Below are 57,671 nucleotides of genomic sequence, written 5' to 3'. Positions count from 1 at the left end.
TTCCCCGCAGGAACCGTAATATTTGTTTTGTCAAAGGCCATTTTTGCTTCGATGGCAGTAAGCTTGATTTCCATGGTGCCCATACTTTCCAGCATTGACAAAATCTCAGGTCTGTCTTTCTCCGGGAGCTCCGGTACCATAGCCGTGATTTTCAAAATCACCTGCGCAAATTTCTCAGATCCCTGATTATTTTCTGAGGTCGTATTTAAATAAGCTAAGTAGTCTTTAACGGTTTGGGTTTTTGCTGCATTATTCCCGCTCATTTTAAGCAACAAAGGATAAGCCTGGTCGGGCAGGCTTGCGGTCATGCTTTTTACTTTCTCATAAAAGGATGCTTTCAGATCACCGTCGGTTAAAAGTGCGATGCCATGCAGATAATCGGCCTGATTGGCCTGACTTTTCTGTGCCGCATCCCATACCGACTCGTCCGAGCGCTCGGCTGTAATTACCGCTGCATACCCGATAGCATGCGACCGCCGGCTGCTGTCTATTTCAATCATATTTTTGAGTTCTGCAACGTTGCCCTTCAATTCGGAACGGTCCCTGTTTAAGAGCATCCGGATCAATTCTTCCTGAGCCCGGTCTTGTACATTTCCCGTTTTTTTAGATTCATGATGACGGATGGTATTTATCAAAACCTTTGCCGCACTGGTATGCTGTGCCGCTGCGATTTTGATGACGGCATCTTCTTTTTCTTTCACGTCAAAATCATTTCTGGCAATCAGTACCGTCAGCACTTCCGTGGTTTGCGGAAACGCCGAAAGTTCCTGAGCGCTTACAAGACCCGACAAATAAGGAAGTGCCCGTAATTGTGCCTCCGTCAGGTTTTTGTTTTGTTTAAAATCAGGGAGCCATAACGGCTTCAGGTAAGTGAATGTTTCCCGGATGGCGTAGTCCAGGTAATAATCTGTCGGATACTTGAAAACGTCCATGGCTGCCTCTGCTGCCTGCTGCGACTCGAAAAAGCTCAAAGCCACTATCGCTTCCAGTCTCACCCGTGCAGATTCGTCGTTCAGTCGCGAGCGCATCAACGCCAATGCTCCCGGCACGCGGTCACGCCAATTGAGCAGCACCTTTGTGGCGGCGACACGCGCCTGACATTGTTTCGCATTTAATAAAGTTTTCAGAATATTTTCCTCAACCACATCGAAATCCTGATAAAGCCATAGCGCTTCCAGCAGATTATGCTCGAATTGTTTATCATTTTTATCCAGCGCAGCCACCCATTGTTTCAGCACCGGCAAAACATCGGAAGGCTTTTGCTCACGAATTTGCGCACGTGAACGATAGCGCATTCTGTCCTCATATATTTTAAGGTTGTCAAGGAGCCGGGGGATACTTTGCTTGGAAACGTCAACCGGCTTAAGCAATGGTTTATCCTTGTAAGTAATTCTCCAGACACGTCCGTGGGATTTGTCCCTTGCCGGATCCCGCGGAGGATTTTCCCCATGTGAAATCAACGGATTATACCAATCGACAATGTACAAACCACCGTCAGGCCCGAATTCCAGATCGATCGGACGGAAATTAGGGTCGGATGATTGCAGGATTGGTTCAACTTCTTTACTGCCAATACCTGAACCTTTCTGAATGATGCGGTGCTGTTTGGTTCCCTGAAAACCAATGTTGTTATTGACTAAAAAATCGCCCTGCACGGCATCCGGAAACTGTCGGCTGGAAACAATTTCAATACCCGCTGTCGGCCGTACCCGGGTTTCGGTAAACATTTCAATGCGGGGATGCTTATTTGGATAATTTACTTTCCCGGTCATCGGCGGCGCAAAATAATTGGATCCGTCCGAAGCGTCACCGATCAGGTGCATACCCCATTGGTCAAACACGCTTCCCCATGGATTGTAGTAAGGATAAGAGATATAATGAAAAAGTTTCCCGGTCCTGGGTTCAAAACGATAGGTCGATCCGCTGTACGAGCGGACCGGACCATAAGGCGTTTCAACCTGTGAATTCAAAAATGTTCCTTCATTAAAATACAGTCCGCCGTCCTGTCCGAAAGTAAACGCATGTGTGGCATGGTGACTATCTTCCGAGCCAAAGCCTGTGAGAATAACTTCCCGTAAATCGGCTTTATCGTCCCCGTCGGTATCTTTAAGAAACAGAATATCCGGTTCCTGGGATACATAAACACCACCATTCCCGAATTCAAAGCCTAGCGGAAGGTAAAGGTCATCAGCGAAAACTGTATGTTTATCGGCCTTTCCATCCCCATTCGTATCTTCCAGAATGACAATTTTATCATGTACCGGAATTCCCGGATAATATTGCGGATACGTAGGCATGGTGGCCACCCATAACCGACCCCGTGCATCAAAATTCATAGCCACGGGTTTTTCAATTGGAAAATCTTTTTCAGAGGCAAAAAGATTGATCTCATAACCAGCGGGCAGCTTGAACTTTTCCGTCGTTGCAGGCCAGATCTTTTCCTGATGATGCGCATGGGCCGCGGCAGCTTTGGCCGCCTCTCCCTGTCGACCGGTCATGGGTATCGCTGGCACCATGGCCGGATCAGCCGGTTTCCCTCTCAGATCGGTGATCTCGATTGCTTTTTTAAAACTTTCGGTCCCATTACTTTTCCCCAGCGCCCAGATCACGGAATCAAGAGAAACCGTCATCTGGTTCAGTTTTCTGAGTTCCGGAGGATAGGCAATAACTCCGAAAGGTTCCCGTCTTCTTCCGTAAATGTATTCACCATTAACGGCACGCCAGCGGTAAAAAAAATGATCATCTTTCATTTTGATAACCTCCCGTAATTTTTTACTGTTTTCAGTGTCGAAATCCGGTTTTCTACCAAAGCCCAAAGATTGCCCCATCCATGCTGCCGCAAGCCTGTAACCTTCATCCGTTAAGTGGATTCCATTAATGGTAATGGTTGATTTTTCCTTTAAAGTCATTCGGCTTAGCGACGGCGTAAACAAATCGACAAAGAGTAAACCCTTCGCATCGGCCATCCTTTGCATGCTTTTGGTATACAATGCCAGATTTTTATTGTGTTTAGCCGGGTCAGGATAGTAACGGCCAAGATTTTCCTGTGCTATGGGAGAGACCAGAATAAGCTTGGGTGCCGAATGCCCGTTGAATTGATTGTCTTGTAAATTTTTAATAAAAACTTCCAGATCTTTCTCAAACTGAGGCAATCCTGCCGCTCCTCTGAATGCCTCATTCATGCCAAAACAAAGCAAAATGACATCCGCTTTTTGTTCATACAGATCCTGGTTTAAACCGTTAAAATTGAGCGCAACAGGCATATGAATCGGTTCCCCCTCGTGCGTAAATCCCTGAAAAGTCACTTCTTTTTTGGGCTTGACAGCGGGCGACACCTTTTCTCCAAAGCCAGGAAAGTTAAGCGGACGAGGTTGTAAGCCAACTTCATCCGCACTCCATCCCATGTTTCTGAGCATCAATTCCTGATCGGGAAAATTTTTCTGGAGTAAAGTTTCAAAATAGCCATAATGGCGCATCCTGTCTGCGAACGTGTTTCCCAGGAGAACGATGTGATCGCCCTTTTGCGGAATAAACCGGGGCTTTAAAGGTTGACTATAAGCAGGCATCAGGAAAAAACCTGACCAAACTAGCAGCGACAAAACGACATTCAGAATCAGTGACTTCATAAAATTTTCTGGATAATTCGGTAATAGCACATTTAATTTTCTCTGAAACCTACCAGCCGGTATTTTGTTTCAGATTCGGGTTTTTCTCAATTTCCCGCTGCGGGATTGGCATAAAATACATTTTCTCCTGAAACACGTAAGGAATTCCATCCACGGGTTTCGGTTTGTAAGCGTAGGTTCCGTTTGCATTTTTGGTGATATACATCGCATTAAACTGCTTGCCATTTAGTACTTCCACCGATTTTTTCCAGCGACGAAGATCCCAGTATCGTTTGTTTTCAAAGCTTAACTCGATGTACCTTTCCTTATAAATACGTTCCCGCATTTGCGCTTTTGTGAGCCCGGCAGGCAATTGAAAAGGAGCTATCCCGGCACGTTGTCTGACGAGTTCCACAGCTGAATAAACCGAAGCGTCCGGCGCAGCCAGCGATTCATTTTTCGCTTCGGCATAATTCAAAACGACTTCCGCATAGCGGAGTTCAATCCAGTTCTGATCGCTGCCGGAGCCACCATAGTAGTCTTTGTTGCTTTCATTCATCCCCTTCCTGATCAGATAACCGGTAATGGTTGCGTAAGGAAAATTAATACCGTCGATCGGCGCACCTTCGTACATGTAAATGGCAGAACCAAAAAAAGTTGCACCGTTATACAGAACCGTCGCGTCAAATCTCGGATCTCTGTTCACATAAGGGTTTGTAGGATCATAACCCGAACCCGGCTCGTCAATCGCCTTGCCATTTTTCATCTCAAAAGTGTCGACAAATTCCTGCACCGGGCTTCGGTTAACGGCGTCCTGCTTGGATTGCGAATCAGGCTGCCCCCACGAATCCCATCCATGGTCCCGGAAGGGTTTCTGAAATTGTACACTGAAAATTTCTTCTTCATTATTTTTGTCCAGCATGATGTTCCGGAAGCTGGGGTGGAGACTGTAAACACCTTTATCCATTACTTCCTTGTTGACCAAAGCAGCTTTTTGCCAGCGTGCCGCATCTGCGCCCGGATTATACAAGGGGCTAGCCCAAAAAAGAAGAACACGTCCCAGGAATGCTTTTGCAGAATTTTTATTCGCCTTCCCTACGTCGACAGCACGGCTTCCGTACGTTTCCGGAAGTAAACCAACGGCTTCTTCCAATTCCTTGACAACAAACGCAAAGCTTTCATCCACCGTCTTGCGCGCAACAAAAAGATCATCGTCCAACCCCTGCGGCTCGGTGATAATCGGAACACCTCCATAACGTTTGATCATGTTGAAATAAAGCATGGCGCGCAGAAATTTAACCTGCCCCTTAAAAAATGCTTTCTTTTCATCATCTACTTTCGCCTCGTCAATTTTAGCCAAAAACATATTGGTTTTTCTCACCGGTCCGTAAGCCCAGTATTCCATCGGATTATTGTCGGCAAACCATTGTCCCTGAACAACATTCCTTGGTCCCCCACCCCAGTAACAGCGTGATTCATCGGTAATGTTATCATACAAATTCCGGTCAAAAGAAGGAACGTCCAGATACATGTTGTTGACAAAAAGCTGCATTAAAGCCGGGTCTTCAAATATTTTTTCTTCCGGAATAGAATCTGTGGCTTCGCGCTCCAGAAAATCCTCGTTACAGGAAGCACCCATAAAAATCACCACGATCAGCAGTACATTTGCAAATATTTTTCTCATGATCTTTGATTAAAAAGTAAGGTTTAGGCCCAGGTTCAGTGTACGCTGCTGCGGATAATAGGTCCCCGTAGTATTTTCTATTTCGGGATCAAACATTTTCATTTTGGACCAGACAAACAGATTGGCTCCTGAAAAATAAAAACGCACATTTCTAACACCCATTTTTTTCACCAGATCCGATGGCAACGAATAACCCACATCTATCGACCGTAACTTAATGTAACTTCCGTCCCGCAGGTACAGACTCGACGTCAGTGAATTGTTCGGATTTGCACCCTCCCAGGGCCTGGGATAGAGCGCATTGGGATTCTCCGGCGACCAGTGATCCAGCAAATCAACGTAGGTATTTCTTGACCCGTTCTGAAAAAAATCCCGGGCAGCACCATATAAAACCTGTTTAATTTTTCCGGCTGCCTGAAACAATACGTTCAAATCAAAACCTTTCAGTGAGCCGCCAAAAGACAATCCGCCAATAATCTTCGGAACGTTATTGTCCATCGAAATAATTGTAAGATCACTGGCATTTACTTTTTTGTCCCCGTTGATGTCAGCGTATTTGACATCCCCCGCTTTTTGCCCTCCGTTAAACTGCGGAAAATAGGCAGCAACTTCTTCGTCGGTCTGGAAAAAACCCAGTGCTTTATAGCCGGTAACAAAACCGAGCGGTCGGCCTGTCTGCAACAAATAATCCGGCGTATTGGCTGGTTCGTCCAGAACGATCACTTTGCTCCGGGAAAAGCTGCCGTTCAGTTTGACAAAATATTTCAATGCCTGGATATTGTTCTGGTGCGTCAAAGAAAACTCGATTCCCTTGTTATCAACTTTCGCATAGTTCTCAGCGGGTAACTGCGCCCCCAGCGTGCCGGGAATCGAGCGGATCCGTGAACGGAGGATATTGGAAGTCCTTTTGTAAAAAAGATCGATTTCAAATTGCAGTTTTCCTTTCCAGAGTGATCCCTCCAGACCGGCGTCCGAAATCGCGGCGGTTTCCCAGGTTACGTTCGGATTAGGTAATATCCCCGGCGTAATACTCGTAAACCCTTCGTTGCCAGACACAATGGCTCCGGATGGATTGTATACCTGCAAATACTGAAAAGTCGGATTCCTCAGTAAATAACCGTTGTATACATTCCTGTCATTACCAACTACCCCGTAAGAAGCACGGAGTTTCAAATTATCAACAAAGAAAAGTGCCGCACTGTTTTTGAGAAAAGATTCCTCGCTAAGTCTCCACCCTGCCGAAACGGCCGGAAAAAAACCATATTTTTTAGTAGTCGGGAAAGCCACCGAACCGTCTCGTCTAAACGATGCCTCCAACAGGTATCTTTGCTGATAACTGTAATTGAAACGGGCAATGGCACCCCGTCGGCCATCCGTAAATGAACCTCCGTTGGCATCTTTTTGACTTTCCCCGCCGAAGAAAAACTCGTCCAGTCCCTGAGCCGGGAAATTGGTACGGAACCCGTAAAAATTATTGCCTTTCGCATCAAGCTGTTCAAACAATAACAGCCCGCCAAATTCATGGGCACCGAAGGTGCGTAAGTAGTTCAATGAAACATTCAGGGTGGTTGTGTTGTATTCACCGAATGCCTGATTCAATGCCGTTTTCCCATTCCAACCACCATAAGGATAAATTTCAAGGGTATTCCCATCGGCATCCTGCCGGTTCATAAAAATGGGCACATTGTAGTGTTTGTTGTTGGAATACTCCTTGCCAAAAGAAGCCCGCCCGGCCAGCGACAAGCCCTTAATAAAAGGGAGATCATGTTTTAAGGAGAGCGTAGCCTGCAAAATATTATTTTTTCTGCGGTTATATCCGGTTTTAATTTCTTCAACAGGATGCTGCTCACGTGTATAAAAGATGGTCCCGTCCGGATTATAGGCTTTATCCAACGGATAGGCAGCTACGATATCATCAAATATCGATTCCGGCGCATAGGCGCTTTCATTCGTATTTCTGACACTTGCATCAATATCAGCCGAAATGGTGAAGTGCTTATTGATGCGCGCATCTACATTTGTCCGGATGGAATAACGCTGAAAATTAATCTGATCATACATGCCGTCCTGGTTCAGATAACCTAACGAAAGAAAATATTTGATGGCGTCCGAACCACCGTTTACGCTCAGATTTTGCTGCGTTTGGAAAGACTGCTTTTTAAGCGTCATTCCGTACCAGTCATATTCAGGAATTATACCCGTTCTGATGTCTTCCAATTGTTGATCGGTGTATTGGAGCGGTTTACCTAAATTTCTTAGTGCCTGATTTTTGGTTGTGGCATACTGATAACCATTGAGCACCTTCGGATATCTGGTTGGCTGTTGTATGCCTACAAATCCGTTGTAATTAAAAGTCGGCTTGCCGCTTGTCCCGCGTTTGGTTGTTACCAGCACAACCCCGTTTGCAGCGCGTGAGCCATACACAGCAGTTGCCGACGCATCTTTCAAAATAGAAATACTTTCCACTTCATTCGGATCAATCTGATCAAAAGTCCTGACAATACCATCGACAACAATCAATGCACTGTTATCTCCAAAAGTACTCGCGCCACGAATCGAAATGGAAGAACCAGCACCTGGCTTACCATTTCCATTGACTGCGATCAGGCCGGGAAGCCGTCCTACCAGCGAATTGGTGATGTTTGTAGACGGTGCCTTTAACAATTCTTTTCCATCGACCGAAGCCACCGAACCCGTCAGGTTTACCTTTTTCTGCGTACCGTATCCGACCACGACAACTTCTTGAAGTGATTTCAAATCATCTTTCAGTACAACATCCAGGGCAGACTGGCTGCCGGCCAGAATTTCCTGAGATAAATAACCTACAAAAGAAAATATCAGGGTTGTATTTTCATCCGGAATACTGAATTCAAATTTCCCTTCTGAATCCGTAAGCGAACCCCGCTGCGTCCCTTTTACGACAATGCTGACACCCGGTAATTTTTCTCCTTTTTCGTCGCTGACAGATCCTCTGATGATTTTGTCAATTGGTTTCTGTTCGGCAGGACGGTCCTGCACGACTGGCTTCAACCCAGGCAATGTATTTAGTATTAGATGTTTACCTAAAACCTCATACCCAATACCAAGCGGCTTAAACAGCGATTCGAGCACTTTGTGAAGGGCTTCATTGCGGACATGAAGACTTACCTTCCGGTCTGCCGGAATGAGCTGCGGACTATACATAAAACGTACCGAAGCCTGTTTGCCAATCTGGCGAAGCGCGACACTGATCTCGCGCTCATCCAGATCCAGCGTAATATGCCGGTTCAGCAATTCCTGGGCTTTTCCGTCGCTGGCCACAGCCAATGACGAAAACACGAAGCAAAGGATAACCTGGTAAATAGAAATTCGCATGATTTCGAATAAAATCCTGGTCGGTTTTGGACTAATTTTCATAGTTTTGCATATATACTTTTTTGGAAAAATGGGTATAGAAGTTCCCTTCTCCTGTTTGGGAGAACAGGATGGTTAAAGGGAATAATAAAATGAAGCACAAGCCCGGAATGTTAGCGCACTTTTGGCTTGTGTTTTATTTTAAGGAGGAATGTCAAAATGAATCATGGAAAGGAAATGTTAAGGGTTCGGAATTTTATAACTGGTTTCTACCGTATTATTTACAGGAATTGCCGTAAATGATTATCTGGCCGTCTATGACCTCGTATCGCGCCTGAATGGCTTTACAAATCATGCTCATTTTTTCAAACAGGGGTTCTTGTCCCAATTCTGCCGTAAGCTGGCAGCCCGCAAGCAGGTCGGCATCGTAAACAATCTGCACGCCATATTTTCGGTGGAGCGTATCAAATATTTTTACAACCGGCGTCTGGTCAAAGATTAAGGTTTCGTCCGTCCCGGCAACTGATTCCAGCGGTATCGGATTTTCTACCAGCGACCTTTTCATTTTTTGTTCCTGGCGAACATAAACAACCTGCTGGTTGGGCAGCAAAACAAGCTCATCGACATCCGGTTTATAAGATTTGTTATTTCCCAGCAAGGTCGCCACGGTCACTTTCCCCGTTTTCACAACAACACTTACATCCGCTTCCTTATCGAAAGCTTTTACGGTAAAGCTTGTCCCAAGAACGGTGGTGACAATATCACGGGTATATACTTTAAATGGGCTATCCGGATTTTTAATAACTTCAAAAAAAGCCTCTCCGCTAAGGAAAACTTCGCGTTTTTTAGTGACAAAATGTGAACTGTAACTGATCCTGCTGTTGGGTGATAATTTTACCTTGCTGCCATCCGCCAACGCAACTGGTTTTATCGCGGTGCCGGTATTTACAATTTCGATTAACGCTTCCTTATTTACTTCTGTAAGCGTTTTATAACCTGAAACATCCTCGGCTTGTTCTCTTTTCTCAGCATAAAAATGATACGAAATCGCCATGAAAGCCAGCACAACCGTTGCCGCCACAAATTTACCAAACCAGTTGCGTTGCGGCGAAATATCAGTTTGACTTTCGCTGCCTGCGTTCCTTGCCTCTGTAAGGCGTAGCAATTCCTGTTGTAACTCCTCTTCCGGAAGATATTCCTGCGCATGCCGCATTTCACCGATCAGGCTTTTTGCCGCGCTGATCAGTGCTGCCCGGTCAGGGTTCTTCCTTATCCAGTTTTCCCAGAAAGTATTGTCTTCGGCTTTTTTATGCATTACCCACCTGCAAAATGCTTCATCGGTAAGGAAATCTTTCAGCTCATAGTTACGATAATCCTGCATGTGCACTTGCTCTCATTAAATTCTATAATGAAATAGTACAAATTGATATACAGATACCCTTTTTTGAGAAAAATTTTATAAATAATTTAAAATAAAGAAGAAAACGAGACTTCAAAGATGATGTTGCCGGAAGAAAAAAGAGAATTAAACGGCCTGTGAAGCGTTCAAACAAAGAAAATGCAGATCATTTGGGTGATGATACCGGTAAACACTGGGAGATCATTTTTAAGCTGACTAATTGCCCGATATAAAAAGTTAGAGACAGTCTGCCGCTCTACTTTCATCACGCTGGCAATATCATCGTGTGAAAGCCCCTCGTAGAATTTGAGAAAAATGACCTCCTGCTGACGTCTTGGAAGGCGGTTGATCGCGCTGCGGATTCCCCGTTCCTTTTCTGTCATGGATTCGGAACTGATCAGAATGGATTCAACGGTAAGGTTATCTGTGAAGACGTCATAACTTTCCGAAATATCTGCCGAAATGTCAATCCGGTTATCGATCCGGATTTTTCTTAAAAGGTTATTTCGCAATGCGCGAATAAGGTAAACGGTTACGTAGGTGGTGTCGGTCAGATTGTTTCTACGGTACCATAATTCGAGAAAAAGATCCTGAATGCAATCCTTAATCAGGTCCGTATCTTTGGAGAACTTTGTTGCATAATTGAATAAAAGCCTGTACCTGCGTTTCGCCAGCTCATCGAAAGCAGCCCCATCGCCCTGTTTAAGACGACACCACAACTCCCCCAGATAGGACTCGTCTTCGAGCGTGGCTGCAACGTTACGCATGTTAATAGGTTTACAGAGTTATCGATCAGGACAGCAATTCGATATATAGAAAATATATTATAATTTATCACAATATTCCAATTTATACTTAAAGATCGTATCCTGTACTGTCCTGTATCCCTGATGCGCACAATATCTACGGATTAAAAAGTAAGGCAGAGACTAAAAAAACCGTAAACTATTGGACCTTTGACCGTCTTGAAGCCTGACTATTTGCTACTAATTTTTGATTCCTTACAATTTTATCAATTGTTTTAACAATACGCTCGACTTTCGTATCATCGTTTTTTGCTGAATAGATCCATTCGACGCATGCCTTTTGTTCTGCATTGGTATAAGTCAAAAAAAACTCAAAAACGCCTGGCTCATCCTCCAAACAAAGTTTTAGCTCTTCCGGGATCGTTGTTGGCAGCCTGTCGGGAAACAATCTTATATGGACAGAATCACCTGACTGTTTTTTAATTGCTTTTCTTATTTCCGCCCGTACCGGCAGAAATAACTTCCCCTCGCCCATCGGCATCAAATTGCAATTTTTTATTTCAAACCCCTCAATTGTTCCCCGGACTCTTACCCAACCAAAATGCGAATGTTTATCCGGAGAAATTTCGGGAATCCGGACGTAGGTCCACCCGCCCTTTCCCGGGAATTTCTCAAGAACATAGGTATTGTCACACAGGGGTTTCTCATTTTCCGAATTATCCATATTTGAACTTTTCGCTTCATTAGGTTAATACAAGTTGCCTTATTCCAATTTTGTGAATCCAGGATGTACACAATGATAAAACTAAGGATTTTTCTTAATTCAGTTGAGCCAATCCTTTCTCTTTCCGATATGGTTTTTTAAAGAAATCCCCGACTACGCTATTGAACATATTTTTGTAGATCACAAGCGTCGAATGCCCTGAATTTGGTAAAATCCAAAGGTAAGACTTTGAAATAGCCTCAGCGATGATCATCGTATGCTTTGGAAGAATCACATCATTGTCACCTCCGATAACCAGCGTCGGACATTTGACCATCTTTAAGTCAGCAGTGGAAATGTGCGGATTGAACACCATCAGATTCAAAAGTTTCTTTTGCGCTTTAACAACCGGAATTTGCGGGACCCTGGCCAAACTGTCATTTCCAGACACAATCCATTGCATAAGCGCAGGCTCAATTGCCGTCGTATCTGGCCATAAATTGGCGCCGGTAATAGCCAGTTTTTTGACTTTTTCAGGATTACGCTTCGCTAAAAGCAACCCGTTGATCCCGCCATCACTCCAACCTATGACGTAGCATGAGTCCACCCCAAGCTTGTTAAGCAACGCATTAAAGTCATCAGCCATCATTTCGTAGGAAAGCGAGTCCATGCGATCGACAGACTTCCCCTGTGCCCGGCTATCAGCAACAATTACCTTGTATTTTTTTGAGAAATAAGGAATTTGGTTTTTAAAATCTTTAATAGAACCACCGTTTCCATGAATCAGCAGCATGGGCTCCCCTTTACCATAAACTTCATAGTACATCCTAAAACCCCTCAAATCGGCATACTTACCGGTTTTAGCATTGCTACCATACGGCGTTGTTCCCGAAGCAGCAACCGATAACCTTGCTTGTGCAAAAGTGGAATGCAAAAGAGGGACAACAAGCAGCGTTAAAAATAATTTTCTTAACATAGGGTGATTCAGTTTATAAGCTCCTTCATAAAAATAAAGTATTTACCGAACATTCCACTGCTGCCTGGTGAATAGCTAGACTCATTTTCATAAGAAAACCACGCAGATACGGCTCAGTACCCTTGCCTGCGCCTCTGCCAAAAAGTCGAGTCTTCCCATCGCTTCTCTAATTGATATTGTTGCGCATGCATTTTCAGGTAAATTTGAAAAGCCTGGCTGATAATCCCATCATAAGCTGGCAGCGCATCCTCTTCATCCGACAACGCATCAGCAATCGCATGACCCGCATAATAACCCCCTTCCAGTGCCGACACAATACCATAGGAAGACAAGGGATCGAAGGCATGAGCGGCATCTCCCACGGCCAACCAGGAATCACCAAACCGCCGCGTCAGCAAAGAAGTAGAAGCAGGATGCAGCGCCGTCTGGATATTCTCCTCGCATATATCTCCTTTCAGTAAGGGCCCGATCAGCGCAGTTTTTGCTGCATTTTTCTGAAAATAATCTGTTTGCCGCATCTGCTGATCCATCAGATCCGCATCTGTCATAAAGACCAGGGAGAGCTTTTTATCAGACAAAGGCGCAGCATACCACCAGCCATCCGCCGTAGCTTCTATGTACGTATGATGCGGCTGTATGCTTTCCGCGGTCGCTATCATGGCCGAGATGCCTGTCAGGGTATCCATACGGGTACGTTGTAATCCCAGAAAACGGGCTATCCGGCAACTCCTTCCTGTGGCATCAACCAAAAAGTCACAGAGCACGGACTTGGTATTGTCCCCGTCCTGTAAAATCACTTCCCAGCCAACTTCCTGTTTTCTACAATACGTCACCCGTTGCCCCTGTAACCAGATAACTCCGTTGGATAATACATGCGCTCGCAGCTGTTTTTCAAAAAAAATCCGGTTAATATGCCAGCCCTGCTGGTAGGTTTGTCTAATAAAACTGGTTTCGTCGGCTACGTCGCTGCCCCAAATAAAACTGTTACCGTAACAGGGCAGATGTTCGGGATCGGCCAGTAGCTGGTCGATCCCGGATCTGATAAGCATCGGTTTGGCATTGGGAGGAATGGTCTCACCAACCTTATGTGTGGCCGGCATTCCGGGTTCCGCAATCATGCATTTTATACCTCTGTTCAAAAGGCTCAATGCAGTAGCAATGCCCGCGGGGCCTCCACCGGCAATCAGTACGGAAATATCATTTTTCATTTATCTCTCATCCCTGCGGAAACTACGTCGTTTACGTTCCGGTCTCGCTGGATTTTCCGTGTCTCCGGCAACCGTTTTCAACAATACAACCGCTTCGTGCACCACCCGCGGTGTCGCATTTTCAGCCTCCAATACCTGTTTGTAAGTCGGATCATCTTCGGTAAAACCTACGCGGTCGGACTCCACCCATAATTTTTCGGGCAGCCATTTGGTCGTTCCTGTTTGCGGCAATGGATGTTGCACAATAATGCCCAGTTCATGCCAGCGTTTGACCATCTTATTGATCTTAGGCTGATATTGAGAACCAAAGTCGCGCAGCCAGTCCTGGCGATAATCCAGGTGTTTTAACCGTTGCGCATCATTCATACCGGTATCGGAAAGGCGGGTAAAACTATCTTTCGACAATACCTGGTTCGGAACGCGCGCGGCCCAAAACGACGGTATCGTGAGATACAGCGACGGGTCGTAACCCGAGAGACAACTTGCCTCATCGGTTTGCCATGGCACGCCCAGCCAACGGCTTAACGAACCAGGCCCGCTTCCGTCAAGTGGACCATTGGGAGCCAGGGCAATGGCAGGCGACAACAGCGGACCATAGTCATCAGCCGGAGTTTCGTTCTCCGGAAGTATTTTTATCCTGAATGGCTGATCCCAGAAAATAAGGTTACGGAAAGGCCACGTGATTTCAATTCCGGGGTGAAAAGGACCTCCCAGACATTCTTCCAACGGTGCCCGGTTCAGTGCCACCGTCTGTTCAACCGGACTGAGGTCGTCAAAAGCTGTCATTCCGTGCGGCTTACCGGTCGTAAAATCGCCTTTTGCCCAACGTTCCATACATTCATACTGTGTGACGGTCAGCGGTAAATCCACATTAGGTAAGGCCTCGTAGTCGCCGAAAGCATCACCGTAGAATGGCGGAATTTTTTCAGGCTCATATTGATCTCCATCGGGCTTCCGGTACCAGTTGAATACTTTATCGCGTGCCTCCCGGTTACTGTCGGACGGGTCCGATAATTTCTTCAGGATGTCATTCGCAGTAAAATCACTTGGGGAGTTTTGGCCGAAAAGGATATAAAAACCCTCATTCACCCACTGCGTCTGCACGGTGCGGTCCAGAATCGGATAGATATGTTCATAAAAAACAATATCGTCTGGCTTTTGCATCCAGCCGTTACGAATGTAAAGGTCACTAACGACATCGTACATCGTCACCACAGAATACAACCCCTGCCCGAAATTAGGAGGCGTTACGACCACCATAGCAGGGGTCGCTTCAAATGTTTCACCTTCAAACGTTACGGTCGCGCGTATTGTGCCATCTGATACATCATCATGCCAGCCATCGTTATTGGCAAAAGTGGTTGCAGCGGCATTGGTATAAGATGCGGATGTACCGTCGCCCCCCAAAAAGACAAGTCTGCCTTTCTCATCTGTCCGTACCTCTCCAAGTGGTACTTCCAGCTCATAAAACTTACCTCCCGTAAAATGATACTCCAGGCCCGTGACGTTTTTCCCGCTGATGGTCCTGGATCCCGGATCAATGACAAGCTTCGCACGGTCACTGCCTGTAACTGTTCCATTCCGAAAAGCAGCAGGTATCCCTAACCCGGGTAAATCCAGCGCGTTCAAAAATTGATACCAGCCCGCTTTACGGTTGGCAATATGTGCCCTCCAGCTGATCCCGGCAAGATCGGCAGTTAATTCCCTGACAACGTTTCCATCTTCATCCAATCCATAAATACGGAAACGCACTGCCTGCTTTTTCACCCTCCCAAGGTCGTCCTTAAAACCATTTTCCGGAACGGCCGGATGGCCAGGTATTTCCGAAGCAAAGAAAAACTCACTGGAATTTCCTACCCTGGCAACGCCTAGCGGAGGGTAGATAGCAACTGATTTAATCGTTGAGCCCATTGTATGTATTAAAGAGGTGGTAAATTATTGCAAAAACACTTTTTAAATGTACAAATCAAATATAATCAACTTGTAATGAAAAGTTACAAAGTATTGTTTCTGCACTGTCCGTTTTTCGCAGCAAGACCATATTTACAAAAGAGTTCTGAACCGGTCTGTCTTTCAAACCCGTCTCGAACCCGATAAAATCGGCAGCAAAACCGATCGTAACCAAACCACAATGGATTTGAAGTCCATGGGTTAATGGAAAGAAATTTATTCTTTTCGTTAAGGATGCTATTGAAATTGTTTAAACTTATAGATAATCCAGAAGGGATGATCGTATTGCAAACATTCACGTCATAACCCTGGAAGGATGCGATAACCATTTCAGAAATCCGATAGCACTGCAAAAAAAATCGTGATCAGGTTAATTAATTAAATCTAACAAGTATTTATACCACTGTTGTTTACCAGGCCTGTATGACAAAATATCTGATTGTGCTGCTATTGGCAGCGGGTTGGAAAAAGGCCACCATCCGCTTCCTGACAGACGCAAGATATGCGGTTTTTTACGATGGCCCGGCTACGATTGAGCCGCATGCAAACTCACTAAAATCTAAGGGAAGGATCTATGTAAGTAGCAGCTGGCAATTAGCTATATGCGATTAACCCAGTAACCGAATGATTAATAGCTTATTATAAAAATCAATCATATAAACTAATTTTTCACTGCTACTTAATTCTAAATGAAAATATTTATTCTCCAGCCGGAAGTCTGGCCGCGACCGCCGTTATTGACAGCAACATCGTTTCGGTTGGCAACAATCAATTCCATCTGCGATTGTTGACAAACCATCGCAGATGGTGACAGGTCCGATTCTCCAATTAATCTTCCTTGGACTATCATTTTTGCAGTAACCCCATGGGCACGAGTCCTTGGCTTCTGCATTTTTTTAAAAATTTCAACCCTTCTACCGCAATAGTCTGGACCGAAGGCTCAATCTTACGCCAAATGGAAGCTGCCTTTGCGATAATTTTCACTTCCGGTGTAAATGATTCGATCACAACGTCACCTGCATAACCCGTTGTGTTCAGTGCGTAGAAAATCCTGTCCCAATTGATCTGGTCTCCTCCCGGTGTGCCACGGTCACTTCCGGAAGCGTGTAACAAAGCCAGTTTATCTCCAACATTTAATATAGCTTGTGCAGGATCTTTTTCTTCCAGATTCATATGAAAAGTGTCCAGATGCACATAAAGAGATCTGCTGTTTACGTCATGAAGCATCTGCATCGCTTGCGCGCTGGTATTTATAAAATCCGTTTCGTAACGGTTTAATGGTTCGATCGCGATCTTTAAACCCGCTTGTACGGCGTGGTCCGCAAGTTTTCCCAGATTTTTGACAACCAGTTCCCATTGCAGTTTATACTCCTCTTTGGATACAAATTCTGCCCGCCCCACCGACGAATACAGTGGACCGGCGAGCAATTTGCAACCCAGCAAGGGCATGATCTCCATCACCTCCGAAAGATATTTAAGCGACATTTCCTGATCCCTGGGTGACCCGCGCAAGTCGCGACCGGGACCCAACGCGGCACAGATGGTATTGCAGATCAACCCATTGTCGTCCAGTGCTTGCCTGATTGTTTTTGCATTGATATGTGAAGCATCTTCCAACGCAATCTCCACAGAATCAAAACCCCAGGCCTTGAAAGTCGGAAAAAGAGAAATGTCCTTTGTTGTGAAAGGGGAAGTAAACAGGAAAGTGTTAATACCGAATTTCATTTGTCTTGCGGTTTTCTGTTAATGTTTAGTTGCTACTCTTTTTTATTTTAAGCTGAGCAGGTACGTAACAAGTGCATAGAAGTCTTTTTCCGGAATCGTGTGCCTGAACTGATCAGGCATCAAAGTGTATTTCGACGCCTTGTATTCCTTGATATCACCTTTACCGACTGAAAACTCCTTTCCATCCAGGTTAGCGAATACCATCACTTCTCCCTCTGTTCTCCGGTATAAACCAGTCAGTGCTTTACCGTTTTTAAGGACAATATTATACGTACGAAATGCCTCTGAAATACTTCTGTTGGGATCCAGTATTTTCTCTGAAAGTGCTTTTTGCCCCCAGTTGCCAATACCATCGAGCTGTGGGCCGACAAGCCCGCCATTTCCGCTGATCTGGTGGCACATGCTGCAATTGACTGTAAAAACTTCCTTTCCGGCCACCGCCGAGGTTTTGGCAATCCCCAGTCCGTCCAAACGAGTCTGAATCAATGCAAGCCTTTCTGCCCTTTCACCCGCTCCGTTCGCAGTGATAACCGCCAATTGTTTCTGGTGAGAAACAGAAGCTTTCAAGGCTAGTTTCTCGGCGACTGATGTTTCAAAGAGGATGTCAGCACCTATCTGTTCCTGCTTCAAAGCGCTGATCAGGTATTCGATGCCCTTTTTTTCATTGCTCAATACCGACGCAATGACCACCTGCAAGGGCCTGGCTGCGCCGGACAACTCTTTTTCAAGCTGGTCATACACAACTGGTGTTGGTGCTTGTCCCAACGAAACTGCAAGCTTTTGCCTGAATGTTCCAGGCTCCGTACGATCGGAGAATGTCTTTGTCACCATGGCCGCATTTTCACCTGGCGCTATCTCCATCAACGCATCGGCTGCCGCCGCCCGGACCCTGAAATCAGTCCATCGAGCCTGTAACAAATTCTTTAACGCTGGCTGTAAGGCTATGATTTTTAGCTTTCCGGCTAACTGAGCAGCCTGTATACGCTGTGTGGTGAGCTCCTCCGGACTGCTTCCCGAAAAGGTAAGAAACGCAGGTTCCGACTGACTAACACCTATGGAGGCGGTTCGGGAGCTGTCAGTGATTTCAATGTAACCAAGTTGGCCTTTGTATGATTTTAGGTCAAAGGCAACATGTTTGATCACATCATCATTCCTGGCCTCCTTTTTCTCTTTAAACCGATGCTCAGAAATCAGTTTGCCACTGGATGCAAGCCTGATTCGCACCGAATTTTTAGACGCGCCAGTTTTTAAATCACTGTTGAAAATGTCATTATCGAACACATTCAGTTGCATGGATGACGGAAGTTCAAAAGGCGCCGAAATAATACGGGACGTCGTTGCCCGTTGCCCGACAAGCATGCGATTGGCTTTGAATGTTGGGCTGGCAATGTCCTCTGAAATAATCCAGGAGCTGGTTTCTCCTGACTTTTCCAGTGGAGATATTTTCCAGGGCTCCGTTTTTTCATCGATCGAAGACAGGCTTCGCTTTGCCAGGTCAGTGCCCCACGCCTTCATTTGTGCGCTCGTGGCACCACCACTTTGTGCGATACCAGTAAGCATGGTGCTGTATACAGCGAATTCCTTGCCAATATTACCACTCAGTTTTTTACGTATTATTGGAATAATTTCTTCCAGTTTTCCGGCCGGAACATAGCGGCTTGCATAACCGATATATTCCGGCAACTTGCCTGCCGGAAGCTGATCGTTCCTGAGTTGTGTCAAGACGAAAGCTGCTCCCTGAGCGGAGGGAACATCCGTCAACGTTTTGGTCAATATTTCAATTTGCGCTGACGTCCAGCTTATGGTCGCAACTTCCTGCATGACTTTTTTGTCGCGTAATGTGTTACGTATGGCAACCAGTGTCGTGTAGCGCAGGTGCGAATCTTCCGGGTCTGATTTTTCATATAAGGCCGTCAGTGGTGCCAGGCTTTTCGTATCCGGGAAATTGCCGAGCACAGCCGCGGCGGTACGGGCAATATTTGGATCTGAGCTTGTGAGTGCCTGCAAAACGACGTCATGATATGGAGGAGCCAGTTGTTTTTGATCTTGTAAAATCCTTAAAGCATGAATCTTTATTACCGGATCTTTATCCATCAGCGCAGCTTTCAGTGTAGTTTCCGGGAGCGCATTAAGCCTATGCAGAATCCATAATCCTTGTACAAATACCTTTGCTTCCGGTTCGTCGGCACCTATCATTTGTTTAATCGGTTCAATGGCTTTTTCCTTCCAATCGTCGGTCAGCCTGTCAGCAATTTTCATGCGCATGTTCAGCTGAGGATGGGCCAGTCCGGCAAGGAGTTCTGGTAAAGTGGCCTTCGACCAGTCTTTAACCGGCAGGTTCTGATGCGGTTTATTTCCTTTGTACGTAATCTTCCAGATGCGTCCGCTGACACGGTCCCGACCGGGATGGTTCAGTGCTACCTCATAATGGCCAATGATCCGATTGTAGAAATCTGCTACATAAAGCGCGCCATCGGGCCCAACTTTCATGTCCACCGGGCGGAACCAAGAGTCGTCACTCTTAAGAAAATCTGGTTCTCTTTTCGACACAGGCGTTGAACCTTTGTAAGTAACCGTGTTGCGGTTGATCTGGCAGGTCACGACATCCCCGTTGAAGAAACTGTGCCGGTATTCCTCCGGAAATTGCAGGCCTGTGTAATAAACCAAGCCAGAAATCGCCGTAGAACCGAGCTCATAGCTCATCATTTCCGGTGCAAATCCGATTCCTGGCGCTTTTTTACCGAAATGCGGATACTCTGCGCCATTGATCAACTGATAAATTGGCTTGGAATGACAGTCCACAGAATACAGGTTTCCCATTTCATCAAAGGCGTTTCCAAATGGATTTACCCGGCCAAATGTCGTTTGCTCCGCCCGGCTACCATCAGGCTTGAACCGAAAAGTATTTCCTGATACCATTTTTATTGTGTCCCCATCCGTTCCTGCGACGTTAGAAGCGTTGGTAAAACCATGGCAAGCGTAAATCCAGCCGTCAAAACCGCGGACCAGGTTACTTACCATACCGTGCGTATCCCGATGGCCAAATGGACCCAACACAACTTGCTCCTGATCAGATTTTCCGTCTCCGTTGCTGTCTTTGTAATGGGTCACATTGGGAATGCTGTACGTAAATGCCCCGTCGCTGACCGGCAAAATGCCAATCGGAATATTGAGCCTGTTGTTGAATGGCGTAAAGACGTCCGCTTTTCCGTCCCCGTTGGTATCTTCCAGGATCGTGACTCTGTCCGTCCCCTTCCCCGGTGCCGCAGGTAAGGGATACTCGGACGATTGTGTTACCCAGAGTCTGCCACGGTCATCAAATTCCATATTCATCGGTTTGGTTATATCCGGCTCGGAGGCGAAAAGTGTTATTTCAAAACCTTCGGGCAGCGTAAAGCCAAGACGTTCTTCTTCCGGCGTACGGAATTCCGTTGTCCTGACATTGTCGCTGTATTTTGCCCGGTCGTTTTGCCTTCCTGCTTCCTTATGCGCGGGCTTGCAGCCAGCCATTCCAAGCAAAAACATTCCTGTGTAGCTGACGATCAGCCAGCTGTTTAATGACATACTCATTTTCGTTTCTTATTTTAATACGAGGATCAAAGCGGTCTTACGATTCATTTTTATAACCTGATAGTTAATTCATGGCTAATATTTTTATGGCATTTTCACAGTAAAGATTTTGCTGTAATTGTATTTTTTAAGCACATTGTCTGTACGCGCGGCGACCCTGACATAGTAAGTTTGCCCCGAAACCAGCCCGCTAACTGTGTCAGCATAATTGGCGGCCAGTATCGCTGTATCGTCAAGAGCAGTCAAGTCGGTTTGCGTTTTGAAATCAAATACGGAATTGTTAACCGTCGGCACTTTCGAAACCAGTACTTTTCGCTCAATAATTTTATGCCCCACCTGTTCTCTTTTCAGGCGATAACTTACGGTAATTTTTCCACTTTCCGCTGTGGCGACAGGATTCATCACGGCCAGGAAAGGCATCACCTCAAAATTTGTCTCCGCGCTCTTTCCAATGTTGACGGCGACCGTGTCCAACGCAAAAAACGCCCCTTCCGTTACCAGCAACCTGTAATCATTTTGGAAGACAAATGCGTTTTCATATGATCCGTTAGGTTTCCCCTGAAACACGATCGGCGAATTCTGCTTCCCGCCTTTTTCAAACAACTTGACTGTAAATCCATTGGGCTGTTCAGACTGGAAATTTTCCTTGGTGATTTTATCAGTCAAAATGCCATGAACACCCCCATTCGGAGCTACGTAATTATCAATTTTGGCGCACGAGCACAGCATTGTCAACACTCCAAATATCAGGGTTATACTTATGTTTTTCATGGTATAAAGTCTTTAACAGTTAGTAGTTGGGATTCTGCACCAGTTTCGGATTTTTTGCCAATTCCGCAGGATCGATGCGCTCATAGTAAACCTCTACACCGAAAGTTTTATAAGAAATGCTTACTGACCTTTCAAACCTATACGCTTTTTTATCCACGTCATAATATGGTTTTAATGCCGTAGGCTTGGTATTGTTGAATAATTTGTCCGACAACCTCCATCTTCTGTAATCCCACCACCGGTGGTTCTCGAATGCGAGTTCCACAAGGCGTTCGTGACGTACTTTTTCAATCGTAACGTCAGCATCTTTCAGCGTAACAATGCCAGCCCTGGCACGTATCAGGTTAACCTTATCCCTTGCCTCAGCCACATTTCCAAGCTCCATGGCAGCCTCTGCATAATTCAGGAGGACTTCCGCGTAGCGAAGCTCAACCCACGGCTGCGAAGAGCCGAGTGTTCGTACCCTTGATCTTTCGAGGCTCGGGTCCATGTATTTTTTTACATAAAAACCAGAGGCCGATTTCTCGGAACCGACAGTCCCGAAACCACTCAGTCCTACAATATGAAGGGTTCCGTTGGCGTTGTCTGGCTTGTGGGTTGCTAAATTATACAACGCAGTATAGTCACCACTTTCCCACTTTTTCCCCTGGTCATAAATTCCCGCCTGCACATCGATCACACTTCCCTTCCATTCGTCGAAGGGTACAATGACCGTTGCGCGCATTCTCGGGTCAAAATCTTTGAACAGATCGGTTGGATTGGTATAATAAACCGGATTTTCAGGTGTACCAATTTTGATAATTCCGGGAGATCCGTCCGTGTATTCGTATTGTTCGACAAGTTCCAGGGTCGGGCCGGTTCCTGATCCATAGCCATCCGGGCCCCGGATACCGAATGGAATGACATTGCGATCGTAGTTGTGCGTCTTATCAGGATATGAGAAAAAACGGGACAAAATTGATTCAGGATTGTCGCGGTCCAGAAAAAGCTGCTCAAAATTTGTTTGTTTATTGGGCACCTTATCATACAAAACGTATTTGTTTGAAGCAATTACTGCCCTTGCCGCATCCATAGAAACCTGCCAATATTTGGGTGCATCGGCGGCAGGAATTCCCAATACACCGTTCAACAACACATGACCATACTTAGCCGACGAGGCCGCATAAAGCATCGCCCGGGATTTCAGGGCCAGCGCGGCATATTTCCCAACCCGCCCTTTTGCATTCGTTTCAGGAAGTAGCGACGCAGCTTCATCCAGATCGCCCGCTATGAAATCGTACACTTCTTTTTCTGTATTTCTTGACACCTGAAGTTCCGAAATATTATCTCCTGTGTAATTCTGCACTTCCTTTATGATCGGGATGCCACCATATCGTTTAACCATGGCAAGATAATAGTAGGCACGAATAAATTTAGCTTCTCCGGTCAGCGTTTTTTTCAGCGTTTCACCTATTTTGGCCGCCGGAAGATTTTCCAGTAAATTATTCACATTCCGTACATTACCATATCCCCACCACTGCGTACTCGTTCCACCTCGCACACTGTTTGCCAAAGTCATTCCAATGCCCGCTTCGTCTGTGTTACTGGCAAAACCGCCGAAATTGAAATCTTCCATCGGCATGGCCGTGTAAAGGCTGGCCATGTAAGCCGTGATGGCCGCTTCGCTCTGAAAAACCTGTTCATTGGAAAGTATATCCAGCGGTTTAATATCCAGCCTTTTATCGTTGCATGAATTCATCAGCGTTCCAAACAACAAGGCCGATAAGATGTGTAATAGTTTAGTTTTCATACTATTTCTCAGAAAGTAATGTTAATCCCCAAATTGTAATTTTTCGTGATCGGGTAAGTCAGTTCGGTTCCGCGTTCCGGGTCAACAAACTTCAATTTTGTCCAGGTGAACAGATTAAAGCCACTGACGTATATCCTAATGTTTTGCGCACCGATCCTGTTAAGAACAGACGGACTGAATGTATAGCCTAATTCCAGGCTTTTCAAACGCATATATCGTGCGCTTTGCAGCCAAAAGGACGAATTCCATTTGTTTGAAGCCGGATATCCGGTCGAAGGAAATTTGCCTGGCACCCACGGACTATTGACGTCATACAGGTCTTCGTGATGCCAGCGGTCCGTAAAGTAGCTGAGCCCGTTGCGTCCTGCCCAGGTCAGAGGCCCGCCCATGTACCAGGTGCCCGGCCCCTGAAAGTTGTAATTATAGTTGGAGGCGCCCTGAAAAAGGACGTTTGCATCGAACTGTTTGTAGCTTACAGAGCCACTGATACCGAAGTTAATATCGGGAATATTCCCTCTTCCGATCGGAACAACATCCAGATCACTGATAATACCATCCTTGTTGACGTCTTCGTATTTCAGGTCTCCCGGACGCATTGTTTTGTTTCCCTGATTATCCTGTAATGGTGCGCTGAAGATTTCTTCCTGCGTCTGAAATTGGCCCAGATATTTATAGCCCCATGTCAGGTTATCCCATCTGTTGGTCATATTGTTCCGCCAGTTCAGGTACGAATTGGCATCAGGAACTCTTTCAATATAAGAAGAACGACCTCGTGTATACGTTACGTTTGCCGATATCGAATATTTAAGGTTACCGCTTCTTTTCGAATGACCGATAACGAGTTCGAAACCCCGTTTCATGTCTTTGTTCAGATTTTCCTGGGGCAGGTTCGCGCCGACAGTTCCGGGAATCGTCAGCACACGGGTTCCCAAGAGACCCGAGCGGTCACGCTGAAACAAGTCGAGTGACATATTGATCATCCCGTTGTTTACGTCCAGATCGACACCGATATTTTTCGAAGTAACCGTATACCAGGTGATATTCGGGTTGGGAATACCTCTGAAACCCAGTCCTGAAACAATTCCGTCGTTGAAGTAGTAATTTCCGTTTGGATAAGTATAGCCTGTCAAAAACTGGAATGACGAAGCGCCATCATCACCCATTTCGCCCCATGAGCCTCTCAGTTTCAAGTTTGAAACGGAGGGAAGCAGATTTTTGAAAAAATTTTCATCAGAGATCCGCCATCCCCCGGATGCATAAGGGAAAAAGCCCCAACGTTTCTTACTTGGAAATTTGGACGATCCTCCGTAATTAAATCCGAATTCGAAAAGATATTTGGACATGAAATCGTAGTTAATTCTTCCGATCACATTCTGGTTATCATTCTGGAAAATATTCGTTGAATTAACGACGGCATTCTTCGATAATCCTGCAAAAAGCTGGTCGACATTCAGGTCAAATTCTTTCTTTGCAAACATATTGTCTGACTGCTCACGCCGTTCCTCAAATACCAGCGCGGCCTTGATACCGTGTTTTTTTGCGAGAACGGTATTGTAGGTCATTTGTCCCAAAAGGGTTGTGCGCTGGAAAGTCGCGTAGTCTTCCGACATATTAGACGGATTGTTTTTCGTACTTGAATTGGTATACGTGTCTGTTTCCTTTGCGTAGGTGTACATCAGAAATTTGGGTTTCCATGATTTCATGAACCGATCCTGATTGTAATAACCATACATAAACTTGGCACTTAAACCCTTGATTACCGGTATTTTATAATTCAGCGAAAAGCTCCCCTGAAATGTTTTGTTCTTGGTTTTAGTGTAGCCCCCAATACTTGAGTTCGTGATTGCCAGCGGATGCTGCCCATCGAACGTGTCACTGAGGTAATCGGGATTGTTATTGGCAAATACGGGGACCGTAGGGTTTTGCATGAAGAGCGAAAAATATGTTCCGCCAATTCCACCATCTACATAGGCCGGCGCCCCGGGTTCATTTTTATTGTCAAGCAGGGCATCTATGCTCACTATGGCTTCGAGGTCATCCGTAATCTGACCAGTAACATTGGAGCGGATATTGTATTTTTTGTAATTCAGGTCGCCACTTTTCCATAAACCCATTTCGTCAAGTAACCCCATTGAAGTAAAGTATTTAATCCGCTCACTCCCGCCTGAGACACTTATCGTATGATTTTTCATGGGCGTCTGGTTTCTCATCACAAGCCCGTACCAATCTGTACTGGGATAGGTCCCATCGCGGTATTTTTCAAGGTCATCCTTCGAAAAAGTCGTTGATCCCGGTGCCCTGCCCGTATTTATTTCATTCTCAGTGCTGATTACCGCAAATTCGTAACCGGTGTATGGCCGGGGTGTGTTGGTCACTTTGTTAATCTGATAATAACCCGAATAACTGACCTTGGGTTTGCCAATTTCCCCCTTTTTGGTCGTAACCAGAATTACCCCATTTGCCGCTTTTACACCATAAATCGCCGCTGAGGCGTCTTTCAATACGGTAATTTCTGCCACATCATTCGGATTGATCCTTGCAAAATTGATGGCATCCATGACCAGTCCGTCGACCACGATCAACGGATTACCAAAACCCCGGATATCAAATCTTGTATTATAAGAACCGGGTTCGCTCGAACTCTGAGTGACCCGAAGTCCGGGAAGTTTTCCTGCAAGTCCGGTCACAAGGTTGGAGGTTGGGATACTTTTCACATCCTTACTGCTTATGGAGGCTACCGAGCCCGTTACATTAGCGATTTTTTGCGTACCATAGCCCACCACCACTACTTCTTCCAGGGCTTTTATGTCCGGTTTTAGCGACACATCTAGTGTTGACTGGTTGCCAATTGCCATTTCCCGCGGTAAATAGCCGACAAAGGAAAAAACCAGTACTGAATCTCCATCGGGAATTGTCAGGCTATATTTACCCTCGCTATCGGTCACGGTTCCGCGTTGTGTATTCTTGATAACGACACTGACACCCGGAAGCAGCTCATCTTTTTCATCCCGGACAGCACCTGTGACTGTTTTTTCACTCAATTTCCCTTCCGGAGAAACATGTATAGCCGGATCCGGAAAAGATGATTCTATATTGATAACAATCTGTCCCGCAATTATTTTACTACTTATTTTAGTGGGCTTAAATAGTTCTTCCAGCACTTCGAGCAACGGTTTATTGGCGATATTCAGGGTCACTTTGCGTTGGCTCAGCGTTCTCGAACTGTACACAAATTTCACCCCGACCTTATCTTCCAGAGCCGACAAAACTTCCTTGATTTCTTTCTGTTTTACATTAAGCGTTACTTTTTGCTGAAGCAGGTCTTGTGCAAAAATTTCATTGGCAAAACTGTTACTGACAACAAAGGAGAGGATGAGTAGCTGAACTAATAAAAGCCTCATTGCGGTATAGGCCACCCCTAAACTTTTTAGATGTTTTTTCATTCCCTTATTTTTTAGACTCTGAAAAAAATGGACAATAACTTTCCTGTACGTTGAAAATCAACGATTCGAAATCCGAAAGTCAAACAGGTAATTAAAAGAACCGGAGCGCACCGGTATCAGAGAAGCAGTAAAGATTTAGGTTTAGTCATATGTCAGTGCGTTCATGATTAGGTTTTATTCACATTGTCCACCAGTAATGATAATGGTTGTTCCTTTTACATCGTAATGGGATTTGAGTGCCGCGCAGATGATATCCAGTTTTGTATACAAAGGATGTTGGCCAAGATCCGCCTTTACCGGACAGCTTTTTATCTGTTCATTTTTGATGACGATTTCGATACCGTAGGATGCTTCCAGAATACGGGCTACATCGCTTAGCGGTACATCATCAAAGTTGAATGTCGCAACAGGCGCAGCACCGGATTTTGTTTCTACCAAAACTGGCTCATTCACCAGGCCTGTGACGAAATGGTCTTTTTCCTGATCATAGGTTACTTTTTGGTTTGGCGTTAGCATTACACCTTCATTTTGTGAAGCTGTCGTTCCCGCTTTTTCAACAATCACTTTTCCCGTTAATACAGCGACTTCCAGATTTTTCATGTCGTTGCGGATTGCAAAACTTGTTCCGACGACCCGGGTCACAATGTTTCCGGCAAAGACTAGAAACGGCTTTTGCTTGTTGTGGCTGACCTGAAAAAATCCGGATCCTTTCAGTACAACTTCCCGTTTTGTCAATCCAAAATCGGCATCATAGTAAACAGAACTTCCGGGATCGAGCATGACGATACTTTGATCGGGTAAAGTGACCGATTTCACTGATGCTCCGTTGTTTGCCATTTTGGTCAACCTCGAAATATCACGTCCCGCCACAAAAGTTGCATCGAGCCCTTTTTTGAATACCGACTCATATGCCGCAAAACCGATCACGACAAACAAACAAGCCGCTGCAATTCGGGCGGGCCACATTTGCCACCATTTTCGCGATTCCGCCAATGGCAATATTTCCGGTTCGTCCTGATTAGCCGATTGAATATTAGCCCACATACGCGCCATGATCACGTCGCGGGTTTCGTTCATCGGTTTATCGGCAATTTCATGGTGGATGGAATTAAACCACTGATCCACAATAATCTTTTCTTCTTCAGAGCACTCGCCTTGACGGTAACGCTTAAGTAACTTTGAAAAACCCGGATTAGCTCTCTTCATTTGCAAAGGATTATTATCGGACTTCTGTAAATAAGTCGGTTTACAAGAAGGCAAACCGCAATAGAAATGTTAAGTTCTTCTAAAAGTTATATCTAAAATATATTATTTATAAATTATTCACGAAAAATTCATATTTAAAATCCAAAACCAATTGGGATTGAAATAACACAAGAAGCACTATAAAATCCCGTAGATAAACCCGCATCATTTTCAACGCCTGAGCAAGATGGTATTCAACCGTACGCTCAGGAATGGAAAGCGCCACTGAAACTTCCCGAACCGAAAGATATTCCATCCGACTGAGCCTGAATATTTCCCTTGTTTTTTCAGGAAGGCTATTCATGGCCATGTTAAGTACAGCTTTCAATTCCTGGAATGCCAGCAATTCCTCAGTACCTGGATCCTCTTCATCGCGGGTCTGAAGTACTATTTCCTCGTACCGGCCGCGAACAAGCCGCTGTCTGATCTGATCAATACATTTATTCTTAACAGCCCTGTACAGATAAGCAGACAGGTTTTCAATCTGATCCGTCTTGCCTTTTTGCCAAAGGTCAATAAAAACATTCTGGATCACTTCTTCTGCGTTTGCCTCATCGTCGAGCTTACTCAGCGCAAAAACGTACAACCGTTGCCAATAACGATTATAAATCTCATTGAACGCCTTTTCATCATTTTTGAAAAAATGCGCAGTAAGCTCATGGTCAGCTAAATATTGCTTCTCTATAAAGTGCATCAGGCTTCAAAACAAATTTTGACAAAAATGAAATAACAATCTAAAATTATGATTTCTCTTTAAATATGCATATCGAATAAAAGTAGATTTCCGCCTCGATTTCAAGACAAAATTCCTGATCTTAAAACATTCGCAATTGCTTTCAGCCAATAATATTCAGACCGCGACCTCTGTTTCGTGAGCTGCCTTACGGATCATCATGCATTGGAAATAAATATTAAAGAAGCAATACCCGATTTATACTGTTTGCCATTAGGTTGGCCGCTAGACAAAGCGAGTAGGAAACGCAAAACAAAGGTCTTACGGAGGTGTTTATTTGTGATTGAGATGGCTCCCGGAAGCGGCTCACATTTTTGCATGTCATGATGCACAAAGAAAGATAAAAACCTGCAAAGGAAAGTTCCGAGGCGCTCCTTCCCCACAGCGTTTATCGCGTTGACGACATAAACATTAAGCCTCGGTTCAGGTTGGCCGGGGCGTGCGTCTTTGACGTAACTAAAATTCTGTAAATCAGGAAAAGTCGCGCGTAAGAAAAGCACTGAAAGATAAAACCAAATGTGCTGTCCGGAGATTGCTGCGCGACCTGGCAGCATAAATTTGAATTGAGCCGTAGGCGGCTCAATTCAAATCTCTATTTTAATAACCTTCGTTTTGGATCAAACTCTTATTCTTGTCGACCTCCGCTTGGGGGAAAGGGAGAACATTGTTCTTTTCCCCGAAAGACAACGTTACGCCCGCAGGGTTTTTCACTCCGGCTAATTTTGCAGCCATGATTCCCCAGCGTTTCAGATCAAAATAACGATGTCCCTCCATGGCCAGCTCAATTCTCCTTTCATGGCGAATAAACTCTCGCAATAGGTCTTTTGAATTATAAAGGGTCTGGTCCACAGGCGGCATGTTTACGCCGGTCCGGGAACGGATCTTGTCAAGCGCTTCGTATATCGACGCATCAGGACCGGAAACCTCATTTTTAGCTTCGGCATACGCCAAGAGGACCTCCGCATAACGCATGTGAACAATGTTCATGTCTGTAACCGTAATTTTAGACCTATCCCAGGGCAGCTTGGAAGTATCCATGTACTTCTTTTGGGTAAACCCGGTCAAAACAGGGTCGGTCGTTACAAACGTGGAACCATCGGGATTTACGTATTTATCACCCGGTACGAGAATGGTCATCTTTAACCTGGGGTCTCTTTTATCATATGGATTGGCAGGGTCGAAACCCGAAGATGCATCCGTTATCATTTTACCACTCGTCGTCTCATACTCATCTACAAGATTTTTGTAGGGTTGATTGCCACCGTACCAGCCGATTTCAACCAGCATGCCTTCACCTCCCTGCGGATTATTGGGAGCAAGATACTTGGTTGAGAAAATGATTTCCGGGTTACCTTGCTGGGTTGTCTGCAGGAACAAGTTGGCATAGCCTCCCTGATAGATGGAAAATGTATTGGCGCTTATAATTGCACCGGTCAGCGCTGCTGCATCGGCCCAATTTTTCTGATACAACCTTATCCTGGCCTTCAACATTTGAGCACTTGCCTTAACAGCATGTCCCGCATATGCCGTTGCCGGCAGCTTTGAGATGGCATAGTCCAGGTCTTCAACGACAAAGGCTAGTACATCAGCTTTGGGGCTTTTGGCAATCTTAGCATCTTCGGCGGTTTTGGGGGCTGTTTTGTAAAGAATAACATCTCCAAAAAACTGAACGAGTTCAAAATAAAACATGGCCCTGAGAAAGCGAGCCTCAGCGACGTAAATATCCGCCGTTGCCTGAGGTACCGTAGTCACGCTTCCAACATTCTCAAGAAAATAGTTACAGGCAGCGATACCTGCGTAGGGATCATTGTACAGTACAGTGGGCACGTTAGAAGGATTAGTAATGCCGATTGTGAGATTCTGGAAACCTATTTGCTGATGCCTGTCATAAGCATTATCCGAATAACCATCCAGGTGAGCCCGGCGAAGTCCAAAAAGATTACTCTGCAATCGGCGGTAAACACCAACAAGTGCCATTTCCACATCCGTCTGCGTTTTCCAGAAAGTTGCACCGGATATTGCGTGAAGCGGATTTCTGTCCAAAAAGCTGTCATCACAGGAGCTTGTACTACCAAGCACTAAAGAGGCCAGCAGTGCAGAAAAGATATATTTATGTCTGAAGTTCATTTTTTCAACTGTTTAATTTTTACGCGAATCAGATTCACATGATTAGAACTTAACACTTAACCCGGCGGTGAAGATCTTCAATTGCGGAAACTGAGCAAACCTGCCGGAACCCGCACGTTCCGGATCATTTCCTTCATATTTCGTCCAGGTTATCAAATTGTCCCCTGAAACATAAACCGTTAATCCCTTTGACTTGATTTTGCTCAGGATTTTCTCGTTAAATGCATAGGAAAGGTATAGGTTCTTTAAGCGGAGGTAAGAAGCATCCTGAATAAAATAGGTTGACGTATACCCCGACACGCCGGCATAACCCGTCAGGTAGGTAGCTGGAATCGTATTACTTGGATTTGTAGGAGACCAGGCATCCAGGAATCTTTTCGGAGGCGCAGATCCTTGTTGAAAAGGCTCGTAACCCCAACCGTTCACCTGCGTATTAATCCCCTGAACGCCCTGGAAGAACGCTGTCAGGTTAAAACCTTTCCATCCCGCATTCAGACTGAACGAATAGTTGTACTTAGGGAAGCGGCTTATCCGAATCCTGTCTTCAGGCCCAACCGTACCATTTCCGTCCACATCCCTGATCTTAAGATCGCCCGGCTTTAAAGTACCGGAAGATGGCTGCTTGGGAGAGCTGTTGATTTCTTCCTGACTCTGGAACACCCCTATCCAGTCGTACACGAAAAAGTTATTGTAAGGCTGGCCTATTTCGATGGTACCCAATGTGGGTGCAAGTAGTTTCGTTACCTTGTTGTTGTATTTGTGAAACAGCACGCTTACACCATAGTTGAAGTCCCCAAAACTCTTCCTGTGCCGTAATTCAACCTCAATACCCTTATTTTGCATGCCACCAGCATTGACAATAGGTGCAGACAGTCCAACACTGCTTGGTAAATCTGCACGTGTGGAAAGAATATCTGTCGTGTTCCGTTTGTACCAATCAATGGTTGCACCAAATAATCCTCTAAAAATATCGATATCCAAACCAAAATCCAGCATCGCTGTTTTCTCCCACCTCAAGTCTGGTGTTACCAGACGAGTCAGCTGCGCACCCGAGCTTAACGTTGTGTACGGGTAAGCCGTCAGGCTAAGAATATCCTGATAAGGGTAGTTTCCCGAAAGATTAAGCCGGTCTGCCACACCCACATTGATCTCCTGATTACCCAATACGCCATATGAGGCCCTGAGTTTTAGATTGTCGACCCAGGACAAAGAGTTTTTTATAAATCCTTCCTCCGATATCCTCCAGGCTGCCGAGCCCCCACCAAAAGTCCCCCATCGGGAGCTAACCCGTGAAGTACCGTCGCGGCGAATGTTGCCTTCTAAGAAATACTTGCCTTTATAGTCATAGTTAACGCGTCCAAACATTGATCGAAGTGCCCATTCTGACGCGGAACCTGCGGTTGACTGGTTGTTTGCACCGCTGCCATCCAAAACCATGATAGTCGTATTTGGAAAGTCAAATCTGTTGCCTGACAAGCGTTCCGTTAAATTTTCTTGCTGCTCAAAGCCTGCCAGAAGTCCCAAAGTATGGTTCGTTCCAAATTGTTTGTTGTAGTTCAGCGTACTGAAAAAGGTCTTTGTGATGCTCCTTTCCTCTCGTTGCAGAAGTCCGAAAAATGTTGGGTTGCCATTGGCCACCTGCACATATTTGCCCGATGCATCTGGCTGATATGCGAAGGAAGGCGAGCCAAATTGACGGTTTTTTAACTGATCGTTATAAAAAGTCACCCCGGCCTTGTTGAGCCATTTCAAACCTTTCAAAATCTCGATTTCTACAAAAGCCTGCGCATTGACATTGTAGGTTTTGGTAAATTGGCCACCAGTCGCATACACTTCTTCCACGCTCCTGTTACCTGCGCCATTGCCTACAAAATCCCTGTTGGTTACTCGTCCGCTTCCGTCGGGGAGAAAAGGTCGGAAGGTGGGTGCCGACGCATATGCCAGAAGGAGCAGATCATCGTTGACAAGCCACGGAGCTTTTGCATTCTGGTATGAAAGGTTAAGATTTGTACCCACCCGCACCTTCTTGTGTACCTGGGATGAGAAATCAACCAAACCGTTGTAGCGATTGTACAAATACCCTTTGGTGATACTTTCCTGATCAAGATAGTTGAATGAAATGTTGTACAAAGTTTTCTCATTCCCACCGCTAAATCCAAGATGATGATTCTGGATCGGACCTTTGTCCAGTACATAATCCAGCCAGTTAAAGTTGGGATACTGGTCGCTGTTGGGATTGCTCTTGTACAGATCGATCTGCGCCTGCGTATAGAGCGGTGTCTGACCACTTCTTGCTCTGGCAGAATTGTACATTTCCATGTATTGTACCGAATTCGTAATAAGATCCGGATTCCTGGTTGCCTGGCTAATGCCATAGCTTCCGGTATACTCAATTTCTGAGGAACCAGCCTTTCCCTTTTTTGTTGTGATCAAAATAACCCCATTCGCAGCACGCGCACCATATATGGATGCGGAAGCGGCATCTTTCAAAACAGTGACGCTCTCAATATCCTGCGGAGAAAGATTCTTGATCGTTCCGATAATCCCATCCACAAGGATCAGCGGCGCATTGGATGCCCCAAATGAGCCAAACCCTCTTAGCTGATAAGCGGCATCGTCACGTCCCGGTTCACCCGTAGACTGGATCACATCGAGACCGGACACCCTACCCTGCAAAAGATTTTGTACGTTGGGAACAGGGCGCTCGGTGAGCTCTTTTCCTGTCACGGTTGTTACAGAACCTGAAAGATTAGCCTTTGTGCGGGTTCCATATCCCACCACAACAACCTCCGAAAGCGACGATTCTTCCAATTTCAGCGTTACATCTATGGTTGTTTTGGTGCCTACCAAAGCTTCTTGCTTTATGTAGCCGATATAGCTAAACACCAACGTGGCGTCATCCTTTGCCTGAACGGTATACTTACCGTTCGAATCTGTGATTGTACCTGTCGTTGTACTCTTTAACTGGACACTCGCGCCGGGTAACGGTGTACCACTATTGTCAAACACGGTGCCTGATACCTGTCGGCTTTGCGCAAATGCTGCATGACAAGAAATTAATAAAATCGCCACCAGTACTTTTGAGAATTTCCACAAAAGACTTGCTGAAAGTGCTGTTTGAACTAAATGAACGCCGCTACGTCCAATCTGATGCCAGATTTTAATGCGGGCACGATCTGTCCATGTCCCTGATTTGTAAAATTGATTCATAGTCACAAAATGTTTATTTGAGAAATGTTCATAGAATACAATTATTCAAGAGATTGAGGAGGATCAAAGTCCGGGGTATTGCAGTTTGACCAACAGGATTACCACTAAACTTTCAAACAGTACAGCGCTGTTTAAGCAGTGCCGTACAGACAACATGATACTAAGTATCAAATTCGATTTAAGCAGTTATTTAAAAACCACTACATTCATTTCAACCATTTGATTATTAGCATTATAATAAACAAACACCTTAAAACGTCCAAGAAATCACCGATTGTGACATTTACATCTATAAACTCAGAATAACCCTTTTAGACAAATTAATAATAAATTAATCCAACAAATTGATCTTGGATTGATATTTTATAATACTATGTTTGCAATACTAAAAACTTTTCCATGAAACCAAATTTTGCGATACCGTCCGATCTTGCTTATTCACGGAAATCGTTCGTAGTCAAGAAAATTTCTCAGTCATCCTTCTCGACCGACTTTCATTTTCACAAAGAATGTCAGCTGGTTCATGTTGTTTCCGGCTCAGGCGTGCGCATTATCGGACACTCTATTGAACCGTTTGAAAAAGGTGATTTAACTTTTATCGGTGCCAATGTCCCGCATGTATGGTACAGTGATTCGGACACAGGGCGGTCTGAAACCTGTGAAGCAATTTCATTGGCGCTCTATATCGACTCAGCGCTTTTTTGTGACCAAATGGGCGGACTGATTGATGTAAAGGAGATTCAAAATTTTTTCACCCAATCTCAGCGTGGCCTGAAAATAGAAGGAGATAAGAGGGCCCTGATCGTTAACATACTGCAACAGATGCTGGAAGAAAAGGATGTTACTTTACTTTCCTCTTTCCTGCGTATTCTGGTTTGTCTGCACGAGCCGACAGATATAACCTATCTCAATGCAGCTGATCCTATTTCGACCTTTTCAATCCAGCCGCCCGGTAGAATTCCCAAGCTGATGTACTATATCCACCAAAATTTTAAAGATGATATTAGTCTGGAAAAAGCAGCTTCGGTTTCAGGTTTGCAAATTCATGCTTTTTGCCGCTATTTCAAGTCCCTTACGAATCGTACGTTTTCGGAATTTCTTAATGATGTAAGGATTGGTTATGCATGCAAACTCCTTCAGCAGTCCGAACTATCCATCACACAGATTGCGCTTGAATGCGGTTACAACAACATCTCATATTTTAACCGATGTTTCAAGAAAATAAATAAAATGTCCCCGAAGGATTTTCGTGATTCGCTGGAAAACAGGAACCGTCAAAAAGCTTGATAATTGTCAAAATGTTCCAATGCAATCTACCATGTCAATGATTATCAACCTTTTTGTGAACGGTTTCCGTAACGACATTTTCAATAATACATCAATGCGTATGCCTTAACCGGCGCCCACTGACTTTTCCGAAATCCGGGGCTCGTCCAACATGAACGCGCTGCTTAAGTGAAATATCGCCAATACTGAGCAAGTGTAAACACGTTAAATAAGTATATTTATTACAATAACCATATTTATTTATCTTTACCTGGCAAGCAACAGTACCTACCTGAGCTACAACCTGATGTCATAGCATTCTTAGTATTTTTTGACAAAAAAAAAGTCACTTTAAATCAAGAACCAACCCTAAATCATGACAACTTTCACCCTCAATTTTCTCAACAATTCCGACTCTCCAGGCAGTTTTTGCGTCTGCCAGCAAAACCCCAGCCTTTCAAACCCGAGCACTTTCCCCCTGGCCTGGCTTGTGAAATCTGGTAATCCACAAACCAAAGTACCCATTTCCTGGAATACTGATTTTTATTTTTTCTGGGCCAAAACCGGCGAACTTGCGCCAGGGGTAATCTTTAATGCCGGTGAAGCTTTTCTGACCAGTTTTACAGAAAATAATGCTGTAACACTCACGAAACGAGACGGTAATTACAAATTTATTGATCAAAGAAACTGGTATCAGCCCGGTGTCTTGAACGTTACCACAGACACCTCCACCGCTTTTAAACAGGCCAGCATAGGCATAGGTATGTCGGGTTCGGGCACAGTCGCCGTGCAAGCCCAGCCCAATATGAGTTTTTCGTTTTCCCCGCTTCCGCAAAACTGGGTAATTTTCGGAGACTTCCAGCAAGGTCAGGTATTGGACCCATCCAAAATAAACAATGCCGTGCAGATCCTTTTTCCGCATGGCATCTTTTCGATGAACGTTACACTTAATATGGATAATTCCTGGACCATAACGCAGGGAGCAGATTAAGAAAATATTTAAACGCATTCTTATGTCATTGAAAACCGGTAGATCAATCAGATCCCGGCACGGATAGTCAGCCTGTTTTTCTTAACGGTTAAAAGGAAACAGATCCGAAATTGGCGTAGGATTCTCTTAAAGGAAAGATCAACCGCAGAAGAAAATCAGGAATTTATGTGCGTAACTTTGAAAGTTGGTTTTATTTTTCGAACTTTTGGAAAATACAGTGACATATAACAAACTGGTTATGAAAGTTTTCACGATAGCGCAAGAACCATCTACTGAGGAAATTGCAAAGACGATCGAGCAACATTTTTCTTCTAAGTTTTCTTACAGTTTTTTTGGTGTAGGTAAAAACAGAAGTGTTGTTGTTCGAAAATCTGAGTTTGTCGGCGCGCAAATCTCCAAAAGTGGAAATCAAATAACCGTGCATGCCATGTCTCCCAACTTGCTGTTAAGCTTTTTAGACTCATTTTTTATGAATGTAATATACTTTGCCTTTCATTCACCGCTCAAAAAACTTGAAGCAGATTTGGTGACTTTTTTGAAGAGTAGGTATTCTTAGTTCATTTTCGAACTCCCTTGTATTCAGTCGGTATTTGGTTGACAATATATATTTTAGGCCATACCTCGCACCTGAGAAAACGTCCATTTTAAAGTATTTTATTACGGACATTTTGGGTACAGAAAAACAGGGGCCTCGTGCGTATGTTTGCAAAAAACGACTTAAAACATATCAATTATGGCACTTATCAATCCACACATTAACTTCAACGGAAATGCCGAAGAAGCATTCAATTTTTACAAATCAGTATTTGGCGGAGCGTTCACAACGATTGTACGTCTCAAAGATATATCAAGCCCTGAATATCCAGTGGCAGAAAATGATGCCAATAAGATCATGCACATTGCTTTGCCAATTGGCGGAAACATTTTGATGGCCAATGACGTTCCCGAAAGTATGGGACCAGTAAACGAAAATGAAAACAGGTCTAAGATATCCATTAGTGCCGAAAGTCGTGAAGAAGCCGACAAATTATTTAACGGACTTTCAGCAGGAGGAAATATTGAAGTACCTATTAGCGACAGTCCCTGGGGATCCTATTTTGGAATGTTTAGAGACAAATTCGGCATTGAATGGATGGTGGATTTTGACTCAAAATAAACGCAATAAAATATATTTTCAGCTACATTAACCTGACGCAGCAACAGTTTGGGCTGAGGCATCATGGAATAGCAGCTAGCCCTGAACGTTGGCGATCCGTCTAACAAAATCCTCGATCTTGTAAACAGATTGTCGAAAAAATACAAGAGACCAGTAATTCAACAGAAGACGCTTCAATATAGAAAAGAAATAAACCACAATGGACTTAACGAAAAAGAGATACTATGCTGCAAAATCCCAAACGTTTAATTTTTGATTAAGAAAAATCCCTTGTCATACCCACGCTTAACATGGTCAATCTCAATATCCTGCTCTCCCGGGACATACGAATCAAATTCAACCTTAATGTCATAATTGTTGAAATGTTCGAGCAGCTTTTTTTCATTAAAGAACCACGCCGGATACCTTGCCTCATAAATATCCGGGGGTACAACTTGTAAAGTCAGCCGGTCGGGTTGGTTATCTTTGATGAATGAAGTTCGGTCAATGATGATGTATTTAAAACCAAAACCCTGTATTTCATTTAGAAAATCGTGCGGTTTCTCCAGATATTGGACAACGCTTGATAAAATTAGCACATCCGCTTTGACGGAAGACATACTTTCAGCAATTGTAAAATGAAATTTCAAAATTTCATCCTCAAACAGTTCCTGTCCGCACTTAACATAATCCGTTTGCTCCACAACGCTCCATTGCAGCTTAACAGAAGAAGGAATAAGGTCTCTTACCTGATAATAGGTGCTCCCCAATGAGCCGCCAAAATCCAGTACATTCAGAGCACCTCCACATGCAACAGCACTATAAAGGAGTGCCGATATCATGGAATAAGGATACAACTTTTTGTCAAACAACACCGAGTCGCGCTCATAAACAGCCTCACCCGTTTTAACTTTCAACAGTGATGCTTTTGTGATGTCCAAAATTCCATTTGCTTCGTAGCCTCCCGACAGTGCAGTCAGTTCCGCCCAATTTTTATAGTCCCCAAACCAACCATACTTACTTTTTCCTCTCTTTTTTAGCTTGAATAACGGCATGTGCTTACATTAAAATATAGCGCAATTTAAAATTTTATTTTATCCTGAGGTATCGGAACGCTAAGTTTATACCCACGTCATAAGAATGTAAAGGTACGACGATTACTTTTCCAATTTCCATCAAAAAAAGATAAAACTGATCGTATTAATTGATATTTTTACTTGCGTAAAAACCCTCATAATTGTATTCTGATTCATGCAAAACTTTTGCACCCTGTTTAATTCTTTTTACCTCTCACGGGGACTGGCGATGTACAACTCGTTACTAAGTCAAAACACTGATTTTCACCTTTATATATTTGCCTTCGATGATGCATGTCATGCGGTCCTTCTGCGGATGAAGCTCTCTCATGCAACCATCATTTCCCTAAGTGAATTCGAAACTCCGGAACTGCTTTCGGTAAAGGACAGTCGCACTCAAGGTGAATATTGCTGGACCTGCACCTCTTCGACCATCTGGCATTGTATCCATACTTATTCCCTGGACCATTGTACCTATGTGGATGCAGATTTGTTATTCTTTTCGGATCCCAAAGTTTTGACGGACGAAATGGGAGAAAATGCTGTTCTGATCACCAAACACCGGTATAGCCCGGATTATGATCAGTCCGAATTAAGCGGCATATATTGTGTCCAGTTCGTAACCTTCAAAAATACCGAACTTGGGCTGATTGCGCTCGATTGGTGGAGAAAAGCCTGTTTAGCCTGGTGTTTTAACCGTTTTGAAGATGGAAAATTTGGCGACCAGAAGTATCTGGACGACTGGACAGCGCGGTTTGCGGGTGTACATGTTCTCGAACATCACGGGGGAGGCGTCGCGCCATGGAATTCAAAGGAATATACATACGAAAGCATCGCTGAAAAGATTTGGATTAAAAGTCAGCAATCACTAAAAGTTCCACTGATTTTCTATCATTTTCATGACTTTCGGTATTGTATCAACGACAGTTTCAGATTTACAGCAGAGCAATATCTGTTGAAAAAAGATGTCGTTCAGTTTGTTTATGAACTTTACGTAAGGGCCATTCAGGCTGCTGAGTCTCAAATTCAGGTGATTGAACCAACGGCAATTTTCCATGAAAATCCCTTACCGTTAACCTGGATAAAGATCAGCCTCTCACGAAAAATCCATTTCCGGCTAAGGGGTAAGTATAAGAATTACGCAAAAAGAAAGAAATTTCAACCATATATTAATTTACTTTGGCACGACTCATTAACCTAAAAACGTTCACAGATAGCCGTGGAAATCTGACCGTAATCGAACGCGTTATACCGTTTGACATTAAACGCATTTTTTACATTTATGGTGTTGACGACTCTGTCCGGGGCGGGCACAGACATAAAAAGACTATACAGGCAGCAATATGCCTAAAGGGAAGCTGTAAAATATATAATCACAACGATCGCGATGCACATGAATTTATTCTGGATTCTGCCGACCAGTGCCTTTTGCTTGATCCTGCGGACTGGCATCAAATGTATGACTTTACAGAAGACGCCATGCTAATGGTGCTGGCTTCCGAATTATTTGATGCCGATGACTATATTTATGAACCCTATCTAGGTGCGGCTTTACCCATGCTGTAATCCGATTTTGACTTACCCTTATTGCTATCGCTTGCATTGCCTATGGTTTCAAATTTACCCAAAATCACCATTGTGACACCTTCCTTTAATCAGGGAGCATATCTGGAAGACACGATTCTTTCAGTCCTTGGCCAGGGATACCCAAATCTGGAATACATCATTATTGATGGTGGAAGTATGGATAACTCCGTTAGCATCATCAAAAAGTATGAAAAGCAGCTTGCGTACTGGGTAAGTGAAAAAGATGACGGCCTTTATCATGGCCTTCAAAAAGGCTTCGCAAAGTCCACCGGAGAAATCATGGCCTGGATAAATTCGGATGATATGTACCATAAAAAGTCGCTGTTTATGGCAGCGAACCTTTTCGAAAAATTTGGAAACGTGCGCTGGATTATGGGTTCAAATACCTATTTTGATGAAAGTGGCCATCCTTTTGTTTATGATAACCAGCCATATGCCCAGTGTTGGTCAAGGTCGCGTTTGCTTTTATTTAATGGCCAGTTTATACAGCAGGAATCGGTATTCTGGCGGCGCAGCTTATGGGAGCAGGCAGGTGGTTACATCGCTCAGAATTATTCATTGGCCGCTGATTTTGAATTATGGCTTCGGTTTTTCAGGCATGATAAATTGTATACAACCTCGTTTATCCTGGGGGGATTTCGGTTTAGAGGGGAAAATCAAAAGAGCTTCAATCAGAGAAGCCGGTATTTAGAACAGGTTGTCTCATTGGTGGGCGAAGAGAAAAAAAAATACGGGAAAGACTTAAGCATGCGACTTTGCCGCATATTACTGATTCTGACAAAGCTAATTCCGAAAAAAAAATGGAGCGAACGCCTACAGGCAAGGATACTTGATCTGCCTCCCAAGATTATTTCTGACAGGCACAAGGGTGTGGTTTTCAGTGATAGTTGATATCAGCTACCCGAAAACAACCCTTTCAGTATTCTGAATTGAAACCGCAGATAAATAATGAGTCCAAAATACTGTAAAATCAGTCTGCTTTTTTGCTTTTCAAAAAAAAGATCCTTTTGAAGTGAAGAGACGCCGGTGTCGTTGAAGACGGCAATATCAAAGTCTCTGAACGCAAACCGGTAATCCTGATTCTTGTTACACCACATGTTCAGTACATGATCTGCTGATATTTTATAACTTGTATCATACTGATAAAGAGAGAAAATTTTCGCCGGATAGATGATCGCCTGATGGTTAATCCCAATCTTGGCCTGCTTGTAGGGTGAAAGTTTTCCTAAATATTTTCTCCCTGATTTTTGCACACTTCCGTAATAAATACTGCCCGGATCTTTTAATTCATTGGCGAAGTCTGAAAAGGCAGGTGTTAAAACATCATCTGCGCCAATGAAATAGACCCATTGACCTTGCACATGCCCCAACGCTTTGTTCATGGCATCATAAATTCCATCGTCTTTTTCACTTTTCCAATAGGTCAGTTTGCCCGAATTCGCCTGAAGAATAGCCGGTGTGTCGTCTGTGCTGGCGCCATCCATGACAATGATCTCAATGCCGGGATATTCCTGCATGTAGATACTATCAAGACATCTTTGCAAAAATTTTTCCGCATTACGGGTGACTAAAATAATAGAAATTAACTGGGGAGTACTCATTTCAATCAAAGACTAAGTGTATTTTCTGCGTGCTCAACCTGATTTACAACGTCAAAATACTGATCAAGCCCCTGACTGCAATAGACTGACTTGTGCCGTAGCGCATAGGTCAGATATTCTTCATTTTCAAGGCAGTCTCCCCTGTCGGCCTCCGGATGATGAATATGAAAAACGATCCCGCCGAACTTGATGGCCCGTTTCCTAAGACCCGCGTTGAACAAACGTACCGCGATTTCGTTATCTTCTCTGCCCCATCCCTGAAAACATTCGTTGTAACCATTGACATGTACAAGATCCTCCCGCCAAAACGCCATATTGCACCCGCGCAAAGCAAAAATATCCTGAGGTTTATAACGATCCGCCAAATATCTGCTAAGCCAGGTAATATGAAACCGGTTACATATATTGCTCACACCGGGTTCGAAAAGATGAATGCTGGCTTTCTGCAAACGAAGCAGTTTTTCGGATAACTGCCGATTCATCAATGCCCGGCTTCCGGCAACAAATGTACCCGGCTCACTTAATTCAAGGTGATCTTTGATAAAGTGTTTATGTAAAACTAAATCGCCATCAATTTGAATAATGTAAGAGAATGAGCTCATGGCAATGGCTTTATTGCGGATTTTAGAAAGCTGAAATCCGTCGTCCTTTTGCCAGATATGTACCAGGCGCACCGGAAACGTTGGCCGCATCGCCTCAATTACCTCAAAAGTTTGACTCGTTGAACCATCATCGGCAATAATGACTTCATCCGGTAACACCGACTGCTCTTTCACACTCAGCAGACAAAGCCGAAGCGCTTCCGGCCAATTATAGGTTGAAATTATAAGAGAGCTTTTAGTAAAGATTTTCATATCCATTAAGGCAGATTTTAGCTTTTGTTACCAACGTTTTTTCAATTATCCGGCTATGATGCGATTCATTTAATCTTGGTAATTCCTCATGGTGCAAATGATACTGTACCGCACTCAGTTTCACTATCTTTTTAATGATGTTGTTATTGATAAAACGAGCTGCCAGCTCCTCGTCTTCATGCCCCCATCCGTTCAGTTCGTTGTTGTAACCGTTGACCCGAAGAAAGTCAGCCTTCCAAAAGGCAAGATTGCTGCCGCGGACACTACGGCTGGCCATTTCTTTTCGCCGGCCAAGGGACCTGAACACAGGCAAACGCATCGCATTAAGCCGGTGGTAAACTCCTTGGGAATAAAAACCGATATCAGTACGACAGGTCCTCAGCAACTCCGCGGTTCTGGACGCAGTTATGCGTGCACGGCTCCCCCGAACAAACGTGTTGGGTTCGGCGGCTGCGATATGATCTTTTACAAAAAACGGGTGCAGCAAAACATCTCCATCCACCTGAATCAAATATTGCCCGACACTTTGCATAATGGCCTTATTGAGAATCCTGGTTTTTCTAAAACCCTCATCTTCATGCCAAACATGAATAATCGGAACAGGAAATTCCTTTTGAAATTCGTTGATTACCGCGCGCGTTCTGTCGTCTGATCCGTCATCAGCAATAATAACTTCGGTTGGCAGAATCTTCTGCCGGGCCACACTTAAAAGACAGCAGCGCAGTGCCTCGGCCCAGTTATAGGTAGCAATAATAAGAGATGTTGGCAGAACAGGATTCATGGATCGTTCAGATTGTTTTTCCTACAAAGTTCAGGCAATAGTCTTAACCTGGGATTACCCGGTATAGAGACTATTATTTTTTGCCGAAAGCCGGTAAGTATCTCAAAGACAGCACACAGATATACGTAAAACCTTAATCAAGCAATAATTTGATCGATTAACAGTTACAATAACGCATAAGGAGAAGTACAGTGCCCAGGATATTAACCAGAACTGATATCAGAACAACCGGTTACATAAGTCTATATACGTTTGTGTAGAAACCGGTTGCACCAGTAAGAAAAAACCAGAAGGCGAAATGTTGGCGGAGTACATAAGTTATGATCGTTAGGGATGATTGTCTTCTAAACATAGAGACAACGTAAATATCTAAAAAGTACCGGAATTACAGCAAAGAAAATCTAAATTTTTTGGGATTGTTACGCATGTCAGCAATTTGGGGATGCTATAAATTGGTAATCCATGGTAAAATCGTTTCCGCGAGTAGAAAAAGCGATGCGTTATGGGGAAGATAGATGCATACGAAGATAATGTTAGTTGTGTTAAGATTAGATATTTCTATAAAATCAACACAAAATCCTCTATGTTGCTTTAAACAGAACCTGCCCATCCTTTTGGATGTACCAGGCCGTGACAGGATTAAAATGATACCCCATATTTCCCCCACGGGCCGCCATAAGTTCTTTTAAAAAGGGCTGGGTATAACCGGTTTCGTCTACGGTACGGCTAAGGATTTCAGTCAATTGCCCGTTCCAGTTCCATAAATAACGGAATACCGTGTGCGCCTTGTCCATTACAGGCTCCTGTAATTCAGCCGGTTTCCAGGTTTTCCCTGCGTCGGTACTTACTTCCACGCGTACAACTTTTCCTCTGCCACTCCATGCTATGCCCCGAATTTCGATCCAGCCTCTTTCCACCTTTTGTGGATACGAGGGGTATGTGATGATCGAGCGCGCATCGATGGTGAAGCTGAACTGCCTGATTTTCCCGCCACCGATTGCTTCCGTATATTTTGAGGTTTCCTGTCTGGTCTGGAAAGGCTGGTCGGACAGCTCAATTCTTCTTAGCCATTTCACATTGATATTCCCCTCCCAGCCTGGCAGAAATAAGCGGACCGGATATCCCTGCTCCGGCCGGATCGCCTCGCCATTCTGCGCATAACAAACGATCGCATCTTCCCAGCCTTTTGCAACGGGAACACTTCTAGTCATAACCGCAGCATCCCCGCCTTCTGCCAGAAACCAGGTTGATTTGGGACTGACACCAACTTCGCGAAATAAAGTCGAAAGTTTTACGCCAGTCCATTCGCTTTGGCTGGTGAGGCCGCAAATTTGCTGCGGGGTAATTTTCCCGTCCGCTGCACTGCGATAGTTACCGGAACATTCCAGAAAAGCAATACGTGAAACCGAAGGAAAACGTTTTAAATCGGCGAGCGTGAAAACCATCGGCTTATCCACCATTCCATGGATAACCAGCTCATACTTGGCAGGATCGATCGCAGGCACTCCATTATGATTTCTCTCAAAATGAAGATCAGATGGCGTTATGGTTCCAAATAAATCTTGCAAGGGCGTTCTGGAAGATATATCCGAAGGTGCTTTAGCCGGTTTTTCAAACGGTGATCTTGTTCCCAGCGTCCCAGGCGGTACGCCCGGAACTTTGGTTGGATCTTCTAATAAATGTAGCTCAGATTTTGTCAGCGCAGCCTGAAAACTTTTTCCCGAAGCCGTCTGTGCCAGGACCACCGCAGCCGTTGCAGCGCCTGCAAGAAGTGTTCTTCGGCTTATTTTTTTCTCCGTTACAAGCGGTTTATCTCCCTTTCGATCAGGCATGAATTTTGTTCAGTTTTAAATACGATACTAACGAATTTCCGGACCATCCTGACGATCATCAGGGACAAAGAAATCACGCGCCGGCATAATCACTTTGGGAAGTGTTTGGGCATTGATAACCTCGTCCGGTTTGATCAAACCGTTCTCATGGAGCAAAAACGCTGTCAGGTTGTACACGTCCTGATCCGTCAGCGACCCCGGCTGGTTGAAAGGCATCGCCCGTTTGATATAGTCAAAAACGGTTGTGGCATAAGGCCAGTAATTTCCTATCGTTTTACTCCTTGCTTTTGTCTTCTGATCAGCAGGATTTTTTACCGTTACCAAAGCATCATTCGGGCCTTCAACGCCCGTTACACCGTGGCAACCAGAACATTTGGCTGCATAAACCAGCTTGCCGTCAGCAACTTTTCCCGAACCTGCGGGGAGACCTTTACCATCGGGCCGGACATCCGTATCCAGCAGTGCAATTTCTTCTAATGTAGCCGCTCTGCCGAATCCGAAAGTTCTAGGGTAATCAAGCGTATCAGCCTGACTACCGTTTTGAGCGGAAGTCAGAGTTTTATGTGCGGTTAACGATATCGAGAAAAGCAGGCAAAATGCGCCGATAAAAATTCCGGACTTAGTCATATTTTCCTGCATCGAGCGTACTTTTTGGCAAAACATAATTTTTACTGACCCGATCCAGCACGACGTAAAGAGAATCTCTATTCTGATCAATTCCCTTTAAAATCACACGAGATCCGTCCGTTGTCTGATAGCTCAAAATCATCCGGTTACGCTTTTCGTTTTTAGGTGCCTCAGCAAATTCGCGGTCACGGCGTGTAGATGCGGCACGAGAATCAATTTTGTTAACTTCGTCGCCAATGTTAACCCAGGCAGCTTTACTGATCCAGTTTGGATCTGGCTGGTCCTCAGGTCTGAGCTTGTTTTTCTTTGGTTTTGGTGCACCGCCTGAAAGATCGGTTGCATCGCGTGCACCAAGTTCCCGGCCGGATGCCGCCTTGAATTTATCCTGTAAATAAAGAACATGCGCAACGGGATCACCGTAATAATGAAAAACCCGCTGTCCGCCGCCCGTTCCTGTCAATTCAAAAGTTCTGCTGATGTCTTTCATCGGTGAACCTCCGCCATTGGAAAGGTCAAGTTTAGTCGGTTTGTTAACCTTAAAAGTCAGTGATGTCCATTTCTCAAAAGTAGCCCATTGCCATCTTACCGTATCCTGAGGTGAATAAGGAATTACCTTATTATTAACGCGGAATTCTGTCACATTGTAGTTGCCACGCAGCTCCTTTATACCTGCTGTTGAAGGTTGTTTATAAGGATCGTACAAGAAATTTACCAGTGATAGATAAAAAAACAGAAATAGAAATACACCAATTACGGCCGATTTGACGCCAATTCGGGCATATTTTTGCCAGACCTTTGTAAACGTCGGATAGTAGTTGACAGGTACCGTAAAACGTTCGAGAATGAAAAGATTGTAAAGACGCGGAATGTCCTGCACCATTAGAAAAGCAGACAAGATCACAAAATAAGAACTGTAAACATGCACGCCGCCATCATAGGCAAAATTCACATAAACGATATCGCCCAAGGCTCCGAAAAGAAGTACTGCGCCAAGAAATGTTGTCTTCCTGAAAAACAAAAGTACACCGCCGGCAATCTCAACTACGCCGGCAAAAACCTGATACCACGGAACAATTCCAACGGACAGCCAATAAATTTTTTGTAAAGTAAAATCGCCAAAATCCGTGTTCAAAAGTCCAAGCGAAGGATATGGCATTTGCGTTGGCAGCAGCTTGGTAAATCCAAAACCAATGATTCCAATGCCGGCACGGTAACGCACAATGGTGCGCAGCCAGTAATTCAGTTGGATATAATGCTGAGGATCTTTTTTGAGAATTTTAACCACCAAAGTCCAGAGCGCTCCGACAACCACAGCAAAAATCAGCGTGATCACGTAGGTCGCATATCCGTTCATACTGCTTCCGAAAAGCGTGCGGCCGAAGATTTCCAATCCCGAACCAAATCTGGCTACATCATAAGGATCGCGGTAGTGAAGATTCGTCCAATCGATAGAAAACACAACCTTATACCACTCCGGATTCCAGGGAAGGGAAATGCTGACAAAAAAGATGAAGGCGATACGAAACAGGTTTTTTTGCCATTCGGGCCATTGTTTGTCTGTCTGGTTCGCCTTGATTGCGTCGGTTAAAACAGTCCGTCCACGATTGGACTCTTCTGTGATTTCTGCCGAATTACTCGTTGTGATTGACATAATGAATATTATTTATCGCTTATTTTCGAACAGTTTCATTTCAAAGTTTCGGACTTCTTCTTCTTCCCAGCTTCTTGACTTCCGTCTGTAAATACTTTTTGTTGATTTTTTCAAGTCTCACAAAAACAGAATCCGTGTCGCTGTTAATCCCTGAAAGAACGATCGTTGCCGAATCCGGGCGTGTGTAATGCAGTTGAAATTTGTCCGCAGCGTCATTTTTATTTCTGTTTTCAAGCTTCAAAACCTGCTGCGCTTCGTCGATCTTGTAACTGTAATAATGTCTTCCGGCAGATCCTAAAAATTCATATACCCTATCCCGGTCATTTTCTTTAATCTCTTCGATGTTGGTTGAATCAATGATGACCGGCTTATTTGAACGGATACTTAGCGTAGCCCAATTTTCAAACACCACATCTTTCCAGCGTACCGGATCGGTCGGGGAATAAAGCAAGACCTTGTTATTGATCTTGAATTCGGCCACGTTGTAAACACCCGCAGCTTTTAGCAGACCCGGCGCCTTGGGATATTGGTAAGGATCGTTCAGATATCCGTTTCTGGTTTTAAAACCAAACAGGATGACAAAAAAGAAGATGAAAAACAATTTTAAGCCAACACGTCCGTATTGCTGCCATTTCACGGCATAGGTAGGATGAAAACGATTTGGTATCGTCGGTCTTTCCAGACCGAGCAAGCTGTAAAATCTCGGCGCATCAAAAGCGAATAAAAACAGCGCAAGAAGAATCAGATAAAAACTGTAAACTGCTTCTCCACCGCCATAAGCAAGGTTAGACACAAAAACATTTCCAGTAAACGGGATAATGATCAGCGTTCCGATGGAGGTTGTTTTTCTGTTTAAAAGAAAAAGTCCGCCAAGAATTTCCACCAAACCGAGGAACGATTGATATCCGGGTACGACACCCAAAGTCAGCGCAAATATCTTCCAGTCAGAAAAATCGCCGTATTGCGTATTGAGATTACTGATGGACGGAAGCGGCGATTGTAGTGGAAAAAATTTGATCAGACCATACGCGATCAAACCCAGCGCGAGCCGGTAACGAACGATGACCCGGATCCAGTAATACAGCGCATGATACTCCTTTTTATCTTTGTCAACTGCGCCCCAGAGCAAGCCGCCGATTACTGCCAAAACCAGTAAACCGATTAAATTAAGAAAAGAATTCTCAGCAAAAAACTGAGGCGAATAATGAGCCAGGTTAAAGAAATCACGGTAATGAAGATCGAGCCAATTGATTGAAAATACGGCGTTGTAATACTTCCAATCCAGCGGAAAGGCGAGCAAAAAGAAGTAGATAAACGATATCCGGAATGTGGTTTTTTCAGCATTATTCCAATGCGGCTGGGCATTCAAGTCCGCTTCATCCGCTGTATGCGAACCATTTGACAAATTTAGCGTTGCCATAGATTAAGGGTTTAAGGATTAATATCCTGGATTTTGTTCCAAAGCTTTGTCAGTCTGAAGCTGCACCGAAGGAATTGGCATCAGGTACCGGTTCGGATCAGTAATGCTCAGCACAGTTGCTGCACGGCCGGTCCGAACCAAATCAAACCAGCGGTGCGGTTCCAGCGCAAACTCAATTTTCCGCTCGTTTTCAACAGCCAGCAGGAGGTCATCCTTCGAAACGGCGTCGGTTGCAGCCAGACCAGCTCTTGCACGGATTGCGTTTACATCCGTCGCCGCATCGGTCAGTTTTGTCTGCTGCGCACGTGCCTCCGCCCGGATCAGATACAGCTCGGCAATGCGGATTACGTAAGAAGGATCCGAACCGGGAGAACGGTAATAAAGATTGCCATACCAGCGCGCCTGATTATCCTTCGCAACGAGCGTACTTCTGTTTCCTCCCTTCAATGGATCGTTAACCAGGGCAACAAAAGCATCGTTAGGTGCCCACTGACGTGTTCCTCCATTCGTCTGCGGCTGCCATTGTCCGCGGTGATCGTTGATTTCAGAAGTTCCGTTATAGAAAATCTCAAAAACAGATTCCTGTGTTCCCCGGACATTGTTTGCGAAAAAAGCGCTGTATGGCTTCAGTAAATTATAATTTGCAGCATCGGCTAACACTTTGGTTGCATACTCCTCTGCTTTCGCCCAGTCTTTCTGGTACAAGTAATAACGGGATTTTAATGCCCAAACCGTCTTGCGGGTCGCATGATACCGGTTCACGGTTTCCGCTAAAAGCGGCTCGGCAGCATCCAGATCTTTCAACACCTGCGCATACGTTTCGGCCTGAGTGCCGCGTTTGATGCCGGAGTTTTCAGAGGGCGTCGAAGTCGGCTGTGTGATCAGCGGAACGCCACCCCAGGTCCTGGCAAGATCGAAATAAGCCAGCGCGCGGATGAAATAAGCCTCGCCAACGATTGGATTTTTCAATGCGTCGGTTAACGTAGGATCAGACACGGCAGGGACTTTTGAAATAACCTGATTAGCTCTGTTAATGGTTGCATAAATAGCGATCCATGCGTTACTGATCGTCGCATTTTCTGCGCTTACCTTATGATTAATAAACTCCTGAACCTGCGACTGAGAGCCCGTCCACTGAATGTTATCACCGGATAAATACCCTATTGACTGGAAAGATGTTCCGTAATAATTTGAATTTGCCACGGCATTGTAAATACCACGCAGCGCCGTTTCCGCAGACGCTTTATCGAATATGGTTTGCTCGTCAGAGATTGAAGCTTTCGGCTCTACATCCAGAAAAGAATCGCAGGATGTTAGCGTCGAAAAACTTAGTGACCATGCAAGTAAATAATGAACTCGTTTCATATTTCTCATCTTAGTTTTGAGAATTTTATTTTATTTCTGCTTCGCTGATTACAGCGTGATATTTAAACCAACCTGAATAGAACGTGGCTGTGGAGGCGTTCCCAAATCAATTCCCTGCTGATTGGCAGCACTGCTGGCACTGGACTCAGGATCAAGACCCGTATACTTAGTGAAAGTCAACAGGTTAGCACCCTGCAAAAACAGGCGAAGTGTTTCTATTCTTAATTTGCTGGTAAATACTTTGGGAATCGTGTATCCCACATTCAGCGAACGCAGGCGAAGAAACGAACCGTCTTCAAGCCAGCGACTGCCGCCATCACGGTAGTTATTTACGTTCACACCGTCGGGTCTTGGTACGTCAGTCACGTCGCCTGGTTTTTGCCATCTGTCATTATTGCTCGCTAAAATCACCCTTGCCGCATCCCGTGCACCACCGCCTTCTCCGAAGAATTTGTTATGGTTATAAATTTTGTTTCCATACTGATATGCGAAGAAAACGCCAACGTCAATCCCTTTGTACGTGAAATTATTGGTAATACCGCCAAAGAATTTAGGCCAGATACTTCCATTCACCCGACGGTCATCGACAGTAATTTTTCCGTCTTTGTTAACGTCTTCATATACGGTATTTCCTGTTTGAGAATCAACATAAAGCTGTTTGTAAACCCAGAAAGAGTATAGCGGCGAGCCTTGCTGCTGCAAGATCAAATCGCGGCTTCCGTAGCGAAGGGGATTGTCCAGTTTTTCAATCTTGTTAGCATTTCTGGCTACGTTGAAATTGGTTGTCCAGGTAAAATCAGATTTTCTGATATTGGCTGTTTGGATACTAAATTCAAATCCTTTATTGCTGATTTCAGCCGCATTGCTCCAATAGGTATTAAATCCACTTGTTCCAGGCAAAGCCACTGTCAGGAGCCCGTCGGAAGTGTATTTCCTGTAAGCGTTCAGTTCAACGGTAATTCTCTGATCGAATAAGCCGAGGTCAAGACCCACATTAAACTGACTTGTTTTTTCCCACTTCAAATTTGGATTTGATAATTGCTGCGGTGCAATGCCTGGCAAGCCTTCATACGAAGAACCACCCGCCCAAAGTCCGCGAGCTGCGAAATCCCCGATCCCGTTCTGGTTACCGGTGATACCATAACTGGTACGCAGTTTAAGGTCACTGATCACACGGGTATCTTTAAGGAATCCTTCCTGTTTGATACGCCACGCAGCACCCATAGCCGGAAAATAGCCCCATTTATTGTCCTGCCCAAAACGTGAGGAAGCATCCGCACGAACGCTGAAATCCACTAAATATTTACCGCCGTGATTATAATCCGCTCTGGCAAAAAAGGATGCAAGTGTATTTTTACTCCAATTCTGAGAACTTGTCGTTGTGGCGGCGGAAGATATTTGTGTGAACGAATTGTTAGCGAATCCACGCCCTTCTGCGGCTGTGCGGGAGGAAACCGAGCTTTGTAAAGTATTCCCTACAAGAATTCCAAAAGAACTTTTCGCAGCAAGATTTTTACGGTAAGAAAGTGTTTGCTCATTAATCCAGGTCGTATACTGACCGATACTCGATGTTGCAAGACCGGCAGGGCTACCTGTGATCAGGTATGTATTCCAATATTCCGATTCGTCGTAATTATTGTAGTCAATACCGACGCTGGATCTGAATTTAAGGTTCGGAAGCAAATTCGCTTCTACGTACAGGTTTCCGATGTAGCGAAGACTTGTTGAGTTTACATCGTAGTACTTTAAAAGAAGCGTGGTATTGTCAAAACCTGCACGGCCAACCAGCTCCCCCTTTTCATTTGTCGGAGCAAGATAGGTCGGCGTGTGAAGTGCCGCCTGAAGAAGCCCGCCCGCAGGCCCGTCCCCCGCTCTTGCCTGATTCCGGTAGGTACGTGAAAAAGTATTACTTACGCCAACCGTGACGGCATCATTTACTTTCTGATCCAGGTTTACCTTAAAACTGGCTCTTTGAAAAGTGATCGGTTTCAGGATTGATTCCTGGTTATTAAAACCTCCTCCGATATAATACTTCGTCGTTTTCGTGCCGCCGCTGAGAGACAGATCATAATTTTGAAGATGTGCCGTTTGAAAAACCTCGCTCAAACGATCATACGTTTGCTGTTCTTCCGGCAACCCGCGACCACCTTCCGAAACAGCCCGGAAGGGACGGTTTGCTTCAGTTCTGTTGAGTGACGGTGTATCTTTTCCCGTATTAATCCACCATTCGTTCACCAACTGCGCATGTTCGGGACCGGTAGTCAGGTCCCAGAGTTTAGCAGCTTTTGCCCATCCTTGTGAGGTACTAAAATTGATTTTCGGCTTCTGATCAAAATTACCGCGTTTGGTTGTCACGATGATCACACCATTTGCCCCTCGCGAGCCATAAAGAGCGGTTGCTTCTGCATCTTTTAATACTTCAATACTTTCAATATCGGACGGGTTAATATCAGCAATTGGAGAGGTCGCCTTTCCACCGGTACTGAATGTCTGGTTACTCGTGCTATTGATAAAAACGCCGTCCAGAACGTACAGAGGATCATTACTTGCGTTGATAGAAGTTGCCCCGCGAACGCGGATGTTGATCGCTTCGCCTGGAACACCCGTACTGCTTGATATCTGCACCCCCGAAACTTTTCCCTGCAACTGCGCGTCGAAGCTTCCACTAGGAATTCCTTTGGTTTCGGCAGGATCAATTTTACTGATTGAACCGATCACATTTTTACGCTCCTGCGTACCGTACCCCACGACCACAACCTCGCTTAACAACTTATAATCAGACGCCAATGCAACGTTAACCGTGCTTCTGTTTCCGGAATTTACCTGAAGTGTTTTGTATCCAATGAAAGAGAATGTCAGCACTTCATTGGGTTTCGTCAGGGTTAGCTTAAAATTACCTTCTGTATCTGAAACTGCTCCCTGGCTCGTGTTATGGATGCGGATACTTACACCCGGCAACGGTTCCTTGTTTTCATCGGTTACTTTTCCACTAACCACCAGTGAGCCAGCGCTGGCCGACTGGGCAAAAACCTGATTTTGTGCAACAAAAAACAGCAACACCATAGCAAAGGCTGCTATGATCCTGTTAAAAACAAGCTCTTCCCGCAAATGAGACCTTGACTCATTAGTAATAAAATACATACATTTGATTGATTTAATTTAGACGATTGAATCCCCTCCGCTCTGCCGGATTCGATGTTCGAGATCGAATTGTTTGGCAGGGCGGTTCTTTTTTACGCAACTTTTTTTTAAATTTTTATCCAGGCACTTTAAATTGATTTGATCTATAAATTATATAGAGATAATGAAAACACCAACAGGCTCTCCGCTTGAAACTGGCACGATCTTAATAGCAAAGTGAAGTTTACCACAATATACTCTACTAATTCAATAGACAAAGTAATGTTATTAATATTTAATCTTCAAACATTTTCTGTTTTTTTAGAAATTAGTTTAAGAATGAAAACATATAACCCTAATTTACAATCTGTTAATAAGTTTAAATTGATAACTTATTAGCCAAAGGAAGAACCTGCAAATTTTCAATTTTCAGAAATTTACAGATTCACCGTGAAATACATGGATGGATTTTATGCCACCGATCCAGAAAGTTAAAGCGGATACAAAGCCTTATCTCCAAATTTGATCACCTCGCTTAGTTGCGCTGCATATTGTTTTGTTTTCTCAGCATCACCTTTCTTCTTGTACACTTTATAAAGCCCCCACAGCGCGTTGGCACTGTTCGGGCGCTTCTTGCCCAGGGCTTCATAAGCCTGGATCGCCTGATCATATTTATCGGCTTTCAGGTACACTTCTCCCAGACTGATAAGCACCGGACGTGCGTACGATGGCGGTTCGCTGTAACCCAGGTCGTGCTCTTTTTTCTGAGCAACCGTCAAAATCTTAATCGCTTCATCGTCTTCGTTTTCCAGACTTTTGATCAGGCCCTGTAATTCCAGCGATGCCACATTCAGGTCCCCAAGCCTTCTGGCCGCAATCACATCACCTGTTTTTGACTGGGTGCTGTTTCGGTATAAATGGGCATCCAAAGCATCTGAATATTTTTTTGCTTCGTCTACTTTCCCTCGTTTTACAGCGTCCATTCCCAGCGCAAAAAGATACAGTCCGTCTTTGTAAGCGATAGCCTTTCCGGTAAAAATACTGTCCTTGTCATTGATCAATTTCAGCCGGTCTGCTGCTTTTTTATAATAGCCAAAACAAAGCCCCATTTTTGCCGACGCCACAATGCCCTGATAGAAAAAGCGTCCTTCATATTTGGCTTTCCTTTCTCTGGTCACAGGCATGTGCTGCAATTTTTCCGCATAATACAAATTCATTTTATAATGTCCGTCTTCGGCGCAGTTGGAAAGCAGGTAGTTGATGTTGTGAATGTAATTCCAGGTATCCACTTCGGGGATTCCCTGTTTTTTCATATAAATCGAATCCACCGAAATAGCCGCAACGAAGGCTTCGTGTGCTTTCTGATACTGACCCAGCTTGAAATAAACATGGCCCGGCATATGCACCATATGTGCAGCGCCCGGCGTCAGCTGGTTCATCTTTTCAGCACTTTTGACCGCTTCATCCGGGCAGCAGTTTTCCATTAAATGGATCCAGTAATGGTGTGCACCCGCATGATCCGGCTCTGATTTTAAAACATCCCGCAGCAGATATTCACTGTAAATCTGACCTTCACGCGGGTTGAGTTCCACATCATATCCGGTCATTTTGCTAAGTGCTAAAAACAATTTGGCATCGATATCATCCGGATATTTGTGCACGAGTATTTCCAGTTTTTTCTGGTATTCCTTCTGGCTGTTTTCACCTGGGGAATCCCGGAGCAGGATGGCTTCGGCATAAAGCTGCTCATGCTCAGATGCTTTACCTTTCAATGCTTTAAGTTTTTTTACCGCCAGCTTTTTATCCTGATCAAAGTCGGTCCCTTCCGTTGCACCAATGGCGCTGTAAAGTCCCCAGTACGGCATAATCGCCGAAGAATCCTGACGGATCGCTTCTTTGAAAGAACGGTAGGCTTCAAAGTCCCAAAAGTCGTGCAGAAGTGCCACCCCCTGATTAAAATATTTCTGGGTAAGTTCTGATTGGGTAGTAATTTTTAAATGGGAAGTTCCGACCCCTTCCAGAAACTGAGCAGGCGGAAGATTGTGAACATAAGCTGTTTCCTTGCGGTAAGCCTGGATATGCTCAAGGTGATTATGGGCAAATTCATTTTCGTCCACATGACTGGCATGGTCGTGTCCGCTGCTCTGGGTCGTCCCCTGCCGGTCACGCTGGGCCAGTGCATTTATGGAAATAAGACAACACAATAAAAAAGGAAATTTCATATTTTAATTTTCATAAAAACCGATAATCAATGCTTGGAAACCGAAGCGGCGCCCTGGCTTTCCGAACCCGTTTCAACCTGTTTTCCCTCCTGTTTCCATCCCAGTATGCCACCTTCCAGGTTCACTACATTTTTAAATCCCTGTTCAGACAAAAAAGTGGCCGCGTCGCTGCTGCGCTTACCGCTCCGGCAATAGACATATACCGGCTTGTCCCTATCAAGATGTCTGGTGTGTTCCTCAAACGAAGCCTTGTCCTCCCAGTTCGTAAGCGTCGAACCTTTGATATGCCCCTCCTCGTATTCTGCCGGACGGCGTACATCCAAAAGCTGGACTCCTTTGTGCCCGATTTTCTTGTCAAATTCATCCGCTTTCACATTGGATTTATTTTGCGCCAAAACGCTCAGTGACAACGCGCATAGAAGCGCGATACTTAAAAGTACTCTTTTCATGGTTTTAAAATTTAGATTGAACTGTTTTTTTATGATCTTTTCTGCTTTTCGTTAAAGCATAATTTCTATTGACCCTGTCGAGCACGACATAAATGGAGTCTTTCCTGTCGTCAATTCCAGAAAGGATAATCCGGTCTTTGGACGGCCGCTGAAAGTGCCAGGCAAGTGGCGGAATACTGTCCGGTTTCGCTCCCGTTTTTTTATCCGTCTTTTTTATCTTCGTTCCGGCTTCATCCTCACTTTTTGCAATGTTCTTATCTTTCAGATACAGCAAACCATTTTTAGTGTCTGCGTCATAATAAAAGAATCTTCGCCCTCCGCCGATTCCGGCCAGTTCATAACTCCGGTCAACGTCTTTTGTCTGTGGAGTTCCGTTCGCAAGCGAAATGCTGACCGGTCGGTTAACCTGATAAATAAGTGTTGAGAATTTTTCGAAGATCACATTTTGCCAGCGAACCGTGTCAAGCGGGGAATAAGGAAGAATTTTGTTGTTGATTTTAAATTCAGTGACATCATAAAAACCTGCGGCTCCCGCCAAACCCGGCATTTTCGGCTCTTTTAGCCTGCCCTGATTGTAATGCATATCATAACGGATCCAACCGTAGACAAAGACAAAACCAATCACAATTGCATATTTCAAAGTCCGCAGGCTGTTTGAAAGCCACCTGGAATGATAAACCGGTACGTATTCTACGGGGTCAACATTCTGTTCATTAATTAACAATTTCCACACGTACGGTACTTCGTGTGCGAGTACAAAGGCCGAAAGCAAAGAAAAATAGGCACTGTATACATGGACACCTCCGTCGTAGGCATGGTTTGCATGGGCTATGTTATACAATACGCCGAGATTAATGATCGCTCCCAAAACTGAAGTGGCTCTGAAAAACATAAGCGCCCCTGCAAAAACTTCGATGAAACCGAGAAATATTTCGTACCAAATGACAACCCCGACCGACTGCCAGTATATTTTGTAGGCTGTATATTCCCCAATTGTTGCTTCCAGGTTACTGATTGAAGGAAACGGCATTTGCATAGGAAACAACTTCAAAAATCCGAACGCGATGATGCCGATACCGATCCGGTAACGGGCCAGCGTCCTGATCCAGTAATACAATTCGTTGTATTCTTTTCTTTCTCTTTTTCTAACGGCGAACGTCCAAACGGTGGCACCCGCCAGGGCAATCAACAGCGCTGCCCCCCAATTCGCGTAACTTGCCAGTCCCCAGCGGCCACTTTCACCTGGGATTTTAACAAGATCGACACGGTACCCGGTTAATGTTGAAAAAAATTCAAATAACGTTTTTACATTGAAAAGCCTGGTGTACCATTCCACCGTCAGCGGAACAATTAGGGAACAAGCCAAATTCTTGGGGGGAATTGAATCGGGACTTCATGCGTAGAGTTTGGATAGTCTGAAAAGGAAGAATGAAATATCCCTGACACCCCGTGAGGTGGAACGGAACGCTTTTATCTT

The 57,671-nt window shown here is 44.6% G+C and carries 40 protein-coding genes (1 of these 40 running past the window's edge); 8 read left to right on the top strand and 32 right to left on the bottom strand.

Features of this window, described 5'->3' with window-relative positions:
- From RB622_RS22110 to RB622_RS22070, 9 genes are all read right to left on the bottom strand, one after another.
- Positions 1 to 3,626: the 5' portion of a PVC-type heme-binding CxxCH protein gene (locus RB622_RS22110; RefSeq protein WP_308048857.1), read on the bottom strand. The gene continues 313 nt to the left of window position 1, outside the view; the window shows 3,626 of its 3,939 coding nt (coding positions 1-3,626); it begins with the start codon at positions 3,624 to 3,626; its stop codon lies off the left edge, out of view.
- Positions 3,627 to 3,675: 49 nt separating this feature from the next.
- Positions 3,676 to 5,289: a RagB/SusD family nutrient uptake outer membrane protein gene (locus RB622_RS22105; protein ID WP_308048855.1), complete on the bottom strand. Its 1,614-nt coding sequence runs from the start codon at positions 5,287 to 5,289 to the stop codon at positions 3,676 to 3,678.
- Positions 5,290 to 5,298: 9 nt separating this feature from the next.
- Complete coding sequence (locus RB622_RS22100) at positions 5,299 to 8,685, bottom strand: TonB-dependent receptor (protein ID WP_308048854.1); 3,387 nt, start codon at positions 8,683 to 8,685, stop codon at positions 5,299 to 5,301.
- Positions 8,686 to 8,899: 214 nt separating this feature from the next.
- The gene (locus RB622_RS22095) at positions 8,900 to 10,003 is read right to left on the bottom strand and encodes a FecR family protein (RefSeq protein ID WP_308048853.1); all 1,104 of its coding nucleotides are present in this window, start codon (positions 10,001 to 10,003) and stop codon (positions 8,900 to 8,902) included.
- A gap of 164 nt (positions 10,004 to 10,167) precedes the next feature.
- Complete coding sequence (locus tag RB622_RS22090) at positions 10,168 to 10,788, bottom strand: sigma-70 family RNA polymerase sigma factor (RefSeq protein ID WP_308048852.1); 621 nt, start codon at positions 10,786 to 10,788, stop codon at positions 10,168 to 10,170.
- A 178-nt stretch (positions 10,789 to 10,966) separates the two neighbouring features.
- The gene (locus RB622_RS22085; protein WP_308048851.1) at positions 10,967 to 11,491 is read right to left on the bottom strand and encodes a YdeI/OmpD-associated family protein; all 525 of its coding nucleotides are present in this window, start codon (positions 11,489 to 11,491) and stop codon (positions 10,967 to 10,969) included.
- Positions 11,492 to 11,585: 94 nt separating this feature from the next.
- A complete protein-coding gene (locus tag RB622_RS22080; RefSeq protein WP_308048850.1) occupies positions 11,586 to 12,446 on the bottom strand; it encodes an alpha/beta hydrolase in 861 nt (286 codons plus the stop codon).
- Positions 12,447 to 12,559: 113 nt separating this feature from the next.
- Positions 12,560 to 13,654, bottom strand: coding sequence for an FAD-dependent monooxygenase (locus tag RB622_RS22075; RefSeq protein WP_308048849.1), 1,095 nt, complete (start codon positions 13,652 to 13,654; stop codon positions 12,560 to 12,562).
- Positions 13,655 to 15,565: a LodA/GoxA family CTQ-dependent oxidase gene (locus RB622_RS22070; protein ID WP_308048848.1), complete on the bottom strand. Its 1,911-nt coding sequence runs from the start codon at positions 15,563 to 15,565 to the stop codon at positions 13,655 to 13,657.
- 462 nt (positions 15,566 to 16,027) lie between these two features.
- Between RB622_RS22070 and RB622_RS22065 the strand changes: the two genes are divergently transcribed.
- Positions 16,028 to 16,216, top strand: coding sequence for a hypothetical protein (locus RB622_RS22065; RefSeq protein ID WP_308048847.1), 189 nt, complete (start codon positions 16,028 to 16,030; stop codon positions 16,214 to 16,216).
- 234 nt (positions 16,217 to 16,450) lie between these two features.
- On the opposite strand, the gene RB622_RS22060 is transcribed toward RB622_RS22065, so the two are convergent.
- The 10 genes from RB622_RS22060 to RB622_RS22015 all read right to left on the bottom strand — a co-directional run bounded on the left by RB622_RS22060 (position 16,451) and on the right by RB622_RS22015 (position 34,217).
- Entirely contained in the window at positions 16,451 to 17,329 is an 879-nt protein-coding gene (locus RB622_RS22060) for a sugar phosphate isomerase/epimerase (RefSeq protein ID WP_308048846.1), read from the bottom strand.
- Between the two features lie 42 nt (positions 17,330 to 17,371).
- Positions 17,372 to 20,899, bottom strand: a complete 3,528-nt coding sequence (locus tag RB622_RS22055) for a PVC-type heme-binding CxxCH protein (RefSeq protein ID WP_308048845.1) — start codon at positions 20,897 to 20,899, stop codon at positions 17,372 to 17,374.
- 84 nt (positions 20,900 to 20,983) lie between these two features.
- Positions 20,984 to 21,670, bottom strand: a complete 687-nt coding sequence (locus RB622_RS22050; RefSeq protein WP_308048844.1) for a DUF3823 domain-containing protein — start codon at positions 21,668 to 21,670, stop codon at positions 20,984 to 20,986.
- Between the two features lie 19 nt (positions 21,671 to 21,689).
- Positions 21,690 to 23,459 carry a RagB/SusD family nutrient uptake outer membrane protein gene (locus RB622_RS22045; RefSeq protein ID WP_308048843.1) on the bottom strand — a complete coding sequence of 590 codons (1,770 nt, stop codon included), beginning with the start codon at positions 23,457 to 23,459 and terminating at the stop codon, positions 21,690 to 21,692.
- Between the two features lie 8 nt (positions 23,460 to 23,467).
- Positions 23,468 to 26,902 carry a TonB-dependent receptor gene (locus RB622_RS22040; RefSeq protein ID WP_308048842.1) on the bottom strand — a complete coding sequence of 1,145 codons (3,435 nt, stop codon included), beginning with the start codon at positions 26,900 to 26,902 and terminating at the stop codon, positions 23,468 to 23,470.
- 174 nt (positions 26,903 to 27,076) lie between these two features.
- Positions 27,077 to 28,108 (bottom strand): FecR domain-containing protein, encoded by a 1,032-nt coding sequence (locus tag RB622_RS22035; protein WP_308048841.1) that lies wholly within the window; start codon positions 28,106 to 28,108, stop codon positions 27,077 to 27,079.
- Positions 28,109 to 28,214: 106 nt separating this feature from the next.
- On the bottom strand, positions 28,215 to 28,841 hold the full coding sequence (locus tag RB622_RS22030) for an RNA polymerase sigma-70 factor (protein ID WP_308048840.1): 627 nt from the start codon (positions 28,839 to 28,841) through the stop codon (positions 28,215 to 28,217).
- Positions 28,842 to 29,038: 197 nt separating this feature from the next.
- Positions 29,039 to 29,434, bottom strand: coding sequence for a hypothetical protein (locus RB622_RS22025; protein ID WP_308048839.1), 396 nt, complete (start codon positions 29,432 to 29,434; stop codon positions 29,039 to 29,041).
- A gap of 43 nt (positions 29,435 to 29,477) precedes the next feature.
- Entirely contained in the window at positions 29,478 to 31,007 is a 1,530-nt protein-coding gene (locus tag RB622_RS22020) for a RagB/SusD family nutrient uptake outer membrane protein (protein ID WP_308048838.1), read from the bottom strand.
- A gap of 42 nt (positions 31,008 to 31,049) precedes the next feature.
- Positions 31,050 to 34,217: a TonB-dependent receptor gene (locus tag RB622_RS22015; RefSeq protein ID WP_308048837.1), complete on the bottom strand. Its 3,168-nt coding sequence runs from the start codon at positions 34,215 to 34,217 to the stop codon at positions 31,050 to 31,052.
- Positions 34,218 to 34,616: 399 nt separating this feature from the next.
- Between RB622_RS22015 and RB622_RS22010 the strand changes: the two genes are divergently transcribed.
- From RB622_RS22010 to RB622_RS21995, 4 genes are all read left to right on the top strand, one after another.
- Positions 34,617 to 35,504, top strand: coding sequence for an AraC family transcriptional regulator (locus RB622_RS22010; RefSeq protein WP_308048836.1), 888 nt, complete (start codon positions 34,617 to 34,619; stop codon positions 35,502 to 35,504).
- 355 nt (positions 35,505 to 35,859) lie between these two features.
- A complete protein-coding gene (locus RB622_RS22005) occupies positions 35,860 to 36,474 on the top strand; it encodes a hypothetical protein (protein ID WP_308048835.1) in 615 nt (204 codons plus the stop codon).
- A gap of 238 nt (positions 36,475 to 36,712) precedes the next feature.
- Positions 36,713 to 37,030, top strand: coding sequence for a hypothetical protein (locus RB622_RS22000; protein ID WP_308048834.1), 318 nt, complete (start codon positions 36,713 to 36,715; stop codon positions 37,028 to 37,030).
- Between the two features lie 177 nt (positions 37,031 to 37,207).
- Positions 37,208 to 37,630 (top strand): VOC family protein, encoded by a 423-nt coding sequence (locus RB622_RS21995; RefSeq protein WP_308048833.1) that lies wholly within the window; start codon positions 37,208 to 37,210, stop codon positions 37,628 to 37,630.
- 245 nt (positions 37,631 to 37,875) lie between these two features.
- On the opposite strand, the gene RB622_RS21990 is transcribed toward RB622_RS21995, so the two are convergent.
- Complete coding sequence (locus RB622_RS21990; RefSeq protein ID WP_308048832.1) at positions 37,876 to 38,664, bottom strand: methyltransferase, TIGR04325 family; 789 nt, start codon at positions 38,662 to 38,664, stop codon at positions 37,876 to 37,878.
- 196 nt (positions 38,665 to 38,860) lie between these two features.
- Here RB622_RS21990 and RB622_RS21985 point away from each other — a divergent pair, with 196 nt between their 5' ends.
- From RB622_RS21985 to RB622_RS21975, 3 genes are read left to right on the top strand one after another with little or no spacing between them, the layout of a single operon-like run.
- Positions 38,861 to 39,886, top strand: coding sequence for a glycosyl transferase (locus RB622_RS21985; protein WP_308048831.1), 1,026 nt, complete (start codon positions 38,861 to 38,863; stop codon positions 39,884 to 39,886).
- The gene (locus RB622_RS21980; RefSeq protein WP_308048830.1) at positions 39,865 to 40,251 is read left to right on the top strand and encodes an FdtA/QdtA family cupin domain-containing protein; all 387 of its coding nucleotides are present in this window, start codon (positions 39,865 to 39,867) and stop codon (positions 40,249 to 40,251) included. The genes RB622_RS21985 and RB622_RS21980 overlap by 22 nt, the downstream gene beginning before the upstream one ends.
- A 42-nt stretch (positions 40,252 to 40,293) precedes the next feature.
- A complete protein-coding gene (locus RB622_RS21975; RefSeq protein WP_308048829.1) occupies positions 40,294 to 41,163 on the top strand; it encodes a glycosyltransferase family 2 protein in 870 nt (289 codons plus the stop codon).
- 2 nt (positions 41,164 to 41,165) lie between these two features.
- Here RB622_RS21975 and RB622_RS21970 read toward each other — a convergent pair whose 3' ends face one another.
- The 12 genes from RB622_RS21970 to RB622_RS21915 all read right to left on the bottom strand — a co-directional run bounded on the left by RB622_RS21970 (position 41,166) and on the right by RB622_RS21915 (position 57,560).
- Positions 41,166 to 41,873, bottom strand: coding sequence for a glycosyltransferase (locus RB622_RS21970; RefSeq protein WP_308048828.1), 708 nt, complete (start codon positions 41,871 to 41,873; stop codon positions 41,166 to 41,168).
- Positions 41,874 to 41,878: 5 nt separating this feature from the next.
- Positions 41,879 to 42,727, bottom strand: a complete 849-nt coding sequence (locus RB622_RS21965; RefSeq protein WP_308048827.1) for a glycosyltransferase family 2 protein — start codon at positions 42,725 to 42,727, stop codon at positions 41,879 to 41,881.
- Positions 42,711 to 43,508, bottom strand: coding sequence for a glycosyltransferase family 2 protein (locus tag RB622_RS21960; protein ID WP_308048826.1), 798 nt, complete (start codon positions 43,506 to 43,508; stop codon positions 42,711 to 42,713). Before RB622_RS21960 ends, RB622_RS21965 begins: the two co-directional genes overlap by 17 nt.
- Positions 43,509 to 44,089: 581 nt before the next feature.
- Complete coding sequence (gene soxC, locus RB622_RS21955; protein ID WP_308048825.1) at positions 44,090 to 45,340, bottom strand: sulfite dehydrogenase; 1,251 nt, start codon at positions 45,338 to 45,340, stop codon at positions 44,090 to 44,092.
- 27 nt (positions 45,341 to 45,367) lie between these two features.
- Positions 45,368 to 45,967, bottom strand: coding sequence for a cytochrome c (locus RB622_RS21950; RefSeq protein WP_308048823.1), 600 nt, complete (start codon positions 45,965 to 45,967; stop codon positions 45,368 to 45,370).
- Positions 45,960 to 47,618: a hypothetical protein gene (locus RB622_RS21945; protein WP_308048822.1), complete on the bottom strand. Its 1,659-nt coding sequence runs from the start codon at positions 47,616 to 47,618 to the stop codon at positions 45,960 to 45,962. Before RB622_RS21945 ends, RB622_RS21950 begins: the two co-directional genes overlap by 8 nt.
- 40 nt (positions 47,619 to 47,658) lie before the next feature.
- A complete protein-coding gene (locus tag RB622_RS21940) occupies positions 47,659 to 49,038 on the bottom strand; it encodes a DoxX family protein (protein WP_308048821.1) in 1,380 nt (459 codons plus the stop codon).
- A gap of 18 nt (positions 49,039 to 49,056) precedes the next feature.
- Positions 49,057 to 50,403, bottom strand: a complete 1,347-nt coding sequence (locus RB622_RS21935) for a RagB/SusD family nutrient uptake outer membrane protein (protein ID WP_308048820.1) — start codon at positions 50,401 to 50,403, stop codon at positions 49,057 to 49,059.
- A 48-nt stretch (positions 50,404 to 50,451) separates the two neighbouring features.
- The gene (locus RB622_RS21930; protein WP_308048886.1) at positions 50,452 to 53,466 is read right to left on the bottom strand and encodes a TonB-dependent receptor; all 3,015 of its coding nucleotides are present in this window, start codon (positions 53,464 to 53,466) and stop codon (positions 50,452 to 50,454) included.
- Positions 53,467 to 54,014: 548 nt separating this feature from the next.
- On the bottom strand, positions 54,015 to 55,745 hold the full coding sequence (locus RB622_RS21925; RefSeq protein WP_308048819.1) for a tetratricopeptide repeat protein: 1,731 nt from the start codon (positions 55,743 to 55,745) through the stop codon (positions 54,015 to 54,017).
- A gap of 26 nt (positions 55,746 to 55,771) precedes the next feature.
- Positions 55,772 to 56,194 carry a rhodanese-like domain-containing protein gene (locus RB622_RS21920; protein WP_308048818.1) on the bottom strand — a complete coding sequence of 141 codons (423 nt, stop codon included), beginning with the start codon at positions 56,192 to 56,194 and terminating at the stop codon, positions 55,772 to 55,774.
- A 4-nt stretch (positions 56,195 to 56,198) separates the two neighbouring features.
- Positions 56,199 to 57,560, bottom strand: a complete 1,362-nt coding sequence (locus tag RB622_RS21915) for a hypothetical protein (RefSeq protein WP_308048817.1) — start codon at positions 57,558 to 57,560, stop codon at positions 56,199 to 56,201.
- Between the last annotated feature and the right edge of the window lie 111 nt (positions 57,561 to 57,671).

It is taken from the genome of Dyadobacter sp. LHD-138 (assembly GCF_030929615.1).
Taxonomy (GTDB): Bacteria; Bacteroidota; Bacteroidia; order Cytophagales; family Spirosomataceae; genus Dyadobacter.
This window is presented reverse-complemented; position numbering and strand designations above follow the sequence as displayed.

What these genes read in the sequence shown, in the direction of transcription:
- RB622_RS22065 (WP_308048847.1), top strand. Translation starts at nt 16,028, where the DNA reads ATGACAAAATATCTGATTGTGCTGCTATTGGCAGCGGGTTGGAAAAAG.
- RB622_RS21965 (WP_308048827.1), bottom strand. Translation starts at nt 42,727, where the DNA reads ATGAAAATCTTTACTAAAAGCTCTCTTATAATTTCAACCTATAATTGG.
- RB622_RS21940 (WP_308048821.1), bottom strand. Translation starts at nt 49,038, where the DNA reads ATGGCAACGCTAAATTTGTCAAATGGTTCGCATACAGCGGATGAAGCG.
- RB622_RS22035 (WP_308048841.1), bottom strand. Translation starts at nt 28,108, where the DNA reads ATGAAGAGAGCTAATCCGGGTTTTTCAAAGTTACTTAAGCGTTACCGT.
- RB622_RS21950 (WP_308048823.1), bottom strand. Translation starts at nt 45,967, where the DNA reads ATGACTAAGTCCGGAATTTTTATCGGCGCATTTTGCCTGCTTTTCTCG.
- RB622_RS22030 (WP_308048840.1), bottom strand. Translation starts at nt 28,841, where the DNA reads ATGCACTTTATAGAGAAGCAATATTTAGCTGACCATGAGCTTACTGCG.
- RB622_RS21975 (WP_308048829.1), top strand. Translation starts at nt 40,294, where the DNA reads ATGGTTTCAAATTTACCCAAAATCACCATTGTGACACCTTCCTTTAAT.
- RB622_RS22090 (WP_308048852.1), bottom strand. Translation starts at nt 10,788, where the DNA reads ATGCGTAACGTTGCAGCCACGCTCGAAGACGAGTCCTATCTGGGGGAG.
- RB622_RS21945 (WP_308048822.1), bottom strand. Translation starts at nt 47,618, where the DNA reads ATGTCAATCACAACGAGTAATTCGGCAGAAATCACAGAAGAGTCCAAT.
- RB622_RS22080 (WP_308048850.1), bottom strand. Translation starts at nt 12,446, where the DNA reads ATGTTAAGAAAATTATTTTTAACGCTGCTTGTTGTCCCTCTTTTGCAT.
- RB622_RS22070 (WP_308048848.1), bottom strand. Translation starts at nt 15,565, where the DNA reads ATGGGCTCAACGATTAAATCAGTTGCTATCTACCCTCCGCTAGGCGTT.
- RB622_RS22025 (WP_308048839.1), bottom strand. Translation starts at nt 29,434, where the DNA reads ATGCTGCCAGGTCGCGCAGCAATCTCCGGACAGCACATTTGGTTTTAT.
- RB622_RS22015 (WP_308048837.1), bottom strand. Translation starts at nt 34,217, where the DNA reads ATGAATCAATTTTACAAATCAGGGACATGGACAGATCGTGCCCGCATT.
- RB622_RS22060 (WP_308048846.1), bottom strand. Translation starts at nt 17,329, where the DNA reads ATGAAATTCGGTATTAACACTTTCCTGTTTACTTCCCCTTTCACAACA.
- RB622_RS22000 (WP_308048834.1), top strand. Translation starts at nt 36,713, where the DNA reads ATGAAAGTTTTCACGATAGCGCAAGAACCATCTACTGAGGAAATTGCA.
- RB622_RS21985 (WP_308048831.1), top strand. Translation starts at nt 38,861, where the DNA reads ATGCAAAACTTTTGCACCCTGTTTAATTCTTTTTACCTCTCACGGGGA.
- RB622_RS22075 (WP_308048849.1), bottom strand. Translation starts at nt 13,654, where the DNA reads ATGAAAAATGATATTTCCGTACTGATTGCCGGTGGAGGCCCCGCGGGC.
- RB622_RS22010 (WP_308048836.1), top strand. Translation starts at nt 34,617, where the DNA reads ATGAAACCAAATTTTGCGATACCGTCCGATCTTGCTTATTCACGGAAA.
- soxC (WP_308048825.1), bottom strand. Translation starts at nt 45,340, where the DNA reads ATGCCTGATCGAAAGGGAGATAAACCGCTTGTAACGGAGAAAAAAATA.
- RB622_RS21990 (WP_308048832.1), bottom strand. Translation starts at nt 38,664, where the DNA reads ATGCCGTTATTCAAGCTAAAAAAGAGAGGAAAAAGTAAGTATGGTTGG.
- RB622_RS22050 (WP_308048844.1), bottom strand. Translation starts at nt 21,670, where the DNA reads ATGAAAAACATAAGTATAACCCTGATATTTGGAGTGTTGACAATGCTG.
- RB622_RS22105 (WP_308048855.1), bottom strand. Translation starts at nt 5,289, where the DNA reads ATGAGAAAAATATTTGCAAATGTACTGCTGATCGTGGTGATTTTTATG.
- RB622_RS22040 (WP_308048842.1), bottom strand. Translation starts at nt 26,902, where the DNA reads ATGAAAAAACATCTAAAAAGTTTAGGGGTGGCCTATACCGCAATGAGG.
- RB622_RS22100 (WP_308048854.1), bottom strand. Translation starts at nt 8,685, where the DNA reads ATGAAAATTAGTCCAAAACCGACCAGGATTTTATTCGAAATCATGCGA.
- RB622_RS21970 (WP_308048828.1), bottom strand. Translation starts at nt 41,873, where the DNA reads ATGAGTACTCCCCAGTTAATTTCTATTATTTTAGTCACCCGTAATGCG.
- RB622_RS21960 (WP_308048826.1), bottom strand. Translation starts at nt 43,508, where the DNA reads ATGAATCCTGTTCTGCCAACATCTCTTATTATTGCTACCTATAACTGG.
- RB622_RS22095 (WP_308048853.1), bottom strand. Translation starts at nt 10,003, where the DNA reads ATGCAGGATTATCGTAACTATGAGCTGAAAGATTTCCTTACCGATGAA.
- RB622_RS22045 (WP_308048843.1), bottom strand. Translation starts at nt 23,459, where the DNA reads ATGAAAACTAAACTATTACACATCTTATCGGCCTTGTTGTTTGGAACG.
- RB622_RS21920 (WP_308048818.1), bottom strand. Translation starts at nt 56,194, where the DNA reads ATGAAAAGAGTACTTTTAAGTATCGCGCTTCTATGCGCGTTGTCACTG.
- RB622_RS21995 (WP_308048833.1), top strand. Translation starts at nt 37,208, where the DNA reads ATGGCACTTATCAATCCACACATTAACTTCAACGGAAATGCCGAAGAA.
- RB622_RS21935 (WP_308048820.1), bottom strand. Translation starts at nt 50,403, where the DNA reads ATGAAACGAGTTCATTATTTACTTGCATGGTCACTAAGTTTTTCGACG.
- RB622_RS21925 (WP_308048819.1), bottom strand. Translation starts at nt 55,745, where the DNA reads ATGAAATTTCCTTTTTTATTGTGTTGTCTTATTTCCATAAATGCACTG.
- RB622_RS21930 (WP_308048886.1), bottom strand. Translation starts at nt 53,466, where the DNA reads ATGGTGTTGCTGTTTTTTGTTGCACAAAATCAGGTTTTTGCCCAGTCG.
- RB622_RS22055 (WP_308048845.1), bottom strand. Translation starts at nt 20,899, where the DNA reads ATGAGTATGTCATTAAACAGCTGGCTGATCGTCAGCTACACAGGAATG.
- RB622_RS22085 (WP_308048851.1), bottom strand. Translation starts at nt 11,491, where the DNA reads ATGGATAATTCGGAAAATGAGAAACCCCTGTGTGACAATACCTATGTT.
- RB622_RS22005 (WP_308048835.1), top strand. Translation starts at nt 35,860, where the DNA reads ATGACAACTTTCACCCTCAATTTTCTCAACAATTCCGACTCTCCAGGC.
- RB622_RS22020 (WP_308048838.1), bottom strand. Translation starts at nt 31,007, where the DNA reads ATGAACTTCAGACATAAATATATCTTTTCTGCACTGCTGGCCTCTTTA.